52 protein-coding genes and 1 pseudogene (1 of these 53 cut by a window edge) are annotated in these 55,549 nt (G+C 68.7%); 26 read left to right on the top strand and 27 right to left on the bottom strand.

Translation table 11 applies throughout. From position 1 onward, the window contains the following. Positions 1–718, top strand: partial view of a M20 aminoacylase family protein gene (locus MKK69_RS22605; protein ID WP_243971649.1) — the 3' portion only. It extends 455 nt beyond the left edge of the window; 718 of the gene's 1,173 nt are visible here — the last part of the coding sequence; its start codon lies off the left edge, out of view; its stop codon occupies positions 716–718. Continuing rightward, entirely contained in the window at positions 676–2,049 is a 1,374-nt protein-coding gene (gene chrA / locus MKK69_RS22600; RefSeq protein WP_243971647.1) for a chromate efflux transporter, read from the top strand. The genes MKK69_RS22605 and chrA overlap by 43 nt, the downstream gene beginning before the upstream one ends. Before the next feature lie 8 nt (positions 2,050–2,057). On the opposite strand, the gene MKK69_RS22595 is transcribed toward chrA, so the two are convergent. Continuing rightward, a complete protein-coding gene (locus MKK69_RS22595) occupies positions 2,058–3,458 on the bottom strand; it encodes a leucyl aminopeptidase family protein (protein ID WP_243971645.1) in 1,401 nt (466 codons plus the stop codon). A gap of 126 nt (positions 3,459–3,584) precedes the next feature. Between MKK69_RS22595 and MKK69_RS22590 the strand changes: the two genes are divergently transcribed. Then, positions 3,585–4,394 (top strand): CDC27 family protein, encoded by an 810-nt coding sequence (locus MKK69_RS22590; protein WP_243971643.1) that lies wholly within the window; start codon positions 3,585–3,587, stop codon positions 4,392–4,394. Positions 4,395–4,460: 66 nt separating this feature from the next. Here the strand turns inward: MKK69_RS22590 and MKK69_RS22585 are convergent, their stop codons facing one another. The 3 genes from MKK69_RS22585 to dnaK form a co-directional block, all read right to left on the bottom strand. Next, on the bottom strand, positions 4,461–5,099 hold the full coding sequence (locus MKK69_RS22585) for a class I SAM-dependent methyltransferase (RefSeq protein WP_243971641.1): 639 nt from the start codon (positions 5,097–5,099) through the stop codon (positions 4,461–4,463). 140 nt (positions 5,100–5,239) lie between these two features. Beyond that, positions 5,240–6,382 carry a molecular chaperone DnaJ gene (dnaJ, locus tag MKK69_RS22580; RefSeq protein ID WP_243971639.1) on the bottom strand — a complete coding sequence of 381 codons (1,143 nt, stop codon included), beginning with the start codon at positions 6,380–6,382 and terminating at the stop codon, positions 5,240–5,242. Between the two features lie 359 nt (positions 6,383–6,741). After that, positions 6,742–8,658, bottom strand: coding sequence for a molecular chaperone DnaK (gene dnaK / locus MKK69_RS22575; protein WP_243971636.1), 1,917 nt, complete (start codon positions 8,656–8,658; stop codon positions 6,742–6,744). Positions 8,659–9,051: 393 nt separating this feature from the next. On the opposite strand from dnaK, the gene MKK69_RS22570 reads away from it, so the two are divergent. Further along, complete coding sequence (locus MKK69_RS22570) at positions 9,052–10,044, top strand: hypothetical protein (protein ID WP_243971635.1); 993 nt, start codon at positions 9,052–9,054, stop codon at positions 10,042–10,044. A gap of 4 nt (positions 10,045–10,048) precedes the next feature. On the opposite strand, the gene MKK69_RS22565 is transcribed toward MKK69_RS22570, so the two are convergent. Further along, the gene (locus MKK69_RS22565) at positions 10,049–10,669 is read right to left on the bottom strand and encodes a YqgE/AlgH family protein (RefSeq protein WP_243971633.1); all 621 of its coding nucleotides are present in this window, start codon (positions 10,667–10,669) and stop codon (positions 10,049–10,051) included. Between the two features lie 172 nt (positions 10,670–10,841). Here MKK69_RS22565 and MKK69_RS22560 point away from each other — a divergent pair, with 172 nt between their 5' ends. Both MKK69_RS22560 and MKK69_RS22555 read left to right on the top strand, forming a co-directional pair. Further along, positions 10,842–11,120 carry a hypothetical protein gene (locus tag MKK69_RS22560; RefSeq protein WP_243971631.1) on the top strand — a complete coding sequence of 93 codons (279 nt, stop codon included), beginning with the start codon at positions 10,842–10,844 and terminating at the stop codon, positions 11,118–11,120. A 105-nt stretch (positions 11,121–11,225) separates the two neighbouring features. Continuing rightward, the gene (locus MKK69_RS22555) at positions 11,226–11,705 is read left to right on the top strand and encodes a peroxiredoxin (protein WP_243971698.1); all 480 of its coding nucleotides are present in this window, start codon (positions 11,226–11,228) and stop codon (positions 11,703–11,705) included. Positions 11,706–11,771: 66 nt separating this feature from the next. Here the strand turns inward: MKK69_RS22555 and MKK69_RS22550 are convergent, their stop codons facing one another. Then, the gene (locus MKK69_RS22550) at positions 11,772–12,521 is read right to left on the bottom strand and encodes a restriction endonuclease (protein WP_243971630.1); all 750 of its coding nucleotides are present in this window, start codon (positions 12,519–12,521) and stop codon (positions 11,772–11,774) included. 96 nt (positions 12,522–12,617) lie between these two features. Further along, positions 12,618–13,031: a MucR family transcriptional regulator gene (locus MKK69_RS22545; RefSeq protein WP_243971628.1), complete on the bottom strand. Its 414-nt coding sequence runs from the start codon at positions 13,029–13,031 to the stop codon at positions 12,618–12,620. A gap of 399 nt (positions 13,032–13,430) precedes the next feature. Between MKK69_RS22545 and MKK69_RS22540 the strand changes: the two genes are divergently transcribed. Further along, a complete protein-coding gene (locus MKK69_RS22540; protein WP_243971626.1) occupies positions 13,431–16,172 on the top strand; it encodes a bifunctional acetate--CoA ligase family protein/GNAT family N-acetyltransferase in 2,742 nt (913 codons plus the stop codon). Here the strand turns inward: MKK69_RS22540 and MKK69_RS22535 are convergent. The 4 genes from MKK69_RS22535 to MKK69_RS22520 form a co-directional block, all read right to left on the bottom strand. Continuing rightward, positions 16,103–16,860 (bottom strand): IS5 family transposase gene (locus MKK69_RS22535; RefSeq protein ID WP_243971624.1). Its coding sequence is split into 2 segments (ribosomal slippage): positions 16,103–16,530 and positions 16,530–16,860, totalling 759 coding nucleotides; the frame shifts between segments, so codons are not numbered across the junction. The two genes, MKK69_RS22540 and MKK69_RS22535, sit on opposite strands and share 70 nt — an antisense overlap. A 77-nt stretch (positions 16,861–16,937) precedes the next feature. Then, positions 16,938–17,330: a type II toxin-antitoxin system VapC family toxin gene (locus tag MKK69_RS22530; protein WP_243971622.1), complete on the bottom strand. Its 393-nt coding sequence runs from the start codon at positions 17,328–17,330 to the stop codon at positions 16,938–16,940. Continuing rightward, a complete protein-coding gene (locus tag MKK69_RS22525) occupies positions 17,323–17,571 on the bottom strand; it encodes an AbrB/MazE/SpoVT family DNA-binding domain-containing protein (protein WP_243971620.1) in 249 nt (82 codons plus the stop codon). The genes MKK69_RS22530 and MKK69_RS22525 overlap by 8 nt, the downstream gene beginning before the upstream one ends. 184 nt (positions 17,572–17,755) lie before the next feature. Further along, positions 17,756–19,432 (bottom strand): L,D-transpeptidase family protein, encoded by a 1,677-nt coding sequence (locus MKK69_RS22520; protein ID WP_243971618.1) that lies wholly within the window; start codon positions 19,430–19,432, stop codon positions 17,756–17,758. A gap of 221 nt (positions 19,433–19,653) precedes the next feature. Between MKK69_RS22520 and MKK69_RS22515 the strand changes: the two genes are divergently transcribed. Next, positions 19,654–20,781 carry an acyltransferase family protein gene (locus MKK69_RS22515; protein ID WP_243971616.1) on the top strand — a complete coding sequence of 376 codons (1,128 nt, stop codon included), beginning with the start codon at positions 19,654–19,656 and terminating at the stop codon, positions 20,779–20,781. On the opposite strand, the gene MKK69_RS22510 is transcribed toward MKK69_RS22515, so the two are convergent. Beyond that, complete coding sequence (locus MKK69_RS22510) at positions 20,768–21,943, bottom strand: endo-1,4-beta-xylanase (RefSeq protein ID WP_243971614.1); 1,176 nt, start codon at positions 21,941–21,943, stop codon at positions 20,768–20,770. The two genes, MKK69_RS22515 and MKK69_RS22510, sit on opposite strands and share 14 nt — an antisense overlap. 211 nt (positions 21,944–22,154) lie before the next feature. Here MKK69_RS22510 and MKK69_RS22505 point away from each other — a divergent pair, with 211 nt between their 5' ends. The 3 genes from MKK69_RS22505 (at position 22,155) to MKK69_RS22495 (ending at position 25,200) form a co-directional block, all read left to right on the top strand. Further along, positions 22,155–22,997 (top strand): SDR family NAD(P)-dependent oxidoreductase, encoded by an 843-nt coding sequence (locus MKK69_RS22505; protein ID WP_243971612.1) that lies wholly within the window; start codon positions 22,155–22,157, stop codon positions 22,995–22,997. Positions 22,998–23,403: 406 nt separating this feature from the next. Further along, complete coding sequence (gene zwf / locus MKK69_RS22500) at positions 23,404–24,876, top strand: glucose-6-phosphate dehydrogenase (RefSeq protein ID WP_243971610.1); 1,473 nt, start codon at positions 23,404–23,406, stop codon at positions 24,874–24,876. A gap of 123 nt (positions 24,877–24,999) precedes the next feature. After that, the gene (locus tag MKK69_RS22495; RefSeq protein WP_243971608.1) at positions 25,000–25,200 is read left to right on the top strand and encodes a hypothetical protein; all 201 of its coding nucleotides are present in this window, start codon (positions 25,000–25,002) and stop codon (positions 25,198–25,200) included. Between the two features lie 6 nt (positions 25,201–25,206). On the opposite strand, the gene MKK69_RS22490 is transcribed toward MKK69_RS22495, so the two are convergent. Further along, positions 25,207–26,721 (bottom strand): glucan biosynthesis protein, encoded by a 1,515-nt coding sequence (locus MKK69_RS22490; protein ID WP_243971606.1) that lies wholly within the window; start codon positions 26,719–26,721, stop codon positions 25,207–25,209. A 295-nt stretch (positions 26,722–27,016) separates the two neighbouring features. Between MKK69_RS22490 and mdoH the strand changes: the two genes are divergently transcribed. Further along, a complete protein-coding gene (mdoH, locus tag MKK69_RS22485; protein ID WP_243971604.1) occupies positions 27,017–28,978 on the top strand; it encodes a glucans biosynthesis glucosyltransferase MdoH in 1,962 nt (653 codons plus the stop codon). A 234-nt stretch (positions 28,979–29,212) separates the two neighbouring features. Then, positions 29,213–29,869, top strand: coding sequence for a L,D-transpeptidase (locus tag MKK69_RS22480; RefSeq protein WP_243971602.1), 657 nt, complete (start codon positions 29,213–29,215; stop codon positions 29,867–29,869). A gap of 51 nt (positions 29,870–29,920) precedes the next feature. Here MKK69_RS22480 and MKK69_RS22475 read toward each other — a convergent pair whose 3' ends face one another. Continuing rightward, the gene (locus MKK69_RS22475; protein ID WP_243971601.1) at positions 29,921–30,247 is read right to left on the bottom strand and encodes a cupin domain-containing protein; all 327 of its coding nucleotides are present in this window, start codon (positions 30,245–30,247) and stop codon (positions 29,921–29,923) included. A 285-nt stretch (positions 30,248–30,532) separates the two neighbouring features. Further along, positions 30,533–30,958, bottom strand: a complete 426-nt coding sequence (locus MKK69_RS22470) for a gamma-butyrobetaine hydroxylase-like domain-containing protein (protein WP_243971600.1) — start codon at positions 30,956–30,958, stop codon at positions 30,533–30,535. Between the two features lie 81 nt (positions 30,959–31,039). On the opposite strand from MKK69_RS22470, the gene moaA reads away from it, so the two are divergent. From moaA to MKK69_RS22455, 3 genes are all read left to right on the top strand, one after another. Continuing rightward, positions 31,040–32,098, top strand: a complete 1,059-nt coding sequence (moaA, locus tag MKK69_RS22465; RefSeq protein ID WP_243971598.1) for a GTP 3',8-cyclase MoaA — start codon at positions 31,040–31,042, stop codon at positions 32,096–32,098. A gap of 129 nt (positions 32,099–32,227) precedes the next feature. Next, complete coding sequence (locus tag MKK69_RS22460; protein WP_243971596.1) at positions 32,228–32,926, top strand: metal ABC transporter permease; 699 nt, start codon at positions 32,228–32,230, stop codon at positions 32,924–32,926. 524 nt (positions 32,927–33,450) lie between these two features. Next, on the top strand, positions 33,451–35,148 hold the full coding sequence (locus MKK69_RS22455; protein ID WP_243971594.1) for a methyl-accepting chemotaxis protein: 1,698 nt from the start codon (positions 33,451–33,453) through the stop codon (positions 35,146–35,148). 28 nt (positions 35,149–35,176) lie between these two features. Here MKK69_RS22455 and MKK69_RS22450 read toward each other — a convergent pair whose 3' ends face one another. After that, positions 35,177–35,839 (bottom strand): CoA transferase subunit B, encoded by a 663-nt coding sequence (locus tag MKK69_RS22450; RefSeq protein WP_243971592.1) that lies wholly within the window; start codon positions 35,837–35,839, stop codon positions 35,177–35,179. 25 nt (positions 35,840–35,864) lie between these two features. Next, positions 35,865–36,605: a CoA transferase subunit A gene (locus MKK69_RS22445; protein ID WP_243971590.1), complete on the bottom strand. Its 741-nt coding sequence runs from the start codon at positions 36,603–36,605 to the stop codon at positions 35,865–35,867. Between the two features lie 317 nt (positions 36,606–36,922). Between MKK69_RS22445 and MKK69_RS22440 the strand changes: the two genes are divergently transcribed. Together MKK69_RS22440 and MKK69_RS22435 are read left to right on the top strand one after the other, a co-directional pair. After that, positions 36,923–38,755, top strand: coding sequence for an AsmA family protein (locus tag MKK69_RS22440; protein WP_243971588.1), 1,833 nt, complete (start codon positions 36,923–36,925; stop codon positions 38,753–38,755). An 85-nt stretch (positions 38,756–38,840) separates the two neighbouring features. Beyond that, positions 38,841–39,620 carry a DUF1499 domain-containing protein gene (locus tag MKK69_RS22435; protein ID WP_243971696.1) on the top strand — a complete coding sequence of 260 codons (780 nt, stop codon included), beginning with the start codon at positions 38,841–38,843 and terminating at the stop codon, positions 39,618–39,620. Between the two features lie 16 nt (positions 39,621–39,636). On the opposite strand, the gene MKK69_RS22430 is transcribed toward MKK69_RS22435, so the two are convergent. Together MKK69_RS22430 and MKK69_RS22425 are read right to left on the bottom strand one after the other, a co-directional pair. Then, positions 39,637–40,557: an MBL fold metallo-hydrolase gene (locus tag MKK69_RS22430; RefSeq protein WP_243971585.1), complete on the bottom strand. Its 921-nt coding sequence runs from the start codon at positions 40,555–40,557 to the stop codon at positions 39,637–39,639. Positions 40,558–40,836: 279 nt separating this feature from the next. Then, positions 40,837–41,013, bottom strand: a complete 177-nt coding sequence (locus MKK69_RS22425) for a hypothetical protein (protein WP_243971583.1) — start codon at positions 41,011–41,013, stop codon at positions 40,837–40,839. 204 nt (positions 41,014–41,217) lie between these two features. On the opposite strand from MKK69_RS22425, the gene MKK69_RS22420 reads away from it, so the two are divergent. Further along, a complete protein-coding gene (locus MKK69_RS22420) occupies positions 41,218–41,394 on the top strand; it encodes a DUF1328 domain-containing protein (protein WP_007568853.1) in 177 nt (58 codons plus the stop codon). A gap of 122 nt (positions 41,395–41,516) precedes the next feature. Here the strand turns inward: MKK69_RS22420 and MKK69_RS22415 are convergent, their stop codons facing one another. Further along, positions 41,517–41,786: a NepR family anti-sigma factor gene (locus MKK69_RS22415; protein ID WP_243971581.1), complete on the bottom strand. Its 270-nt coding sequence runs from the start codon at positions 41,784–41,786 to the stop codon at positions 41,517–41,519. 237 nt (positions 41,787–42,023) lie between these two features. On the opposite strand from MKK69_RS22415, the gene MKK69_RS22410 reads away from it, so the two are divergent. Continuing rightward, positions 42,024–42,827 (top strand): response regulator, encoded by an 804-nt coding sequence (locus MKK69_RS22410; protein WP_043349459.1) that lies wholly within the window; start codon positions 42,024–42,026, stop codon positions 42,825–42,827. 435 nt (positions 42,828–43,262) lie between these two features. Further along, positions 43,263–43,628 (top strand): hypothetical protein, encoded by a 366-nt coding sequence (locus MKK69_RS22405; protein WP_243971579.1) that lies wholly within the window; start codon positions 43,263–43,265, stop codon positions 43,626–43,628. Positions 43,629–43,784: 156 nt separating this feature from the next. On the opposite strand, the gene MKK69_RS22400 is transcribed toward MKK69_RS22405, so the two are convergent. Beyond that, positions 43,785–43,973: a general stress protein gene (locus MKK69_RS22400; RefSeq protein ID WP_043349455.1), complete on the bottom strand. Its 189-nt coding sequence runs from the start codon at positions 43,971–43,973 to the stop codon at positions 43,785–43,787. A gap of 255 nt (positions 43,974–44,228) precedes the next feature. Between MKK69_RS22400 and MKK69_RS22395 the strand changes: the two genes are divergently transcribed. After that, positions 44,229–44,435 (top strand): hypothetical protein, encoded by a 207-nt coding sequence (locus MKK69_RS22395; RefSeq protein ID WP_243971577.1) that lies wholly within the window; start codon positions 44,229–44,231, stop codon positions 44,433–44,435. Positions 44,436–44,447: 12 nt separating this feature from the next. Here MKK69_RS22395 and MKK69_RS22390 read toward each other — a convergent pair whose 3' ends face one another. After that, on the bottom strand, positions 44,448–45,245 hold the full coding sequence (locus tag MKK69_RS22390) for an SCO family protein (RefSeq protein WP_243971575.1): 798 nt from the start codon (positions 45,243–45,245) through the stop codon (positions 44,448–44,450). A gap of 79 nt (positions 45,246–45,324) precedes the next feature. On the opposite strand from MKK69_RS22390, the gene MKK69_RS22385 reads away from it, so the two are divergent. Next, complete coding sequence (locus MKK69_RS22385; protein WP_243971573.1) at positions 45,325–45,768, top strand: cyclic nucleotide-binding domain-containing protein; 444 nt, start codon at positions 45,325–45,327, stop codon at positions 45,766–45,768. 6 nt (positions 45,769–45,774) lie between these two features. Here the strand turns inward: MKK69_RS22385 and MKK69_RS22380 are convergent, their stop codons facing one another. After that, positions 45,775–46,218: a VOC family protein gene (locus tag MKK69_RS22380; RefSeq protein WP_243971571.1), complete on the bottom strand. Its 444-nt coding sequence runs from the start codon at positions 46,216–46,218 to the stop codon at positions 45,775–45,777. A 180-nt stretch (positions 46,219–46,398) separates the two neighbouring features. Between MKK69_RS22380 and MKK69_RS22375 the strand changes: the two genes are divergently transcribed. After that, positions 46,399–47,070 carry a L,D-transpeptidase gene (locus MKK69_RS22375; protein ID WP_243971694.1) on the top strand — a complete coding sequence of 224 codons (672 nt, stop codon included), beginning with the start codon at positions 46,399–46,401 and terminating at the stop codon, positions 47,068–47,070. A gap of 296 nt (positions 47,071–47,366) precedes the next feature. Here MKK69_RS22375 and MKK69_RS22370 read toward each other — a convergent pair whose 3' ends face one another. Beyond that, complete coding sequence (locus MKK69_RS22370) at positions 47,367–48,767, bottom strand: hypothetical protein (RefSeq protein WP_243971569.1); 1,401 nt, start codon at positions 48,765–48,767, stop codon at positions 47,367–47,369. 1,101 nt (positions 48,768–49,868) lie between these two features. On the opposite strand from MKK69_RS22370, the gene MKK69_RS22365 reads away from it, so the two are divergent. Beyond that, the gene (locus MKK69_RS22365) at positions 49,869–50,675 is read left to right on the top strand and encodes a hypothetical protein (RefSeq protein WP_243971567.1); all 807 of its coding nucleotides are present in this window, start codon (positions 49,869–49,871) and stop codon (positions 50,673–50,675) included. A 156-nt stretch (positions 50,676–50,831) separates the two neighbouring features. Here the strand turns inward: MKK69_RS22365 and MKK69_RS22360 are convergent, their stop codons facing one another. The 3 genes from MKK69_RS22360 to MKK69_RS22350 form a co-directional block, all read right to left on the bottom strand. Beyond that, positions 50,832–51,134, bottom strand: a complete 303-nt coding sequence (locus MKK69_RS22360; RefSeq protein WP_243971565.1) for a hypothetical protein — start codon at positions 51,132–51,134, stop codon at positions 50,832–50,834. Positions 51,135–51,176: 42 nt separating this feature from the next. After that, on the bottom strand, positions 51,177–52,046 hold the full coding sequence (locus MKK69_RS22355) for a glycosyltransferase family 8 protein (RefSeq protein ID WP_243971564.1): 870 nt from the start codon (positions 52,044–52,046) through the stop codon (positions 51,177–51,179). Positions 52,047–52,658: 612 nt separating this feature from the next. Then, positions 52,659–54,338 carry a GumC family protein gene (locus MKK69_RS22350; RefSeq protein WP_243971562.1) on the bottom strand — a complete coding sequence of 560 codons (1,680 nt, stop codon included), beginning with the start codon at positions 54,336–54,338 and terminating at the stop codon, positions 52,659–52,661. A gap of 938 nt (positions 54,339–55,276) precedes the next feature. On the opposite strand from MKK69_RS22350, the pseudogene MKK69_RS22345 reads away from it, so the two are divergent. Beyond that, a pseudogene (locus MKK69_RS22345) lies at positions 55,277–55,549 on the top strand (sugar transferase); the annotation flags it as partial.

Genomic DNA, 55,549 nt, shown 5'->3' with positions numbered 1-55,549 from the left:
GATGGAGCGGTTCGGCATCGAGTCGGTCTACGGGATGCACAACATCCCCGGGATGGCGGTCGGCACCTTCGCGATCCGGCCGGGCCCGATCATGGCCTCGACCGACCGCTTCACCCTCATCATCGAGGGCCGGGGCGGCCACGCCGCGCTGCCGCAGAACGCCGTCGACAGCGTGCTGGTCGCCAGCCACGTGATCATCGCCCTGCAGAGCATCGTGTCGCGCAACCTCGACCCGTTGCAGTCGGCGGTGGTCTCGGTCTGCGCGCTCGATGCCGGGGAGGCGTTCAACGTGCTGCCGCAGACGGTGACCATGCGGGGGACGATGCGCACGCTCTCGCAGGCGGTGCGGGCGCAGATCAGGGGACGCATCGAGACGCTGGTGACGGAGGTGGCGGCGGCCTTCGGCGCCACCGGCGTCACCGAGTTCGGCAGCAGCTATCCGGTCACCGAGAACCACCCGGCCGAGACGGACTTCATGGCCGATGTCGCAGAGGCGCTGGTCGGCGGGGAGAACGTCGACCGGGCCGTGGCGCCGATGATGACCGCCGAGGACTTCTCGTACATGCTCGGCCGCCGCCCCGGCGCCTACATGTTCATCGGCAACGGCGACAGTGCCTCGCTCCATCACCCGCATTACGACTTCAACGACGCAGCCGCGCCCTACGGAGCCTCCCTGTGGGCGCGCCTGATCGAGACCGGGCTGCCGCTGACGGACTGAGCGCCGCGCCGAGCCTCGCTGGGACCGTCCCGGTCTGGCTGCGGGTGGCGGCCCTGTCGTTCGGCGGTCCCGCCGGCCAGATCGCCGTGATGCACCGGATCCTGGTGGAGGAGCGGCGCTGGATCTCCGAGCGGCGCTTCCTCCATGGGCTCGGCTTCTGCACGCTCCTGCCCGGGCCGGAGGCGCAGCAGCTCGCGACGTATATCGGCTGGCTGATGCACGGGCCGGCGGGCGGGCTCGTCGCGGGCGGCCTGTTCGTTCTGCCGGGCCTCCTCGCCCTGATGGGCCTGAGCTGGCTCTACGTGCTGTACGGCCATGTCGACGCCGTCGCCGGCCTGTTCTTCGGCTTGAAGGCGGCGGTGCTGGCGATCGTGCTCCACGCCCTCTGGCGCCTCGGAGGCCGCGCCCTGCGCCGCCGGACCGACCGGATCGTCGCGCTCGCCGCCTTCCTGGCGCTGTTCGTGCTGGCGGTGCCGTTTCCGCTGGTGGTGATCGCCGCGGGCCTCGCGGGCCTCGCCCGCCGCCGCGGTGCCGATCCGGTCGCCGCCGATCCGGGCGCCGACGAGGCCGGCTTCCGCGTCGGCGCGGCGATGCTGCCGCGGGAGCGCGTCGGCGCGGCGGACTCGCTGCGCATGGCTGCGCTGTGGCTCGCGATCTGGCTGCTGCCGGTGGCGGTGCTGCTGGTCCTGCCCGGCGTGCCGCCGGTCTTCGGGCGGGTGGCGCTGTTCTTTTCCAAGATGGCCCTCGTGACCTTCGGCGGCGCCTACGCGGCGCTCGCCTACGTCGCGCAGCAGGCGGTGGAGCAATACGGCTGGCTGAAGCCCGGCGAGATGCTCGACGGGCTCGGCCTCGCCGAGACGACCCCCGGCCCGCTGATCATGGTGCTCCAGTTCGTCGGCTTCCTGGCCGGGTTTCGCGCGCCCGGCGCCCTGCCGCCGTTGCTCGCCGGGACGCTCGCCGGGCTCCTCACCACCTGGGTCACCTTCGTGCCCTGCTTCCTCTGGATCTTCGCCGGCGCCCCGCTGATCGGGCGCCTGCGCGGCAGCCGCCGCCTCGCGGGGGCGCTCTCGGCCATCACCGCCGCGGTGGCGGGCGTGATCCTGAACCTCGCGGTCTGGTTCGGGCTGCGGACGCTGTTCCGGCAGGTCGAGACAGTGCCGCTCGGTCCGCTGCGCCTCGATTGGCCGGTGCCGGGAAGCCTCGATCCGGCGGCTCTGCTGCTGACGCTGGCGGCGATCATAGCGGTCTTCCGGTTCGGGCTCGGTACGCTGCCGGTCCTGGCGCTCTGCGCCGGCGCCGGGGTCCTCCTGCGGCAGGCGGGATTCGGCTGACGCCGCGGTCAGGCCCCGTAGCGCGCCTTGAGCAGGGCGTAGGTGAGCCGCGCGGTCTGGACCTCGCCGCCCTCCGGACGTCCGGGCTTGGCGGAGGGGTTCCAGCCATAGAGGTCGAAATGGCCGTGCGCCTTCGTGTTCGGCGCGAACCGGCGCAGGAACAGGGCCGCGGTGATCGCCCCGGCGAACGGGCCGCCGGAGACGTTGTTCAGGTCGGCGATCTTGGACTCCAGCAGGCTCGCGTAGGGGGCGTGCAGCGGCATCCGCCAGACGGGGTCGACGGCGCGCCGGCCGGCCTCGGCGACGGAACCGGCCAGGGCCTCGTCCTCGGTGAAGAAGGCCGGCAGGTCCGGCCCCAGCGCCACCCTAGCCGCGCCGGTCAGCGTCGAATAGTCGAGGAGCAGCTCCGGGCTCTCCGCCTCGGCCAGCGTCAGCGCGTCGGCGAGGATCAGCCGGCCCTCCGCGTCGGTGTTGCCGATCTCGACGCTGAGCCCGGCCCGGCTCGCCAGGACGTCGCCCGGGCGGAAAGCGTCGCCCGCCACCGCGTTCTCCACCGCGGGGATCAGCACCCGCAGGCGCACCCGGAGCCCGGCGCCCATGATCATGGCGGCGGCGGCGAGGGCGGCTGCGGCCCCGCCCATGTCCTTCTTCATCAGCAGCATCGCGGCGGACGGCTTGAGGTCGAGCCCGCCCGTGTCGAAGGCGACGCCCTTGCCCACCAGGGTCACCCGCGGCGCCGCCGCCTCGCCCCAGGTCAGGTCGATCAGCCGCGGCGCCCGGGGCGAGGCGACGCCGACCGCGTGGATCAGGGGGAACTCCCTGGCCAGCGCGTCGCCCTGCGTGACGGCGACGGAGGCGCCGTGGCGCTCCCCGAGCGCCCGGGCGGCCGCCTCGATCTCGGCGGGGCCCATGGCGTTGGCGGGCGTGTTGATCAGGTCGCGGCCGAACGCCACCGCTGCGGCGATCCGCTCCACTTCGGCCACGTCGATGCCAGCCGGCGCCGCGAGCCGCGCCTTGGTGCCCCCGCCGGACCGGTAGCGGCCGAAGCGGTAGCTCCCCATCAGCCAGGCCAGGGCGGCCTCGGCGGGCTCGGGGGCGCCCTCCAGGCGGAAGCTGCCCTCCGGCAACAGGCCGGGCAGCTTGCCGACGAGCAACCGGTCATAGGCCGCGGCCTCCGGATCGCCGAGGCCGAACAGCACCCGCGCGAGGCTTCCGTCCGGTCCAGGCAGCAGGGCGAGGCGTCCCGCCTTCGGCTCGAAGCCGGTCGCCTGCGCGAAGGTGCGCTGGGCGGGGTCCAGGGCGCCCTGCGCCGCGGCCCAGGATCCGGCGGTGATCAGGGTCACCGGCACGGCCGGCGCGTCGCCGGGCAGCAGGGCGGGCGTCGTCGCCTGGGTCTCGGCCTGGATCATGTTGCCCCTCGCGCGCCGCGGCGGGTGCGGCTTAACCGGTGGTTAGGGTTAACGCTCTATCACCGGCCGGCCGGAGGGGTGAAGCGCGGGCCAGAGCCCCCGGCCCATCCGGAGGCGGAGCGACCCATGATGACGGCCCTGTTCCGGATCGCCCGACACGAGGTTCGCGCCGGACGCCGTGCCGCCCTGGCTCTGGCCCTGGTCGGCCTCGGTCTCGCCGGCTGCAACACCTCCGGGCCCGAGACCACCGGCTCGATCGGCGCGGTCGGCAACCGCCCCGCGGCGCCGCACCAGAACCTCGAGGCCCTGGCCGAGCGCTACAACGCCGATCCCGCCGACGGCCGCGCGGCCCTCGCCTATGCCCGCGCCCTGCGGGCCAACGACCAGATCAGCCAGGCCTCGGCGGTGCTGCAGCAGGCGGCCCTGCGCAACCCGCGCGACACGTTCCTGCTCGGCGCCTACGGCAAGTCCCTGGTCGAGGTCGGGCGCTACCGGGAGGCGATCGACGTGCTCGCCAACGCCCATTCCCCGGCCGCGCCCGATTGGCGCATCCTGTCGGCGCAGGGCTCGGCCTCCGCGCAGCTCGGCGATCAGGTGCGCGCGCAGGGCTTCTACGAGGCCGCGCTCAAGATCCGGCCGAACGAGCCCTCGCTGCTGTCGAATCTCGGCCTGTCCTACGCGCTCTCGCGCAACCTCGACCAGGCCGAGCAGACCCTGCGGCTCGCCGGCGACCAGCCCGGCGCCGATGCCCGCGTGCGCGCCAATCTCGCCCTGGTGCTCGGGCTGAAGGGCCGCTTCGCCGATGCCGAGGCGGTGCTGCGCCGGGATATGACCCCCCCGGAAGCCGCCGCCAACGTCGCAGCCCTGCGCAAGCTCGCCGCGCAGCCGAACCGGTTCAAGGCGCTCACCGGCGCCGGGGTGCCGGAGCAGGGCTGAAGCCGCGGCCGACCCTGGCGGCGGTGCAGCCTGACGCGCATCTGGACGCGCGCGCCGCGTTCAGGCTCAGGGCCGGCGGTAGACCCAGACCCGCGCGGGCGGCAGGTTCAGCCAGACCCGGTTGGAGCGGTCGGCCGTGTAGCTGCCGGCCTCGCACCGGGCCGGGATCGGCGGCACCACCGCGTAGGTGAACTGCACGAAGGGCGCGCCCGGCTGCATCAGGTCGTGGGCGGTGTTGAGCAGGTCGAGCCGCTGCTCCAGAGGCTTGGTGAACAGCGGCAGGCTCGAGATCGTGGCGGCGGCCGGCTGTGCCAGCACGTCCCTGAGGCTCGCCCGCATGTCGTAGGCATCGCCCCGGATCACCGTCACGCCGGGGAAGCGGCGGGTCAGGAGGCTGCAGAAATCGGGGTTGAACTCGACCAGGATCAGGCGCTCGGGCGCGACGCCGCGCCGGATCAGCGCCTCGGTGACCGGACCGGTGCCGGGGCCGAGCTCGACCACCGGCCCGTCCCGACGGGGATCGACGTAGGACGCCATGGTGCGGGCGAGCATCTTGCCCGACGGCGTCACCGCGCCGGTGACCAGCGGGCGCTCCAGCCAGGAGCGCAGGAACCGGGCCTCGTCCTCCAGGGGGTCGCGCCGCGGCCCGAAAATCGCGCTCCGGGTGGCAGGAGCCTTCGCGGTGGGACGGCGGAGCGGCGGCAAGTCCTGGATTCCTCGAGCCCGGATGGGAATGAAAGTTCCGATAGGTCGCTGTCTTACAGTCAAGCTGGGACGGCGCCTAGGGTACGCAAGCCACGCCGGGGCCGCATGCATAACGGGCCACCGGGGTTTCGGATCCGGCCTTACGGACGAACCGCACCCCCGAAGAAGTCCCGCACCTTCGAGAAGAAGCCCGCCGATTCCGGGTGGTTCTCCGGCGAGGCCGACTGATCGAATTCCTGCAGGAGCTCGCGCTGGCGTTTGGTCAGGTTCTGCGGGGTCTCGACGAAGACCTGAATGTAGAGATCGCCGACCTCCCGGGCGCGGAGCACCGGCATGCCCTTGCCCTTGATCCGGAACTGCTTGGCGGTCTGCGTGCCCGCAGGGATCCGGACCTGGGTCTGCGTGCCATCGATCACCGGCACGGTGATCTCGCCCGCGAGGGCGGCGGTGACCATCGAGATCGGCACCCGGCAGAACAGGTCGGCGCCGTCGCGCTGGAAGAACTCGTGCTGCTTGATCGACAGGAAGACGTAGAGATCCCCCGGCGGGCCGCCGCGCAGCCCGCTCTCGCCCTCGCCGGCGAGCCGGATCCGCAGGCCGTCATCGACCCCGGCCGGCACGTTGATCGAGAGCGTGCGCTCGCGGTTGACCCGGCCCGCGCCCTGACAGGCGGTGCAGGGATCGTCCACGATCTCGCCGCGGCCGTGGCAGTTCGGGCAGGTCCGCTCAATGGCGAAGAAGCCCTGCGCGGCCCGGACCCGGCCGTAGCCCGCGCAGGTCTGGCAGGTCCGCGGCTTCGAGCCGGGCTTGGCGCCGGACCCGTCGCAGGCCTCGCAGGTGATCGAGGTCGGGATCCGGATGGTCTCGGCCTTGCCCGCGTAGGCCTCCTCCAGGGTGATCTCGAGGTTGTAGCGCAGGTCGGCCCCGCGCTCGCGGCCCGGGGCGCCCCCCCGTCCCCGGGGGGCGCCGCCGCCGCGCCCGTCGCCGAAGAAATTGTCGAAGATGTCCGACATGAAGTCGCCGAACTCGTTGCCGAATCCGGGTCCGCCGCCGCCCTGGCTGAAGGCCGCGTGGCCGAAGCGGTCGTAGGCGCCGCGCTTCTGCCCGTCGGAGAGGCACTGATAGGCCTCGTTGATCTCCTTGAACTTGATCTCGGCGTCCTTGTCGCCGGGATTGCGGTCGGGATGATAGGTCATCGCGAGCTTGCGGAAGGCGACCTTCAGTTCGCTCTCCGTGGCGGTCTTGGTGACCCCCAGGATCTCGTAATAGTCCCGTTTCGACATCCCACCCCGTCTCCGGACAATCTTGAGCGCCGCTGCGTCCCGAAGCGCCGCCCGCTTGGTCCACCGCGGCCTGGCCAGGATGCGGTCACGCGCAGGCTGACCGGACTGACGCACCGTCGCGCTCTAGCGCATCGGGCCGGATACCGGAACCGGCCCGGCGCGCTAGCTTTCAGCTCGGCATCGTCTTTTCCGAAAGCCGGCAGCTACCTCTCGGGACGATGCTCTAGCACGGGCCGGACGTCCCCCGCGGTCCGGTCCGGGCCCTCTCCGATGCTCCGCGGCGGCCGCGCGACGGCCCCAGTCAAGCAAAGGCGGGGCCGGATCGCTCCGGCCCCGCGCCTCCTTCTCGGACCCGCGCCTCACGCGCGCTTCTTCTGGTCCTTGTCGTCGACCTCCTGGAAGTCGGCGTCGATGACGTCGTCCTTCTTCTCGGCCCCATGCGCCTCGGCGCCGGCCTCGGGGCCGCCCGCTTGGTTGGCGGCGTACATGGCCTCGCCGAGCTTCATCGAGGCCTGCATCAGGTCCGTGGTCCGGGCCTTGATGGTCTCGACATCCTCGCCCTCGAGCGCGGTCTTGAGCGCGGTCATCGCGGTCTCGATCGCGCCCTTGTCGGCGGCCGGGACCTTGTCGCCGTACTCGGTGACCGACTTCTCGGTGGCGTGGACCAAGCTCTCGCCCTGGTTCTTCACCTCGACGAGTTCACGCCGCTTCTTGTCGGCCTCGGCATTGGCCTCGGCGTCCTTCACCATCCGGTCGATATCGGCATCCGAGAGGCCGCCCGAGGCCTGGATGCGGATCTGGTGCTCCTTGTTGGTCGCCTTGTCCTTGGCCGTCACGTTGACGATGCCGTTGGCGTCGATGTCGAAGGTCACCTCGATCTGCGGCATGCCGCGGGGGGCCGGCGGGATGCCAACGAGGTCGAACTGGCCGAGCAGCTTGTTGTCGGCCGCCATCTCGCGCTCGCCCTGGAAGACCCGGATCGTCACCGCGTTCTGGTTGTCCTCGGCGGTGGAGAAGGTCTGGGACTTCTTGGTCGGGATCGTGGTGTTGCGGTCGATCAGCCGGGTGAACACGCCGCCCAGCGTCTCGATGCCGAGGGACAGCGGGGTCACGTCGAGGAGCAGCACGTCCTTGACGTCGCCCTGGAGCACGCCCGCCTGCACGGCGGCACCGATGGCCACGACCTCATCCGGGTTGACGCCCTTGTGGGGCTCCTTGCCGAAGAAGGACTTCACCACCTCCTGGATCTTGGGCATGCGGATCATGCCGCCGACCAGCACCACCTCGTCGATCTCGGCGGCCGAGACACCCGCGTCCTTGAGCGCCTTGCGGCAGGGCTCGATGGTCCGCTGCACCAGATCGTCCACCAGGGACTCGAACTTCGCCCGGCTGAGCTTCAGCGCGAGGTGCTTCGGGCCGGTCTGATCGGCGGTGATGTAGGGCAGGTTGATCTCGGTCTGGGTGGCCGAGGACAACTCGATCTTGGCCTTCTCGGCGGCCTCCTTGAGGCGCTGAAGGGCGAGCTTGTCCTTGGTCAGGTCGATGCCCTGCTCCTTCTTGAACTCGGCCGTCAGGTACTCGACGATCCGGTTGTCGAAGTCCTCGCCGCCCAGGAAGGTGTCGCCGTTCGTGGACTTCACCTCGAACACGCCGTCGCCGATCTCGAGGATCGACACGTCGAAGGTGCCGCCGCCGAGGTCGTAGACCGCGATGGTGCCGGCCTTCTTCTTGTCGAGGCCGTAGGCGAGCGCCGCCGCGGTCGGCTCGTTGATGATGCGCAGCACCTCGAGGCCGGCGATCTTGCCGGCATCCTTGGTCGCCTGGCGCTGCGCGTCGTTGAAGTAGGCCGGGACTGTGATGACCGCCTGCGTGACCGGCTGGCCGAGATGCGACTCCGCGGTCTCCTTCATCTTCTGCAGCGTGAAGGCGGAGATCTGCGAGGGCGAATACTTCTTGCCGTCGGCCTCGACCCAGGCGTCGCCGTTGTCGCCGCGGGCGATCGTGTAGGGCACGAGGCCCTTGTCCTTCTGGGTCATCGGGTCGTCGTAGGTGCGGCCGACGAGACGCTTGATGGCGAAGAACGTGCGCTCGGGGTTCGTAACCGCCTGGCGCTTGGCCGGCTGGCCGACGAGCCGCTCGCCGTCATCCGTGAAGGCGACGATCGACGGCGTGGTGCGGGCGCCTTCCGAATTCTCAATGACCTTGGGCTGCGTGCCTTCCATGACGGCCACGCAGGAATTGGTGGTGCCCAGGTCGATACCGATAACTTTACCCATGGCGGGATCCCTCTTTTCGTCGCGTTCAAGCAGACCGCCGAGCCCCGAAGCAGCTCGGCCCATGGCGGTGTCCGGGAGTGATGTGAGTATGGGACCCGGGCCGGATCAAGGGCCGTGAACGGCTGAAACCCAGCGCGCAATCCCGCGTCGAGGGCGATATAAGAAGCCCGCCACGGGCTCGCAAGGCGAAGCCTCCCCGTCCGCGCCGACGGCGGGCTTCCCCGCTATCCTGCTGTATGCAAAGCTGAATCTTTCCCGATGCGGCCGTTCCGCCGGGTGGCGTGGTTGTATTTTGTTGCTTTGCTGCCACGTCCGCGCCCTCGACGGCGTGTTAACGGTTCGACAAGGGGTTGAGCGTGGCCCCGCCACTTCGTGTCCCCATCGTAGAGTCCGATGCGCCCGACCCGCAGCTTCCTGCTCCCCGTCCTGGCGCTCGCCGTCGCGGCTCCCGCCCTGCTCGCCGCCCCGCCGGCACGGGCGCAGAACTTCTTCGAGCGGCTGTTCGGCATCAAGCCCGAGCGCCCGCCGGTGCCGCCCCGGGGCCTGCCCGAGGCGCCGCCGCCGGCCCCGGCAGCCCCCGGTGAGCCGGGCCAGCCCCCGGCGGCCGAGGCGCCGCGGCCCGCACCGGTCCCGGCCCGCCCGATCGTGCTCAAGACCCCGTCCGAGGACAGCGTGCTCGGACAGGACCTCCAGCTCAACGGAACCTCCGGTTCCCTGAAGCTGGAGCGGTCGGGCAGCGCCGTCACGGCCCGGATCACCCTGCCGGGGACCAGGATCTCGCAGCCGGCCGAATCCTGCACGGTGCCGCTCGCGGGGGGCAATCCCGTCCCCCTGAGCGCCGAAGGCAAGCCCGACGGGGTGCCGCGCTTCGAGGCGGCCGGAGCGGAGTGTCCGCTGCGCTTCGACGTGACCGAGGGCGCCGTCCTGGTCTCGACGACGGGCTCGGGCCCGACCTGCACCTTCTCGGCCGCCGATTGCGCCACGACCCCGGTCGGCCTGTGGGGGCCGGCCCCCGCCACCCTGCTCCCGCGGGCCGGCGAGTTCGACACGGCCCGGGGTGTGGCCGACAAGGCGGTGCGCGACAATTACAAGCTCATGACCCAGCGCGCCCGGCGCGAGGACGTGCGGCCGATCGTGAGCGAGCAGGCGGCCTTCTCGGCCGACCGGGAGCAGTTCTGCCGCAGCTACGCCCGCGAGGGCACCCACGGCTTCTGTCATCTGCGGTTCACCGAGAACCGGGCCCTGGCGCTCGCCACCCGGCTCGGCGCCAACACGGCGGTGCCCACCGCGGCCGCGGCCCCGCGCAGGTCCCGGCCCAAGCCCGCCACGGAGCCCGCCGTCGACGGGATGAACCCGGACACGGCCGGCGGGATGCCGCCGGAATAGGGGTTCAGGCCCGGCCGGCCGTCATCGACAGCATGGCCGGGTCGATGCCGTTGGTCCGCAGGGCGCGCTCGTACTTGGCGTCGAGATTCGTGTTGAAGATCAGCTCGGGGTCGGCCGGGCAGTTGAGCCAGCCGTTGGCCATAATCTCGCTCTCGAGCTGCCCCGCCTGCCAGCCGGCATAGCCCAGAGCCAGCACGGCGCTGGCCGGCCCCTCGCCACTGGCGATGGCGCGCAGGATCTCGACGGTCGCGGTCAGGCAGATGCCGTCGTCGATGATCAGCGTCGATTGCTGGATGTGGAAATCGTCGGTGTGGAGCACGAAGCCGCGCCGCCCCTCCACGGGGCCGCCCATCAGGACCGGCATGTGCCCGACCCGCTCCCGGAGGCGGATCGCATCCGCCTCCGGGCAGACGTCGAGCTGGACCAGCAGGTCCGGCATGCTGATGTCGGTGGCCGCCTTGTTGACGATGATGCCCATCGCGCCGTCCGCCGAGTGCGCGCAGACGTAGATCACCGAGCGGGCGAAGCGCTCGTCGGCCATCCCGGGCATCGCCACGAGGAACTGGCCGTCGAGGAAGCTCGGGCCGGTGAGCGTGGACTGCACGGGCGACGCTGGGTTCGACATGCGCGTATGCTACGCGGCCCCCTCGCCTTGTCCAGCGGACAAAGCGCGCGGGATGCCGGCCGGGCAGGGCCCGAAAGACGCTGTCGAATCTGCGGGCGGACCGCTACACTGCGTCGCTCTCACGCCTGAGATCGTTCGTGAGCCTGATGACGCTGTGAACGGAGCCGCTCCGATGGCGGATGCTGCATACCCTGCTGCCTTCGACATCGAGGCCCAGCGTGCCCAAATCCAGCGGGCGCAGGAGGAGACGAACAAGTTCGTCGCCGAGCAGCACAAGCTCATGGCCGAAGCGGCCAAGCTGGCCGCGGAGCAGCTCAAGATGTCGGCTGAAGCCGCCAAGCTCGGCCGCGACCGGGCCCTAGCGCCCTGGCAGGTCGCGCTCTCGGGCATGGCCGCAGGCGCGGCCTTCTTCGGCGCCGGCGCCGCCTTCATCAAGCTCCTGGGGGCCTGACCGCAGCGGCGCAGCCCCCGTCCTCGACAGGCCCCGCCCGCCACGCTAGGTCAGGCGCGATTGTCCAGCGCGCGATCCGAGCGCGCGTCAATGAAGGGACCCGCGATGATCCAGGTCGGCGACCACCTGCCCCAGGCGACCTTCCGGGTGATTGGCCCCGAGGGCCCGATCGCCCGCACCACCGACGACGTGTTCAAGGGGCGACGCGTGGTCCTGATCGGCGTCCCGGGCGCCTTCACGCCGAGCTGCCACCGCAACCACCTGCCGGGCTTCGTCACCCACAAGGACGCGATCCTCGGCCGCGGCGTCGACGCCATCGCGGTGACGAGCGTCAACGACGTGTTCGTGCTCGACGCGTGGTCGAAGGCGAGCGGTGCCGAGGGCCTGGAGTTCCTGGCCGACGGCAACGCCGACTTCGCCAAGGCCATCGGCCTGGAGATGGACGGCACCGGCTTCGGTCTCGGGATGCGCTCGAAGCGCTACGCGATGCTGGTCGAGGACGGGATCGTACGGGTTCTGAACATCGAGGAGACGCCCTCGAAGGCCGAGATCTCCGGCGCCGAGGCCCTGCTGAAGGTGCTCTGAGCGCGGTTTTCGGGCTCGGCTTCCCGGCGGCGGCGAGCGCCGTCCCGGTCGGCTCGCCCGCGACCCTCACGCCTCCGCGAGGTCGATCGCGTCGAGTCCGTCGTGATGCAGGAGCAGCACGCCGGTCGCGGCCGCGAGCCGGCGCGCGGCCGGCGTGAAGCCGGCGTTCGAGACCACCGCGGCGCGGTCGCCCGCCCAGTAGCGCTGAGCCGCAGCTGCCTCCTGCACGGCGGCGTTGCCCACGGGCTTCGTCAGGCGCTTGCACTGGACGATCAGGCGCCGGCCGTCGCGGATCGCCACGATGTCGGCGCCCTGGTCGCCGCTCGCCGGGGTCCGGTGCGCCCGCCACCCCGCCCGGGCGAGGCGCTCGGCGCAGTAGCGCTCGTAGTCGAGGCCGTCCACCGGCGCGTCGTCCTCCTCCGGCAGGGCGATCGCGGCCGCCTCGGCCTCGACGATCGCCAGCATCCGCTCCCGCTCCGCGACGGCGAGGTCGGCGTCGCGGGCACCGATCTGCGGGATCACCGTGCGGTCGAGGAAGTAGTCGCGCTCGCGCAGCCAGCCGTCGGTGATCCAGTTGCCGTAGGCGTCGCGAAAACGCTCCTGCCGCCGCCGCAGGGCCAGGGTCTCCCCGTGCGCCCGGGCGATCCGCCGGACCCGGGCCCGGAAGCGGCGCGGCCGCCCGAGATGGCGCAGCAGCACGCAGGCCAGGGCGAGCCCCGTGGCCGCGAGGGCGGGGGCGCCGTACCAGAGCCCGAACGGACAGCCGATCACGGCCGTCCAGAACAGGCGGGCGACGGGACTGGGCTTGCCGGGCATCGGATCTCGGGGCGCGGACGGGTCACAGACCCTCGCAAGGCGCCCTTGCCCGATGCCTAACCACGGCCGGAAAGTTGTGGATGCGCGGGGGCGCCCTCAGCCCTTCCGGCGCTGGTGGCCCAGGCCCATGCTCTTGGCGAGGCTGGACCGGGCCGCGGCGTAGTTCGGCGCGACCATCGGATAGTCGGGCGCCAGCCCCCATTTCTGCCGGTACTCGTCGGGCGTCAGGTTGTAGTGCGTCCGCAGGTGGCGCTTGAGGGATTTGAACTTCTTCCCGTCCTCCAGGCAGACGATGAAGTCGGCCTGGACCGAGCGGCGGACCGAGACGGCGGGCCGCAGGTCCTCGGCCGGCGCCGACGCGGGCTGGCTGATGGAATGCAGAGCGGCGTGAACCGCGGCGATCAGCCCGGGCAGTTCCGGTGCGGGCACCGGATTGTTGCTCACGAAGGCCGACACGATGTCGACTGAAAGCGTGAGAAAATCCGTCTGCCCTTCGACCGTGGAATCCATTCCTCAAACCTCCTGGCGATCCCGGGCTCGCGCGGTCACACGACGCTAAAGATCGGAATCTGTTTCCATCCCGCCTGTTGTCGGCAGTTGAGGCGCATCTACTATTGTGATGCGACTTTTATGGCAAGAACAAATTACACATCGCCATAGCGGGCGTTCTAGCGAGGATAAAGGGTGACGGATATTTGATCTGCCTGGTGCTCGCAAGCCGGCCGGGCGGCGGAGGATCGCGCCGGGACTGTTCCGGGATAATGGGGCGTTGCCTGGGCGGCCGCGTGCGCCATCTGGTAGGATTGCGGGCACTCTGGATCCGCGTGCCCGATCCCGACGTGAGCGAGGGACACCCCATGCACGCCGGCACGACCGACCCGCGGGACCCGACCCCGTGACGGTGGTCTCGTGAGCACCTACCGGTTCGACAAGCTGCTGGCGCCCCGGTCGATCGCCCTGGTCGGCGCGATGGCGCGCGAGGGCTCCCTCGGCCGCAGCGTCCTGGATGGCCTGCGCGCCGCGGGCTTTCCCGGCGCGATCCTGCCGGTCCAGCCCGATCATGCGGAGGTCGCCGGCCTCCCCTGCGTCCCGCAGATCGCGGATCTGCCCACCATCCCCGATCTCGTCCTGATCGCGGTGCCGCCGCCGCGCGTCCCCGAGGTCGTCGCGCAGGCGGCGGCGGCCGGCGCGGGGGCGGCCGTCATCCTGACGGCCCGGCTCGGCTCCGGGCCGGACGATCCCGGGCCGACCGCGCACCGGATCGCCCGCGCGCACGGCCTGCGCCTGCTCGGCCCCGACAGTGCCGGCCTCGCCGTGCCCGGCGCCCAGCTCAACGCCAGCCTGTTCGCCCACGCGCCCGCCGCCGGCGACCTCGCCCTCGTCTCGCAATCGGGCACGGTCGCGGCCGCCATCGTCGAGTGGGGGGCCCGCCACGGGACGGGTTTCTCGGCGGTCCTCTCGCTCGGCAGCGTCCTCGATATCGGCGTGGCCGATTGCCTCGATCATTTCGCCGCCGATTACCGCACCCGCGCGATCCTGCTGTGCCTCGACCGGGTCGCGGATGCCCGCCGGTTCATGTCGGCCGCCCGCGCCGCCGCCCGGGCCAAGCCGGTTGTGGTCCTGCGCGCCGGGCGGCACGGGCGGGCGAACCGCACCGCCGAGACCCATACGGGGGCGCTGGCCAGGCCGGACGCGGTCTACGCCGCGGCCTTCCGGCGGGCCGGGCTGCTGGCGGTGCAGGACCTCGACGCGATGTTCTCCGCCGTCGAGACCCTGGGGCGCCAGCGCCCCTTCCCGGGCGACCGGCTCGCGATCCTGTCGAACGGCCGCGGCATCGGCCTTCTCGCCGCCGACCGGCTGATCGAGCGCGCGGGCATCATGGCCGGGGCCGCCGAGGCCGAGGGCCGCCCGGCCGGCAATCCCCTCGACCTCGGCATCGACGCGGCGGGACCGGCCTTCGCGGCCGCCCTCGGGCCGATCCTCGCCGACCGCACGAGTGACGCCGTGCTGGCGATCCACGTCCCCACCGTCCGCTCGAGCGCGGGCGAGGTCGCCGACGCGATCGCCGACACGGTCAAGCGCGCCCGCGCCGGCCAGACCCGCAAGAAGCCGCTCTTCGCGGTCTCCCTCGGGGATGCCGAGGCGGCGCGGGCGGCCTTCGCGCGCGCCGGCCTCCCGCATTTCGCCACCGATTCCGAGGCGATCGAAGGGTTCCTCCACCTCGTGCGCTACCGCGAGGCCCAGGACGATCTGATGCGGACGCCCGACTCGCTGCCCCGCGACTTCTCCCCCGACACGGCCCGCGCCCGCACGATCATCGCCCACTCCCTGCGCCAGGGGGCGGCGTGGCTCGATCCGATCGCGGTCAATGGCCTGCTCGAGGCCTACGGGATCCCGATCGTGCCGATCACGCTGGCCCCCGACAAGGATGCCGCGGCGGCCGCCGCCTGGCCGATCATCGCGGCCGGCGGCGCGGTCGCCCTCAAGGTCGTCTCCCCCGACATCGTGCACAAATCCGACATCGGCGGCGTGCATCTCGACCTGACCAGCGAGGCCGATGTCCGGGAGGCCGCGCGCAGCATCCTGGCCCGGGCGCGCCGGGAGCGGCCGGACGCCCGGGTGACCGGCTTCGCGGTGCAGCCCATGGTCCGCCGGGGCCAGCGCCGCGAACTCATCGCCGGGCTCGCCGAGGATCCGGTCTTCGGTCCCGTGGTGGTGTTCGGGCGGGGCGGCACGGCCGTGGAGGTGATCGACGACCGGGCCCTGGGCCTGCCGCCGCTCGACCTGACCCTCGCCCGGGATCTCATCGGCCGGACCCGGGTCGCCCGGCGCCTCGAAGCCTATCGCGACGTGCCGGCGGCCGATCTGCCGGCGATCGCCCTGACGCTGGTGAAGCTGGCGCAGCTCGCCGCCGACCTGCCGCAGGTCCGCGAACTCGACATCAACCCCCTGCTGGCCGACGAGACCGGCGTCCTGGCCCTGGACGCCCGGGTGCGGATCGGGCGCTGGGAGAAGGGGCGGCACGGGCGCGGCCATCCGCGCTTCGCGATCCGGCCCTATCCGGCGGAATGGGTGCGGACCCTCAACCTGAAGAACCGCACGATCCGCGTGCGGCCGGTGCGCCCGGAGGACGAGGGCCTGTTCCTGGCCTTCTTCCAGGGGCTCGACCCGGAGGACCTGCGCCTGCGCTTCTTCGGACCGGTGCGGGCGTTCAGCCACGCTTTCCTGGCCCGCCTCACGCAGCTCGATTATGCCCGCGCCATCGCCTTCGTCGCCACCGAGGTGGAGCCGCAGGGCGGCGAGCGCATGCTCGGCGCCGTCCGCCTGCACGCCGACGCCAACCACGAGAGCGGCGAATACGCCATCGCGGTCGGCCGCGACGCTAGGGGGACCGGCCTCGCCTTTGCGCTGATGCGCCTGATGATCGACTGGGCGCGCTCCGAGGGGATCGGCCGGGTCGAGGGTACGGTGCTGGCCGAGAACCGGCCGATGCTGGCGGTCTGCCGCCGGCTCGGGTTCACCCAAGGGCGGGACCCGGAGGATCCGGGGCTGGTGAAGGTAGTTTTAGGGTCTGGACTCGATCAGCACCAGGACGCGACGACGGCGGCCAGAGCGAGGGCTGAGGTGTCGTTGCGGGCGAGCTTGTCGTAGGGCGTGGCGATGCGACGAAAGTCTGTGAGGCGGGCGAACATCGCCTCGATGCGCCAGCGCTCCCGATAGCGGGGCCTGTCATGGGGGATCCGACGCTTGCGACTGCGTTTGCCCGGGATGACGGGCGTGACCCCACTGGTGCGGAGGTCGGTGCGCAGCCAGTCGGCATCGTAGCCCGTGTCGGCGCTGAAACGGCGGATCCGGCCCGGCGCTTCGGCTAGCACCGCTGGGGCAGTCGTCACGTCGCTGGCATTGCCCGGCGTCAGCAGGAGGACGCCGGGCCGGCCAAGGACATCGGTGCGTGCGTGGATCTTGATCGTTTGACCACCGCGCGACGGGCCGATGGCCTGCGCCCTCGCCCCCCTTTCCCGCCCTGGGCAGACCGGTGAGCCCGGACGTAGCTGCTGTCGAGAGCGGTCGCATCGCCAGCCCACCCGGGCCCGGCCAGCGCGGTCAGCATCGCCTTCCAGAAGCCGCGCCGCGACCTGCGATTGAGGCGGTTGTAGACCGTGGTGCGCGGGCCATACGCGGCCGGGCCGTCGCGCCAGCGGCAGCCCGACGTGAGAACGTGCAGGATCCCCGAGATGATCTGCCGGTCGTCGTTCCGCTCGGGTCCGGGCTGCTCCCTGGGCATGAACGGCTCGATCACTGCCCACGGCTCATCCGAGAGCCAGAACAGGTTCACCATCGTCACCTCCAGGCCGCAAACGGCCGCCTGGACTCACAAACCGACAAGCCATGCAATGGCTTGGTTCGGTTCACACCCTAGCGGACGATCCTGACGCTGAGCCCGAGATTGGCCGGCAGCCGGCTCCAGACCCGATCCGTCGTCACGGCAATCGATTGGCGTTGCTTTGCCAAAGCGAGGCAGGCTCGATCGCCGAGCGAGAGCCCGATTGACCGCGTTGGCGGGCGCAGGATCCCGGCAATCCGAGCCTGTTCGTCATCGAATGGTTCGATCGCGAGGCGGAGGACGCCAAGTGCGCGTGTGATCTGCGATTCCGATCCGCCGGCTTCAGCCAATTTGGCATAGACTTCGGACAGGTTCACCGCACCGATCACAGATTGCGGAAGAATCTCGGCAACCTGCTCGGCCCCCGTCTCCGTACGAAGCAGACAGAGCAGCGCCGAGGCGTCGAGGACGAAGGCCTCACTCACGCTCCGCCTCTGACCGGCGCTCCGCGATCAACTCGTCGGCCAAGCTCCGATCGGTCGGCGCGAAGCTGCGGACGATGGCCTGCGCCGCCCGGACTGCGGCAGACAGGGAGCGGACCCGCAGACCGTCCTCGGCCAGTTCGACCATGACGGTGTCGCCGGCCGAAAGCCCAAGCTCCCGTCGGAAATCGGCCGGGATGACGAGCGTCCCGTCAGCATCGATCTTGACCGACTGCGAAGCCATGCCGAATTCCGCATCGCGGCCCGAGACAACTCTCGCTGTCCGCGCCATCGGACGCCCGCCGCGCTGTCATATGATGCCCGATAACAGCTCAAAAAGGAAAGTCCTGCGCCGTTGCTTTGCGGTGAGGCAGACGGGTCGTCGGGACACGTCCCGGCTCAGCCAAACCTGAACGGCCGGATCGGGCTCAGCGGGGCGGCAGAGGCGCGTCTGGGTTAAGCCCCTCCGCGGCCGGCTTCGCTGCAGGTGCCCTGTTGGCCACCGGTTTGGCAGGAGCGGGCTTCGCCACGGCAGCCTTGATCGCCGCCGGCTTGACCGCCGCGGGCTTCGGCATCCCGGCAGGCTGCGCGGCCCCGGCCGGCGGGATCGCCCCCGTCGCCGCGGGCTCGGAGGCCGGCGTGTCGAGGGTGTAGATGTCGTCGCGGAAATGCGCCTTCCCGTCCGGGGTGGCGTAGCCCGTGAGGTACACGAAGGCCACCGGCACCGGCTTCACCAGCTTGATGTCGCGGCGCTCGCCGTCCGCGATGCCGGTCTCGATCTCGATCGGCCCCCAGCTCGTGCCCGGCCCGTTCGGCCCGTCGGCGCCCTGCAGCAGCCAGCCGACCAGCTCCTTGACCTGGCCGACCCGGACGCAGCCGTGGCTGTGGAAGCGTACGTTCGCGGCGAACAGCGACTTCGCCGGCGTGTCGTGCATGTAGACGGCAAAGCGGTTCGGCATGTCGATCCGCACCTGGCCCAGCGAATTGTCGAAGCCGGAATCCTGGCGCAGGGTGTAGTTGACCGCCCTCTCGCCCGCCCAGTCGATCTTGGTCGGGTCGACCTCGCCGCTCTGGCCGAGGATGCGGATGTGGTTCTTGGCGAGATACCCCGGGTTCTTACGCATCTGCGGGATGATCTCGTTCTTCACCACCGAGGCCGGCACGGTCCAGGTCGGGTTGAAGTTGATGTCGGTGATCCGCGTTTCCACCGTCGGTGTCGCCTTGTCGGGGGAGCCGACGACGGCGACGTAGCGGCGCACCACGGCGCCGTTCTCCACCGCCTCGACGGCGGCCGAGGGGATGTTGACCACGACGTAGCGCTCGCCGAACGGGAATTTCGAGCCCATCAGCCGGGCCGCGGAGGCGGCGAGCTGCCGCTGGCGCACCGGGGCGGGCACGTTCAGCGCGTTGATCGTGAGCCGGCCGAGGATGCCGCTGTCGGGCAGGCCGTGGCGGCCCTGGAAGGCCGCGACCGCCGCCACCAGCGGCGGGTCGAGGCGGTCGCTCGGGGGCGCGTCCGCCGGCAGGTCGCCGGTCAAGGTCAGGTGGTGGCGGAGCGCCGGGATCGCCGTGCTGGAGGCGCCGGGCGCTAGGCGCGCGAGGTCGTCGGGCAGCCGCTCCCATCCGCCGGCCTCCGCGAAGGCGGCGTAGCGCTCGGCCGCCCGGAGGGTGTCGAGGAAGGTGCGCGCGGTCAGCGTCGGGCTCGGATCGGTGGAGACTCGGGCGTAGACGAGGGGTGCAGGCTCGCGCGACGCCTTGGCGATGTCCGGCTTGGCCGGGATCGGCTTCAGTGCGGCGGCCGCGGCCTCCGGGGGCTTCGCCTCCGGGGCCCTCGTGTCGGGCGCCCTGGCGTCCGGGCCCTTCGCCTCCTGACCCTTCGCCTCCTGGCCCTTCGCCGCACCGGCCTCCGGACCCGAGGGCGAGGCGGAGACCGGGACGGCAGCCGGCGGGACCGGCGCGGTGGTGTTCGGGCCGACGGCCGGTGCAGCCGCCTGGGACCCCTCCGCCCGCGCATCGCCCGGGACGCCGAGCAGGGCCAGTAGCGACAGGCCCGCACCGAGGGCGGCGCGCGGGCGGGCGCGGCGGCGGAGTTGGACCGGGACCATACGCGACACTCCCGAGGGCGCCCGGAGGGGCGCGGTCGGGGCGGATGGTAGGCGTGCGTGGTTACCAATCCCCTCCGTGTCCGGGCCCGGCCCGCGGCGGCGATTCACCAATCCGCGATGTGGTCATCGGCTCCGGTGCCTGTGCGGATGTCGCTGGGAACGAATATGCCGCTTACTGCTCTGCCACGGTCGTCCCTGCGGCGAAGGAGGAGCCGCCCGTCATGCCGGAACCCGGAATTGACGCGACCCGGAAAATCCCGGACGCGATGCCCTACCTGCCGCAGCTCGACGGGGTGCGGGCGCTCGCCATCCTGATCGTGTTCGCGGCCCATTGCGGCTACAGCCACGTCGTCCCCGGGGGCTTCGGCGTCACGGTCTTCTTCTTCCTCAGCGGCTACCTGATCACCACCCTGCTGCGGATCGAGCGCGCGCGGACCGGCGCGGTGTCGCTGTCCGCCTTCTACCTCCGGCGCAGCCTGCGCATCCTGCCGCCGATGTACCTGACCCTGCTGGTTGCCGGCGCGCTCTACGCCCTCGGACTGCTCGACTGGATGGCGGTCGAGCCGGCGGCGATCCTCGGGCAGGCGACGTTCCTGACGAACTATCCCGGCCTGTTCGGCACCGAGGCGGTGCTGCCCGTGCCCCTGTGGAGCCTCGCCATCGAGGAGCATTTCTACCTCGCCTTCCCCCTGGCCTACTCCCTGTGGCTCGGGCGCCTGCCGCCGCGCCGGGCGGCTCTGGCCTGCCTGGCCGTCTGCGGGGTGGTGCTGGCGATCCGGTGCCTCAACGTCTGGCGGCTCCCGGATTACAGCCTGAACTACAGCTGGACCCACACCCGCATCGACGCGATCCTGTTCGGCTGCTGTCTCGGCCTGTGGCACAACCCGGTGATCCCGGCCGATCGCGCCTGGCGCCCGCGGGCCTGGCACGCGGCGGCGAGCCTCGCGGTGATCCTCGCGACCCTGGCGGCGCGCGCGCCCGCGTTCCGCGAGACCCTGCGCTACACCCTGCAGAGCGCGGCCCTGTTCGTGCCCTTCGCCTATTTGCTGCACGGGGAGGGGCCCCTGGTGCGCCTGCTCGCCAGCCGGCCGATGCGCCAGCTCGGGCTCTGGTCCTACGGCTTCTATCTCGCCCACATGGCCGTGGTGGCGCTGGTGCTGCACCTGCGGCCCGGGCTGCACGGCGTCGGGCTGATGCTCGCGGCCTTCCCGCCGACCCTGCTCTGGTGCTGGGCCCTGTACCGGTTCGTCGAGCGCCCCTGCGCGCGCCTGCGCCGCCGGCTCCTGGCGGACCGGCCGCCCGAACCGGTCCTCGCCGACGGGGGCCGAACCGGGATCACGCCCGCCTGAGCCTGTCCCGCGCCGCCGTGTGATCCGGCGCCCCCGCGAAGGCGGCCTTCATCGCGTGCCACAGGGGCTTGCGCCGGAACTGCGCGTCCAGCGGCAGGGCCCGCTGGGGCAGGCCGTCCGGCCGCTTCCGGTAGGGATGGTCGTTCAGCCACGTGTCCGGGTCGTAGATGTCCCAGGTCACGACATCGAGCAGGGCCGGCTCGTCCAGCGCCACGTCGAGGTAGCGGCGCGCATAGTCGGCGACCATCCGGTCGCGGGTCGCCACGTCCGACGGGAAGGCCCGGTCGTCGATGTCGAGCTCTGTGATCGCGATCCCGAGCCCCATCTGGCCGATCTCCCGCAGGAAGCGCCGGAGCTGGCCCTGGTCGATCGGGATCGTGCTGGTGAGGTGCGATTGCAGGCCGAACCGCCGGATCGGCACGCCGCGGCCGCGCATCGCCTCCAGCCGGCGCAGGACCTTGGTGCGCTTGGCCTCCATCCAGGGCGCGCCCTGCTCCACCGCGTCCTCGTTCCAGGTGCCGGCCGCCGCCGGGTCGGTCTCGTGTAGGATCCGGAAGGCGAGGTCGACGTAGCCGGGGCCGATCGAGGCGAGCCAGGGCGAGTCGCGCAGGCCCCCGCCGCGGTCGGGATCGGCCTCGTTGCCAAGAATCTCGTTGACCACGTCCCAGGCGACGATCTGCCCGCGGTAATGCCCCGCCACGGTCTCGATCCAGCGCCGCATGAAATCCTCGCCCTGGGCGGCGGTGGCCCGCCCCAGGAGCGGGCCGACCCAGGGCGGGAGCGCCGCGTGCCAGACCAGGGTGTGGCCGCGCATGCGCTGGCCGTTGCTCCGGGCGAAGCGCAGGATCGCGTCGCCCCGGGCGAAGTCGGTCTTGCCTGGGGCGGGCAGGACCTCCTCCATCTTCATCTCGGTGCCGCAGACCAGGATCCCGCATTCCCGCGCCACCGCTTGGCGGTAGGCGGGGCTGGCGTCGAAGCGGTGGAACGGCACCTCGCAGCCGTAGAGCAGGCCCTTGGCGGCGGCCGCGGCCTGGAGGCTGTCGCCCGACCAGGACGGCGTGCCGAGGGGGCCGAACCCGCCGGGGGCGCCCCGGGCCGCCGTGGCGAGGCCGGTACAGGCCGCCCCGGCGAGAACGGACCGGCGGCTCGGACGAATCGGCATGCCGGTCCTCTGGATCCTGGGCACAAGGCGGAGGGCGATCGCCGCCGGGCGGGGATGCCCCTCACCCCCATCAGACCACGGCTCTGCCCCGTTTGCGATCCGCTGTGACTGCCGGCCGGCGGGAAGACGCACGATACCGTCCCGAAGCGCCAACTCGCCTTCCCCGGAGACCGCCCCATCTGAAGGGCGCCATTCAGCCGAGGACCGCGTGATGAGTCAGCACCAAGCCATCAGCCCCGGCCGCAGCGCGGTCGTCACCGGCGGCGCCAGCGGCATCGGGCTCGCGGCAGCGAAAGCCTTCGCGCGGGCCGGCATGAACGTCTGGATCGCGGATCTGCCCGGGCCGGCCCTGGAGGCGGCCCGCGGCGCGGTGGCCGAACTCGCCGCCGTCGAGGTCCGCGCGGTGCCCACCGACGTGTCCGACCGCGGCGCCGTGGACGCCCTGGCGGCCGCCGTCGCCAAGGCCGGCCCGCCCGCCATCGTCATGCTGAATGCCGGGATCGAGGCTGGCGGCACCCTGTTCTCCGACGCCGACACCTGGGCACGGATCCTGGGCACCAATCTCGGCGGGGTGGTCAACGGCATCCACGCCTTCGCGCCCGGCATGATCGCCGGGGCTAAGCCCGGCGCGATCATCGTCTCGGGGTCCAAGCAGGGCATCACCACGCCCCCCGGCAACGCGCCCTACAACGTCTCCAAGGCGGGAGTGAAGGCGGTCACCGAGGCCCTGGCCCACGATCTGCGCAACCGGGAGGGCTGCCGCACCACCGCGCATCTGCTGATCCCGGGCTTCGTCTATACCGGCCTCGCCAAGGCCCGCGGCGTCGCCGAGAAGCCGGCCGGCGCCTGGACCCCGGAGGAGACCGTGTCGTTCATGCTGGAGCGGCTCGACGCGGGCGATTTCTACATCCTCTGCCCCGACAACGAGACCACCCGGGCGCAGGACGCCAAGCGCATCGCCTGGGCGGCGGGCGACATCGTCGAGAACCGGCCGGCTCTCTCGCGCTGGCACCCGGATCATGCCGAGGCGTTCAAGCGGTTCCTGGCGGGGTGACGGCGTCAGTGCGCGCGCAGCGAAGCAATCCTGGGCGCCGCGACCGCAGCGGCCGGTGAGGCTCGGACGGATGTCTCGGTGGTGCTCAGAGACGCGCCGGACGAGGTCTGCGATCACGCCGGTGTCGGGCATCCCGTTCGGGTAGGGCGGCGTCCGGTCGGCTGCCGCGCGAAACGATTCACGACGCGGAGCCCTGGGTTGCTGCCCTTCGCGCGCAATGACGGGACGCATGTCAATGCGCGTGACTTTGGCGCCGCTGGATTGCGCCACGCTGGGCCGCCCTCATTCTTCCGAAGGCTGACGCGGCTGAACCACCCCCCTCGTCTGGCGAAGCACTTGCACACAGGGTAGGTCAGTGCGGCGCGCTCGCCGCACCGCACCCGCGCACGATATAAGGGAGCCGCACTTGGCCACGATCATCCCCGTCGCTTCCTTCGACTGCGTCGTGTTCGGCGCGACCGGCGATCTGACCGCACGGAAGCTCCTGCCGGCCCTGTTCTACCGCTTCCGGGACGGGCAGATCCCGGAGACCAGCCGGATCATCGGCGCCTCGCGCTCGGACCTGTCGGTCGATGCCTTCCGGGAGCACGCCCGGGACGCCCTCAAGCGCTTCGTCCCGGTCACGGATCTGGCGGAGGAGGTGCTCCACCGGTTCCTCGCGCACGTGGAGTACGTCGCGGTCGACGGCGCCGGGGATAGCGGCTGGGCCGACCTCGTGACCAAGCTCGACGAGCGGCCCGACCAAGTGCGGCCCTACTACCTCGCCACCTCCCCCGACCTCTACGGCTCGATCTGCCGCAACCTCGCCGCCCACGGACTCGTGGGCGAGAAGTCCCGGGTCGTGCTGGAGAAGCCGATCGGCAAGGACCTGAAATCGGCCTGCGCGATCAACGACGCCGTCGGCGAGGTGTTTCCCGAATCGCAGATCTTCCGGATCGACCACTACCTCGGCAAGGAGACGGTCCAGAACCTGCTCTCGCTCCGCTTCGCCAACACCATCTTCGAGCGGCTCTGGACCTCGGACGTGATCGACCACGTCCAGATCACCGTGGCCGAGACCGTCGGCGTCGAGGGCCGGGCGGGCTATTACGACACGTCGGGCGCCATGCGCGACATGCTGCAGAACCACATGCTGCAGCTCCTGTGCCTCACCGCCATGGAGAGCCCGCTCAACCTCGAGGCGAACTCGGTCCGCGACGAGAAGCTGAAGGTGCTGCGCGCCCTCAAGCGGATCACCGCCCACGACGTGCAGGCGGTGACCGTCCGCGGCCAGTACGTGGCGGGCGCCGTCGACGGCAAGCCGGTCGAGGGCTACCTGTCGGAGCTCGGCCACGAGAGCCGGACCGAGACCTTCGTGGCCATGAAGCTCGAAGTGCAGTCCGGGCGCTGGGCCGGGGTGCCGTTCTACCTGCGCACCGGCAAGCGCCTGCCGCAGAAGCTGTCGGAGATCGTGGTCCAGTTCCGGGCCTCGCCGTTCTCGATCTTCCCCGAGGAGGCGTTCGGGCGCGAGCCGAACCGGCTGGTGATCCGCCTGCAGCCGCAGGAGGGCATGAAGCTCGAGGTGATGACCAAGGATCCGGGCCCCGGCGGCCTGCGCCTGCGCCCGACCGACCTCGACATCTCCTTCGAGGAGACCTTCAAGCAGCGCTACCCGGACGCCTACGAGCGCCTGCTGATGGACGTGGTCCGCGGCAACGCCACCCTGTTCATGCGCCGCGATGAGGTCGAGGCCGCCTGGGCCTGGGCGGATGGGGTGCTCAAGGCCTGGGCCGACCGCCCGGAGGCACCGCGGCCGTACCCGGCCGGGAGCTGGGGTCCCACCGCCGCCATCGCGCTGATCGAGCGCGACGGCCGGACCTGGCACGAGGAGCTGCGCTGAGACGCTGTCCACAGCTTACGGCCAAGCTGCCATGATACCGTCAAGCCGGAGATGGACCGTACCCGTGCCGCTGGTCACCGCCCCGCCAAAGGGCGGACACGGCCTCGCACGAGGGATCATCGCATGCTGGACACCCATCAGGACGCGGCCGACCTGGCCGAACGCCGGCTGGAGCGTTCGGTCGCCTCGGCCCTGCGCATCATCGCGGCCGCCCATGACGAGCGGCAGGCCCCGCCGATCTCCGCGGCCCGCCGCCGCCTGAGCGAGGTCTACGGCGCCGCACGCCTCGTGCGCCGCCTGGAGCGCCAGCGGCCCACGGCCTGAGGCCCGTCACAGGACGGCGTCCCAGGTCTCGCTGAGCGGCGTCGTCCCGCGGACGAGGCGGGCCCGCAGCACCACATCGCCGGCCGGCATCGGCGCCGGCGGACGCCACTCGACATAGATCCGCCAGCCGCCGGTCTGCGGCACGAAATTGGCCACCGGCTCATGCGTCGTGCCGGCGCTGGCCGAGACCTCCGCCGCCACCGACTCGTCCGGCCCCCCGGGCAGGCCCGGACCCTCGAAATCGATCATGCAGAGCCGTCGCTCCGGGCGCGGCGGCGTCATCGGGCGCAGGCGTTCCGCCGCGCCGAACCGGGTGGCCGTGACCCGGGCGAGGCCCGCCCCGGGGATCGCCGCCGCCGGCTCCGCCCCGACCGTGGTCAGGCCGTAGGCGAGCCGCAGCGCCGCGCCCGGCCGCGCCGCCTCGGCCGGCACGAAGGCCGCCACGATGTTGTCCATGTATTCCTCGCCGGAGGGGATCTCGTACAGCTGGACGGCGCCCGCCGCGAAGGCGCCCCCTGCGGGGTCCGGGGACACCCACAGGCTGGGCCGCGCCTCCTGCCGCGCCTCCACGTCCAGATAGGCGGCAAAGTTTCTCTCCCGCTGCAGCAGCCCGAACCCCGCGAGCGGCTTCGAGGCGAAGGCCGAGATCTGCGGTCGCGGGCGGCCGTTGACCAGCGGCCGCCAGCGGCGGTCGAGCCCCGCCGGGGCGGTGCCGGCGGCGACGCACAGCCCGTCGGAATCGTGGACCTGCGGGCGGAAATCGTCGAACGGCTTCGCGCCCCGGGCGCCGGGCCCGTTCTCGCCGTACAGGAACATGCTGGTGAGCGGCGCCAGACCGAGCTTGGCGATCGGACGCCGCGGGTGGAGCGCGGCGGTGACGTCGATCCGGGCCGGGTCCCCGGGGGCGATCACGAAGCGGTAGGCGCCGGCCACGCTCGGGCTGTCGAGGAGCGAGAGCACGGTCAGGCTGCGCGCCTCCGGCTCCGGTTCGCAGAGCCAGTGGGCGACGAAGTCGGGAAACTCCTCCCCCTCCGGCGCCCCCGTGCCGATGGCGAGGCCCCGGGCCGACAGCCCGTATTCCTGGTCGGCCGCGCGCAGGCGGAAATACGAGGCGCCCAGGAACACCAGGAACTCCTCCTGGAACCCCTTCGGACGCCAGGCGGGCGTGTTCGGGAAGGCGTAGTGCAGGCGGAAGCCCGCGAAGCCGAGATCCGGCGGAAAGCTCTGGCCGGCGAGCCGTGGGCCCGGATCGAACAGGCGGCTCTCGTAGGGGATCGGACGCGCCGGCCCGTCGAGCGGCTGCAGATTGAGGGCCACGCGCTTGCGCTGCAGGAAGCCGCGATGGAAGAACTGCGCGCTGAACAGCCGGCCGAGCGGCAGGCTCTCGGCCGGCCGGAAGGTGATGGCCCGGTAGCCGTCATAGTCCAGGGCGGCGAGCGCGGGCGGCAGATCCTCGGGCGGCGCCGCGTAGGGGGCGGCGGCACGCTGTGCGGCCAGTTCCGAGAGGGCCTCGAACGTCATCCGGCCATCCCGCGCCGCCCCCTCGGTCCGCGCCTGCGACGGAAGCGCCGACCCGGCCCACGTTCTGGACCCATTCAGATCGGCCGCGCTAGGTATCGCCGTGCCGGCAGCCGCGGTCAGGACGATCCGAAGAACGCGGCGTCGGGAGGGGGGATCGATCCGTTCGGCATCCGGCCGCCCGTTCGGCCGGTGCGGCTCCGTGTCCTCGCCCCGCCTATCGGTGTCCACGGTCATCGGTTCCCGGCCTCAGGCGGCGGGGCGGCCGGCAGCCTTCCACGGTCGAGTTCCTCGCGCCATGTCGCCTCGCGCCAGATCGCCTCAGCCCACGTCCCCACGCGCCACCTCCTCCGCCGAGCGGTCGCAGCGGAACGCGTGTCCGGGCGTACCCGATCCCTCGGATCCGGAAACCGACCGCGCGGTCTGGAGCGGCGCGCGTCCCGGCCGGGTGCTGCGCGTCCGGCGTCTCGCCCTGGCGATCCCCAGCCTCGTCACCGCGGGGGTCCTCGCCTGGCTCGCCGCGCTGGCCTATCCGGCGGGCGTCAGCCCGCTCGCCTGGGCGGTGCTGGTGCTGTTCAGCCTCGTGATGGGCTGGCAGGCTTTCGTCGCCTGCCAATACGCCTACGGCCTCGTCGCCGCCCTGCTCGGTGACCGGGCGAAGTCAGCGCTGGAACGCCGCTCGGACGAGCCGGGCGCCGCTCCCGCCGGGGCCGGCCGCACCGCCGCCGTGGTGGCGATCCACGCCGAGGACGCGGTGGCGGTCTTCGCCCGCCTGCGGGTGATGGCCCGCTCGCTGGCCCAGGCCGGGGCCGGCGACATCGACATCTTCGTCCTCTCCGACACGCGGGACGGGGCGATCGCCGCCGTGGAGGAGCACGAACACGCCCGGATCCAGGCCTGGGCCCGGACCGACCCGGCCCTGCCGCGGATCCGCTACCGGCGCCGGGACGAGAATGTCGGCCGGAAGGCCGGCAACATCGGCGCGTTCTGCCGCAGCCACGGCGGCGAATACGCCTTCATGATCGTCCTCGACGCCGACAGCCTCATGACCGGCGCCACCATGGCCCGCCTCGTGCGGCTGATGCACGAGAACCCGCGCACCGGCCTGATCCAGACCGTCTCCTATGCGGCCGGCCGCGACACCCTGTTCGCCCGCATCCAGCAATTCGCCGTGCGCCTCTATGCGCCGCTGGCCCTGCGTTGCCTGGAGACCTGGCAGGGGCCGGAGGGCAGCTACTGGGGCCACAACGCCATCCTGCGGATCCAGGCTTTCGCCGAGAACGCGCAGCTCCCCCGGCTGCCGGGCCGGGAGCCGCTCGGCGGCGAGATCCTGTGCCACGACATCGTCGAGGGCGCGCTGATGGTGCGCGCCGGATGGGAGGTGCGCCTGCTGCCCGAGATGGGCGGCACCTGGGAGGAGATGCCCACCAACCTCGTCGACCTCCTCGGCCGCGAGCGCCGCTGGTGCCAGGGCAATCTCCAGCACCTGCGGGTGCTGCCCTGGGCGGGGCTCCACGCCGCGAGCCGGTGGCACCTCCTGGTCGGCATCCTCTCCTACGGCATCCTGCCGCTGTGGATCGCCTTCATCGGCCTTTCCGCCTGGCAGGCCGCCCGGACCGGGGATCTCGGCCTCCTGGCCTACGGGCTGACCGGGCCGGGCGCCGCCGCCCACGCCCTCGCGGCCCTCAGCGTCGCCGTGCTCGGCCTGCCGAAGATCCTCAGCGTCGGGTACGTTTTAGCCTCCCCGGGGCGCCGGGCCGCCTTCGGGGGCGCCCGGGCGCTGCTGGCGAGCGCCGCCCTGGAGCAGGCCGTCTGGGTCGTCCTGTGGCCGGTCCTCACCCTGTTCACCGCCGGCGCCGTCGTGGCGACCTTCCTGGGCCGGGTGGTGCGCTGGGAGACGCAGGACCGCGACGACCGGCAGGTCTCCTGGTCGGAGGCGTTTCGGCTCCAGGCCGATGCGGTGGTGGTCGGCGCGCTCATCGCCTTCGCCCTGGTCCTGGTCGGTGACCCGTGGCTCGCGCTCTGGATGGCACCCCTCGCCCTGGCGCTCCTCACCAGCCCGGCCCAGAGCGTCTGGACGAGCCGGGCCGATCTCGGCCGCGCCGCCCGGGCCCGCGGCCTGTTCCTGAACGCCGACGACACCGCGCAGGCGCCGGAACTCGCCGAACTGACGCAGGTCCGCGGCCTGCCGACCCTTCCGGTCCCGGTTCGCCCCGAACCGTTGAAGCCCGCCATCTGGCTCGCCGCCGACGAGGCGTGAGGGCCGGCATCTGCCGGACCGGTCCAGATCCCGGGGCCGCGGACCGCCTCGGGTCACGGCCAAGCTGCCACAGTGTTGCCATCGAGTCACGGGCGGACGGAACCGGCCGCGCGGGCCGGTTTGAGGCTTGGTTTTAAGGCGCGAGCGTTTACCCCTTGGCGAGGATCGGCACGGCATCGTGCCCCGGTATTCGCCGCGTTCCCGCCATATTCCGCGCCTGCCCGAGAGGCTTTGATGCGTCGTTTTCTTCCCGCCCTGATCGGGCTTCTGGGCGCGGCCGCCTGCGCCGCCCCGGTGCTCGCCTACGAGATCGATCCGCTGACCCGCCAGCCGCTGACCGACGCGCTCGCCGTGCGCGTGCGGCCCCAGGCGGTCGCGATCCCGGTGGCCAACGCCTCCCTCAACGCGGCCGACCCGATGGATCCGGATGCGGCGGTGCCGCAGATGTCGGCGATCCCGCGGGAGACCGTGGCGTATAACGGCCCCTACGGCGCCGGCACGATCGTGGTCTCCACCGCCGAGCGGCGGCTCTACTACGTGCTGGGCGGCGGGCAGGCCCTGCGCTACGGCGTCGGCGTCGGCCGGCCGGGCTTCACCTGGGGCGGCGTGCAGACCATCACGATGAAGCGCGAATGGCCGGATTGGCGCCCGCCGTCGACCATGCTGCGCCGCCGGCCCGACCTGCCGCGCTACATGAAGGGCGGGATCGAGAACCCGCTCGGCGCCCGCGCCATGTATCTCGGCGGCTCGATCTACCGGATCCACGGCTCCAACGAGCCGGAGACCATCGGCACCGCCGTGTCCTCGGGCTGCATCCGCATGACCAACGACGACGTGATGGATCTCTACACCCACGCCAAGGTCGGCACGAAGGTCGTCGTCCAGCGCTGATGGTTTGCGACTTTTCGGATCGGGCCGGCCGCGAGGTCGGCCCGTTTGCGTTCAGGCTGCCGGCAGCGTCACCAGCGCGTCGGGGCGCTTCACCTCGATCTCGATGAACGCGATCGGGTGTTCCGAGCCGTTCATCACGTCGTGCCGGATGCCCGCGGGCCGCATGTAGGATTGCCCGGCCGCGAGCGCCGTCTCGCTGACCGCCGCGCCGTCGTGGACGCGCAGCACGCCGTCGACCAGCATCACCACGAAATACGGCCAGCCATGCTCGTGCCAGCCGGTTACGGCGCCGGGCGGAAAGTCCCAGCGGGTGATGCGGACCGTGGCGTCATCCTGCTGGACGGTGGGCGTGGCGGGGATGGTGCAGGTGAAGGCCATGGTGGCTCCAAGCAAAGCGGTCGATCGATCGGCGCGCTTCCGAAACGATGCAAGCCTTCCGCCTTTTCGATGACGTGCATGAACCCCCGCCGGCATCGCGCGCGGATCGAAGCGACCCCGGACAGCGCGGGGCCGGGCAGCGTGGCGCTGCCGGAGTGCCGCGCTCCGCTCGTAAGGACGGCGGTGTCTCTCGGTTTTCCGGTCAAATGCGGCTCCCGACGCCGTCTGGCGGCCGTCGCTCAAAACAACGGGTGAGCGAGCCGGCGCGGTGAGACGCGGTCGACCTCAATGGCACCCGCACGACCCTGAGCCGCAGCCTCCGCCCTGCTGCTTCACCGGGGCGGTACGCGCCGTCTCGCGGTCGAGGCCCCGTTCGGCGAGCTCGGACAGATAGGTGCTCCAGCGGCTGTCGTATTCGCGGCCGAGCGTGTGCAGGTAGCCCCAGCCGAAGATGCCGGTGTCGTGCATGTCGTCGAAGCCGAGCTTGACCGCATAATTGCCGATGGGCTGCACCGCCAGGATCGCCACCGCGCGCTTGCCGCCGATCACCTTGCGCTCCAGCGGCGAGTGGCCCTGGACCTCGGCCGAGGGGCTCGACACCCGCAGGTACTCGGCCGGCAGGGCGAAGCGCGACCCGTCCTCGAAGGCGACGTTGAGCACCTGCCGGTCCGCCGACAGGCGGATCTCGGTCGGCCACAGATCCTCGTTCACGGGGTACACTCCTCAAACAAGCCGGGACTGCGGCCCGGGGGCTGCTTGCCCGCGACCGTATCGGGCATCATATGCTCAATCATGCTCGATGACATCTCCAGCACGCCGCAGGGGCTCACGGCCGACGCGCCCCGCGCGCCGTCGCCCGCGCCGCTGATCGACCCGTTCCAGCGGGCGATCTCGTATCTGCGCATCTCGGTGACGGATCGCTGCGACCTGCGCTGCGCCTATTGCATGTCGGAGACCATGCAGTTCCTGCCCAAGCGCGACCTGCTGACCCTGGAGGAGCTGGACCGGCTCTGCGGCGTGTTCATCGCCCGGGGCGTGCGCAAGCTCCGGATCACCGGCGGCGAGCCCCTGGTGCGCCGCGACATCATGCATCTGTTCCGCCGCCTGTCGCGCCACCTCGATTCGGGTGCGCTGGAGGAGCTGACGCTGACCACCAACGGCACCCAGCTCACCCGGTACGCCGACGAACTGGCGAGCCTCGGCGTGCGCCGGATCAACGTCTCGCTGGACACGCTCGACGCGAAGAAATTTCACGCGATCACCCGGCGGGGCGACCTCAAGGTCGTGCTCGACGGCATCGCCGCGGCGCGGGCCGCCGGCCTGAAGGTCAAGATCAACGCGGTGGCGCTCCGCGACCTCAACGCCGACGAACTCCCCGACATGATCGCCTGGGCGCACGGCCTCGGCATGGACATGACGCTGATCGAGGTCATGCCGCTCGGCGAGATCGAGGCCGACCGGACCGACCAGTTCCTGCCCCTCTCGGTGGCGAGGCAGCGCCTGGAGAGCCGCTACACCCTGACGCCACTGCCCGATCGCACCGGCGGCCCGGCGCGCTACGTCCGCGTCGAGGAGACGGGCGGGAAGCTCGGCTTCATCACGCCGCTGACCCACAATTTCTGCGAGAGCTGCAACCGGGTGCGGCTGACCTGCACCGGCCAGCTCTACCTGTGCCTCGGCCAGGAGGATTCGGCCGATCTGCGCGCAGTGCTCCGCGCCTCCCCGGACGATTCCGTGCTGGCCGCCGCCGTGATCGAGGCGATCACCCGCAAGCCCAAGGGTCACGATTTCATCATCGAGCGCCAGCGCCCGGCCGCCGTGCCACGGCATATGAGCGTGACCGGGGGGTAAGCCGACCGGCTTGTCTCCCCGGCGCAGCCCGGTTTCTCACGGCACATCCGAGGTCTTGCCTTGCGCGCAACCTTGTTTTGCGCGCGCCGGACCCCATAACCCGGCTCCGGAAGCCAGGATGGGACCCCGATGAAGCATCTTAGAATTACCTTCGCCGCCGCCGGCCTGACGGCCCTGCTGTCGAGCACGGCCTTCGCCGCCCAGGTCGAGCGCGTCCGCGGTACCATCGACAAGGCCGAGGGCAGCACGCTCACGATCAAGACGGACGACGGCAAGTCCGAGACCGTCGACGTCGCCGGCGCGAAGTTCGCCTGGGTCGTGCCGTCGAGCCTCGACGCGATCAAGGACGGCGTCTTCATCGGCACCGCCACCAAGGGCGAGAATCCGATGACCGCCCTTGAGGTGGTGCTGTTCCCCGAGGCGATGCGCGGCACCGGCGAGGGCCATTACGGCTGGGATTCGATCACGGATCAGACCGCGGGCGCCGGATCCAAGGTGAAGAGTTCCATGACCAACGGCACCGTGAAGGCGGAGACGTCGAACGCCCCGAAGGTCAAGAGCGCGATGACCAACGGCACCGTGAAGGCCGACAAGGCGGCCTCCGGCGGCGAGCGCACCCTGACGGTGAGCTATGGCAAGGACGGCGCCAAGGAGATCGTCGTGCCGTCCTCGGCGCCGATCGTCGCCTTCGAGGCCGCCGACAAGGCGATCCTGAAGCCCGGCGCCAAGGTGTTCGCGGTCGTCGCCAAGGACGGCGCCAAGGACGGCGCCAAGGCCGAGGGCAAGCTCGTGGCGGTGGGCAAGGACGGCCTCACCCCGCCGATGTGATCCGACGGCGTGCGCCGTCGCGTTCACGGCATCGGTCGCGGCGTTCGGGGGGCATCCTCCGGGCGCCCGATCCGGCCCGCCGCAACGGGACATCCGGCGCGCCTCCGTCCGAGACAGGCCCGGATTACCCTGTGGCCTGGGGCGCTCGCCACCGAAGCGGACACCGGTTCGGCATCAGCCAGCGCGTCTGAAACGTTGAGAGCCGTTCCCGCTTGTGACGCGATCGGGAGGGGTTCCGGCCAGGCCATATGTGGTCGGTCGACGTCGGACCCTGAAGATCCGGAGTTCGGCACAGCCGACGCCGGCGCCGAGCGAAAATCTCTATCTGTCGTTAGCAATTGATATATGACACGCTGAAGATACTGCATCTCGACTTTTTATCTCTGATTATTCTCTGACTTGCCGATCTGGCAGGCAAGTTTGCAAGCAGACCTGGCACTGATTGCGTCGGAAACGACGTTGATATAGTGCGAAAAGTGTCGGATGATCGCGGATCGATCTCTACGGATCCGAGAGACGGCGCAATGAAGGTCCTGACCGACGCGAAGATACTCGTTAAGTTTGGGATTCCCTTCGCGATCGTTGCTTTGGTGGCCGGCGGACTGATCGTCTATGCGCGCGCGAATCTGGTCTCGCTGACAGCGCAGACGCGCCGAATCGTCGATGTGCAGGCCAAGCGTCTCGAACTCATCCTGGGCGTCCAGATCGCCGTCGGCGAAGTCTCCCTGCAGGGGCGCAACCTCGCCCTCGAGACCCGGGAATCCCAGATGTCCGGCTACGAGACGCGCATCAAGCAGGCGAAGGCGACCGCCTTCCAGCAGATCGCCGAACTGGCGGCGCTCGCCGAGGCGCCCGAGCAGCGCGCGGCTCACGATACGATGCGCGACACGCTGACGGCGCTCGGGGCGGTCGTCGACCGGGTGATCGTCAGCGCGAACCAGGGCGATCCCGAGGCCGCGCGGGACATCCTGCTGGGCGAGGGCAATCCGCTTCGCGCCAAGCTCGCCGACATGGTCGACGCGCAGGTCGAACGCCTGCGCACCGAACTCGGTCAGGCGCGGGACGCCTCGGAGCGATCGGCCCACCGGACCGTCCTCGCGCTGGTGATCGCCGCCATGGCCGGCCTCGCCGCCGCCCTCGGGATCGGCGTCGCCGTCGTGATGTACGGGGTCACACGTCCCCTGGCGGCCCTGGTCCGGACCCTGGATCGCATGGCCCTCGGCGAGATCGATGCCGAGATCAGGCAGGCTGCCCGCGGCGATGAGATCGGCGCCGTCGGGCGCGCCGTCGAGGCCATCAAGCGGATGGTCGCCCAGAGGGCGACCGAGCAGGCCGAGGCCGTGCGCAGGGCCGACGAGGCGGCCGCGGTCGAGCGCAGGCGCGCCATGTTCGCCCTGGCGGAGCGGTTCGAGCACGCGATGGGCGGGATCGTCGATACGGTGTCGTCCTCCGCGACCGATCTGCGCGTGGCCGCCGAGAGCATGACCGATACCGCCCATGAGGCGGCCGAGCAGGCGGCCACGGTGGCGTCCTCGGCGGAGGAGGCCGGCAGCAACGTCCAGACCGTCGCGGCCGCCGCCGAGGAACTCGGAAGCTCCATCGGGGAGATCGGGCGGCAAATCTCGGGCTCGGCCGATCTCGCGCGGACCGCCTCGGGCGAGGCGAGCCGGACGACCCAGTTCGTCGCGGTCCTGAGCCGGACCTCGACGAAGATCGGCGAAATGGTCGGGATGATCGCCAGCCTCGCCAGCCAGACCAATCTCCTGGCGCTGAATGCCACCATCGAGGCGGCGCGGGCCGGGGAGGCGGGGCGCGGCTTCGCGGTGGTCGCCGCAGAGGTCAAGGAACTGGCCGGCCAGACCGCCAAGGTGACGGACGCGATCACCGGACAGATCGGCGAGATCCAGTCGGCCACCGGGCAGACGGTCACGGCGATCGACGGGATCGCCACGCGGATCGAGGAGATCAACGGCGTGACCGCGAGCCTCGCGGTCGTGGTCCAGCAGCAGGGCGCCGCCACGCAGGCGATCGTGCACAACGTCGCCCAGGCCGCCGCCGGAACCGACGCGGTGACGCGCACCATCGCCGGGGTCGCGGCGGCGTCCGAGCGGACCGGCGTGGCTGCCACGCGGGTCCTGAGCGCGGCGTCGGCCCTCTCGGATCAGTCCGCGCGCCTGCAGGCCGAGGTGGTCCGGTTCCTCGACGGCGTACGCGCCGCCTGAGCCGCGCGCGGCGCCCGGAGGGCCGCGCTCACGCCCTGAGCGCGACCGTGTAGGCCGCCTCGGTCTTCCCGCGGATCTCGTCCTCGGTGACGCCGTCGGCGAGTTCGATGAGGCGCATGCCGCCGTCGCCCTTCTTGTCGATCTCGAACACGCCGAGATCGGTGATCACGAGGTCGACCACCTGCGTCCCGGTGAGCGGCAGGTCGCAGGCCTTGAGCAACTTGGGGCTCTCGGTGCCGTCCTTGTTCCTGGCGACGTGCTCCATCACCACGATGACGCGCTTCACGCCCGCCACGAGGTCCATGGCGCCACCCATCCCCTTCACCATCTTGCCGGGGATCATCCAGTTGGCGAGATCGCCGTTGCCGGCCACCTGCATGGCGCCGAGGATCGACAGGTTGATGTGCCCGCCGCGGATCATCCCGAAGGAATCGGCCGACGAGAAGTAGCTCGTGGTCGGCAGCGCGGTGATCGTCTGCTTGCCGGCATTGATCAGGTCCGGGTCCTCCTCGCCCTCGTAGGGGAAGGGGCCCATGCCGAGCATGCCGTTCTCGGATTGCAGCTGCACCGACATGCCGTCGGGGATGTAGTTCGACACCAGCGTCGGGATGCCGATGCCGAGGTTCACGTAGAAGCCGTCTTCCAGCTCCTTGGCGGCGCGCGCCGCCATCTGCTCACGGGTCCAGGCCATGGTCTAAAGCTCCTTTCCCGTCCGATCAGTGCGTGCCGCCGCCGGCCGCCGCGGCCGGGGTGCTGTCGCCGCGCTTGCGGGTCGTGCGCTGCTCGATGCGCTTGTCGCGCGTGCCCACGTCGATGATGCGCTTCACGAAGATTCCGGGGGTGTGGATCGTGTCCGGGTCGATCGCACCCGGCTTCACGAGGTGCTCAACCTGCGCCACCGTCATCCGGGCCGCGGTGGCCATCATCGGGTTGAAGTTCCGCGCGGTCATCCGGTAGCGAAGGTTGCCCTCCGTGTCGCCGGTATGCGCGTGGACCAGAGCTATGTCGGCGAACAGGCCGCGCTCCATGACGTAGGTCTCGCCATCGAAGTCCCGCACCTCCTTGCCCTCGGCGACCTTGGTGCCGACGCCGGTCTTGGTGAAGAAGGCCGGGATGCCGGCGCCGCCCGCGCGGATCCGCTCAGCCAGGGTCCCCTGCGGATTGAACTCGATCTCCAGCTCGCCGCCGAGATACTGGCGGGCGAATTCCTTGTTCTCGCCGACATAGGACGAGATCATCTTCCGCACCTGGCGGGTGTCGAGGAGCTTGCCGAGACCGACGCCGTCGATGCCGGCATTGTTGGAGACGACGGTGAGGCCCTTGACGCCGGAGAGGCGTACCGCCTCGATCAGCTCGTCCGGGATGCCGCAGAGGCCGAAGCCGCCGCACATCACCATCATGTCGTCGCGCAGGAGGCCGGCGAGCGCCGCGGCGGCATCCGTGTAGACCTTCTTCATCGAATCGTCCTTCTTCCGCTGGATCCGACCGGCTGAACCCTCGCCGCATCCTCGAAGCGCGCGTTTCCTCACGCCTGCTCTTCCCGATTCCGGGCGCGAAATCCAGTGCCGGGCCGCGCCGGCCGGTTCGGTCCCGGGCGATCCGTCATCGGTTCTCCCCCGGCCGGCGCGGCTCCCCGCGCGAGTCCAGCAGACAAATCCCGGCGCGGGCGCTAAAAGGCCAGCGCGACGTGCAGACCCTGTCGGGCCGCGACGGCTTGAGGGGGCCGCTCGCGGCACCCGGCTAGGGCCGCAGCCGCGGTCCCGTCCGGAGCATGATGTCGCTGCGTTCTCCGTTCCTCCTCCTCGTCCCGCTGGGGCTGATCGCCGTCGGGCTCGGCCGGCACGACTGGCCGGTCGATGGCGGCCGGGCGAGCGCCTTCGCGGATCACGCCCTCGACGCGTACGGACTCGCCCTGACCGTCCAGGGACCGGCGAGCCTGACGCTGCTGCCCTTGCCCCGCCTCACCCTCGGGCGCGTGCGCGTCGCGTCGGATACGGGCGGCCCGGCCCTGGTGGACGAAGCCCGCCTCGGCATCGACATCGATCCGGTCGGTCTCCTGGCCGGGCGCGCGGAGGTCGGCGGCCTGCATCTCGAAGGCGGCCGCCTCTCGGCGAGCGCCACCGGCTGGAACGGACCCCTGGCGCGGCTCGCCGAGCGGGTCCGGTCCGGCGCGTCGGTCCATCCGAGCCGGATCACGGTGAGCGGGGCGCGCATCGCCGGGGACGACGCGGCCCAAGACATCGATCTCGACGTGGCGTGGCCCTTCTGGAGCGCGTCGGCGGAAGCGAGCGCGCGCCTGACATGGCGGGGCGTCCCGACGCGGATCACGGTCACCCACCTGCGTCCGGCCGACATCGCCATCGGACGGCGCAGCCCGATCACCGCCGAGGCGACGTGGCCGGGCGGCAGCGTCGCGGTCGACGGCACGGTGGAGACGGCCGGACCGGGAGCGGCATGGCCCGTCCTGGCCGGGCAGATGCGCGGTGAGACCAGTTCCCTGCCGGAAAGCCTGGCCTGGATCGGGTGGAACGTGCCGCTCTCGCCGCTCACGGGCGCGTTCTCGATCGCCGGCGCCTTCGAGACCGCGGACCGGTCCATATCCTGTCCGCGGCTGCGCATCGGGCTCGGCCAGAACGTTCTCGAGGGCGCGGGCGCCGTCGCCCTCGGCTCCGGCGCCGCACCGCGCCTCTCGGTGCAGGCGACCCTCGCGGCAGAGACCCTCGACGTGGCTCCCCTCGTCGAGGATGCGGCGCGGCTGTTCGGCCGCGACCCCCAGCCCCTGGCCCTGGCACCGTTCACCCGGGGCGACCTCGACCTGCGCCTGTCGGCCGCGGCGGGGCGTGTCGGCCCCGTCCAGGTTCAGGACCTCGCAGCGAGCGTCCTGGTACGGGAGGCGGCGCTGGAGATCGCGGTGAACCGGGCGCGGGTGCAGGACGGCACCGTCAAGGGCCGCGTGATCCTCGCCAGCGGGGCCGATCCGGCCGAGACCGGGATGCGCCTGCAGGCGAGCCTGGACGGGATCGAGCTCGGCACCGTGCTGGGCGAGATCGGCGCATCGCGCTGGCTGGCCGGACCGGCAAACGGGCAGTTCACCCTGGAGGCGAGCGCCCGGGATTCCGTCGGTCTGCTGGCGCATCTCGGCGGCCGCGCGGCGCTCAGCATCGCCGGCGGGACGATCACCGGGCTCGATCTCGTTGATGTCGTCCACCGCAATGGCGTCGTGGCGCTCGGAGCCCTGGCGCGTCGCAACGGCCGGACGGCGATCGAGCGTGCCGCGATCGCCCTGCGCTTCGTCGACGGGATCGGCGAGATCACCGAGGCGGGGTTGCTCGGCCCGAGCGTCGGGGCGACCGTGCGCGGACTGGTCTCCGTCCCAGAGCGACGTCTCGATCTCCGCGGCGACCTCGTCTTGCGGGGCCCGGCCGACCCGTCCCGCGGCCTCCTGTTCGAGGTCTCGGGTCCCTGGAATGCCCCCACCGCTCAGACCGCCGCGCGGGGCGAGGGCGCCGATCCGGCGCCCCGGGTCGGGGAGGCGATGCCGCCGGACGTCAACGGGCGGCCCGGCGCGGAGGGGCTTCCGGTGAATGCCCGCGCCTACGTGCCCTGAACCGCCGTATCCCGCTGCGCCGCCGCGATGGCGCCCCGGCCGGCCAAGCTCTATGAGTGGGCGCCGGAACCCGTCCATGAGTGCCATGCGCCGTCTGCTCGTCGAGGAACCCGTCACCCGCGCGGGGCCGCTGGCCCGGCAGCTCGCGGTGTTCTCCATCGTCGCCACGGGGATCGCCATGATCCTGGTCCGGGATCCCCGCGCCGACACCGACGCCGCCCTCGTCGCCCTGGTCGCTGGGCTCGGTATCGCGCTCGCAGCGGCGGCGGCGGCGGTCTTCGCCTTCGTGCGGGTCTGGCGCGAGGGCGCGCGCGGTCTCGGGGCCGCCCTGGGCGGATTGATCCTGGCGCTGCTGGTGCTCGGCTACCCCGCCTATCTCGGCCTGCGCGGATTGCGGCTGTCCGCCCTGTCGGACATCACCACCGATATCGACAATCCGCCCGCTTTCTCGCGCTCCCGCGCGGCTTTCGCGGCCCGCGGCGGCCGCTATCCGCCCGATCCGGGTACGGCGCTCCGCGAGCGCCAGCGCGGCGCCTATCCGCAGATCGCCCCGCTGACCCTCGATATCGGCGCCGACGAGGCCTTCGAACTGGCTCGCCAGGCCGCGCTCAAGCGCCACTGGCAGATCGTCGAGGCGATCCGCCCGGGCGGGCGCACCGGCAACGGCCGGATCGAGGCCGTGGCGCGCGGTCTCGTCCTCAATTTGCCCAACGACGTGACCGTCCGCATCCGCCCCCGCGCCGACGGAACACGGATCGACGTGCGGTCCGCCTCCCGGCTCGGGGGGCGCGATTTCGGCAGCAACGCCGACCGGATCCGCACCTATCTGGACGACGTCGCCAATCTCGCCCTGGCGGTGAAATGATCCGCCCCGACCCGGTTCAGACCGGCGCGTAGGTGCCGTCCAGTCGCGGCGTGCCGTCCACGGCCACGAGGCCGCGCCCGACCAGATCCTCCAGATGGGCGAAGACCGAGAGCGAAGCCGCGCCCCTCAGGCGCGGATCGAGCCCCTGGTAGATCGCCGCCACGATCTGCGCGATGCCGGTATCGCCGGCGCCGAGGCGCGCGCGGATCGCCGCCTCGCGCTGGCGGCGGTGGCAGGCCAGCCCGCGCAGGAACCGCGCCGGCTCGCGGACCGGGCCGCCGTGACCCGGCCAGTATATCGTCTCATCGCGACTGCGCAGCTTGTCGAGGGAGGCCATATAGGCCCGCATCTCGCCGTCCGGGGGCGCCACGATCGTGGTCGACCACGCCATGACGTGATCGCCCGAGAACAGGGCCTGCGCCTCCGGCAGGGTGAACGCCAGGTGGTTCATCGTGTGGCCGGGGGTCTCCACGGCAACCAGCGTCCAGCCGGGGCCGGAGACGAGGTCGCCCTCCGTCATCACGCGGTCGGGGGCGTGAGCGCGGTCGGCGCTGGCGTCGAGGAGCGGCACCTCCCCCTCGGCGAGCGCCCGGGCGGCCCGATGCGGCCCGCACCCGACGATCGGCGCGCCGGTGCGGGCCGCCAGGAGTCGCGCCCCCGGCGAGTGATCCCGGTGCGTGTGGGTGACGACGATCGCCTCGATGTGCTCGCCGGCGAGACCATGAAGCAGCGCGTCGATATGGGCTGGATCGTCCGGACCGGGATCGAGAACCGCGACGCGGCCCTGGCCGACCACGTAGGTGCAAGTCCCGCTCGCCGTAAACGGGCCGCCGTTCGGCGCGATCCGCCTCCGGATCAGCGGTGCGACCGCCTCCAGCCGTCCGGCGGCAGGCATCGATCGGTCGAGGGTCAGGTTGCTCTCGTCCGCGTCCGCCATCGCTGCCCCGCACAGGTGGTCAGCGGGGTTCTAGCGCATCGCCACAGGGATCGGAACCGTGACGATACCGAAGGGCTGGATCCGCGTCGCCTCTTCGACGCGTGCTGCCGACAGTCGCCCCGGGGGCGCTCCCGAGAGCGGGCTGACGCAAACCGGCCTGTTTTCCCGGCTGGGACAGACCGGATTGATCGCGGGGCCGGACGCGCACGGCCCCAGGTGTTCTTACTTAAGAAACCTAATCCGTCATGGCGTGGGGACCGGGACGGAAGGCGGGGTCGATCAGCCGATGCGGCCGGGCCGACGGTCTCGCACACGGACCGGCACGGGAACTGGTTCGGCGGCCAATCCGAGAGTGGCGGCGCGCAGCGCCTCGGCGACCGTGGAGGCCGCTTCGGCGAGGCGGCCCTGCAGCGCGGACAGCGTCGCACGAGCGGTGTTCTTGGCAGATTGCAGCATCACGGATCCCGAATCGAACCTGCAGACCTATCTTCGAACGCTACCCGCTCCGTCCCGTTCCGTCACATGTCGCCGCGCCCCGATCCCGGCGCCGAACGACCCACCGGACTTTGTCAAGGCGGCGGAACCAGAGCAGAACCTTGGCGTTTTTGTGTTCAGAACGATGCGGCCCGGCCGCGTCGATACTTCCGAAGGATACGAACCATGCTGGGTTGGGCCGTAACTTTTCTCGTCGTCGCTCTCGTGGCCGCTCTGCTCGGCTTCGGTGGCATTGCCGGAACCGCCATGGAGGCCGCTAAGCTGGTCTTCTTCGTGGCGATTGTCCTGTTCGCGATCTCGGCCGTCGTTGGTCTGATGCGCGGCCGGTCTCCGACCCTTTAGGGGTATCGATAGACGTCAGCCCTTGTCCGGGGCTGGCATCTCGACCTCGGAAGAGCCGTCGCCCCGTGCGGCGGTTTTTTCATAGCGGCAGGCAACACAGCCCACGCCGGGGGTGCCATACGTCAGGCCTTACCACGTTCGGCGCTGTCGAGTTTTGCGATCAGTTCGGCGAAGCGGTCGGGCACCGGCTGCTCGGTGACCGTGTCGTACATCTCCCGCAACTGCACGGCGAGGCGGTTTCGCGTGTGTTCGCTGAGGCCGTTTCGAGGCGCGGCTCGCCCCGCAGGTGTCCGGGGTCGACGCTCAGCCTGCGCGTGCGTTTGGTGATCTGAAGCAGTGCTCACCGGCGCTTCGCGCGCGCGAAGACCGGCGTCTTTGCCTTGATCGACCATCCCACACGCCCCTTACTGCCGAAGTCGGCTCGGCCGCATTGTGCTGCGGCTCGACATACGCCATGGCTGCGGTTGCAACGCCTGCCCGCCGGGATCGGTTCCGCCGGGGGGTGGAACGGAGTGCCGGCCTCCGCGTTGGGCGATAGGCTGCGCAGCATACAAGCCGGCCCCGGCACATCTTCGGTCACGAACCGAAGCGATCGTGGCCGGGCAACACGGCGAGGCACAGGGGATCGAATGTCGACATCGCAACTCGTGGTACAGCACCTGCCGTACCTGCGCCGCTACGCGCGTGCGCTCACGGGGAGCCAAGTGGCGGGTGACGCGTATGTCGCCGCCACCCTGGAGACCCTGGTCAACGAGCCGGATACGCTCGGGCGCAGCACCAACATCAAGGCCGACCTGTTCCGGGTCTTCACGCGGATCTGGAACTCGCTCTCGGTGAACGGCCGCAGCGAGCAGGTCCAGCACGATCTTCCGGCGGAAGTCCGCCTCGGCCAGATCACGCCGCTGCCGCGGCAGGCCTTCTTGCTCTCATGCCTCGAAGGGTTCTCCGAGGAGGATGCGGCCATCATCCTCGGCGTCGACGTCTCCGAGGTCCGCGACCTCGTGGACGAGGCGGGCCGCGAACTCGCCGCCGACATGGCGACCGAGATCCTCATCATCGAGGACGAACCGCTGATCGCCATGGATCTCGAGGCGCTGGTCGAGGGCCTCGGCCACAACGTCATCGGCGTTGCCCGGACCCGGACCGAGGCGATCAAGATCGCCGGCGAGGGCAAGCGCCCCGGCCTGATCCTGGCCGACATCCAGCTCGCCGACGGTTCGTCGGGCCTCGATGCCGTGAACGATCTGCTGAAGACCTTCGAGGTTCCGGTGATCTTCATCACCGCCTATCCCGAGCGGTTCCTCACCGGGGAGCGGCCCGAGCCGGCCTTCCTCATCGCCAAGCCGTTCCAGCCTGCCAACGTCTCCGCGGTGATCAGCCAAGCACTGTTCTTCCAGCAGACCGCCCGTCGGCGGGAAGCCAAGACGGCTTGAGATCTCCGCGAGACGGCGCCACGGCGCTCATCCCGCCGGCCCAGCAACGACTGGTGATCGCAGCCCCGGCGCAAGCCGGGGCTTTTTTGTTGGCTGCCGCGGGTCCGACGGCGACGCAAAAAAACGGGCCGGAGAAATCTCCAGCCCGTCGAAGAGGTTCCGGCCGATGCACAAGGGGAATGCGGGGAGGACCAGGTGGCCGGGTGCTGGAAGAACGATTGCCGCCCCATGAGGTTCCAAAAAACGCACTTTGTCCGTGAGCGTTGCGCCGGAGCCACAGGGAATGGTTGTGGATTGCGTGGGTGCGCCACCGCACCAACACCCGCGCCGCGGACGAATACTCAGGATTCCTGAAAGCGCGGCAGTCTAGGAACCTGCGATTGCAGAGCGCGTTATCAAAACATCCTGTCAAGCTCTCACGATGAGGTCGGGACGATGCTGCGGTCTGGTTTCATTCTGGGCGTGAGTGCTCCCGCCGCTCTTCTCACCGTGCTGATCCAGCCGGTGGTCCGCGACACGGCCGACCGTTGGACGCCACCTGTGCTGGTGGCCCAGTCCGCGCCCGCGCCACTGCCCGGCATGCGCCCGGCCTCTCTGGCGATCAGCCCGACCCGGATCGCCGGCGTCCAGAAGATCGATGACCATATTATGCCGGTGGCCGGTGAGGCGCAGGATCCCAGCATTAAGCCGATTCTCAGGCAGCCGACGCGTCGACTTGTGCGGGAAGGCTGCGAGACGGCCCTCAGTTCCCTGGTCGGTCCCGAAGCGCGGCGCATGACCCCGGGTCGCTGCATCTCCTGATCCTGCTCCACACTCCACCACACGAAAAAGGGCCTGCCAGATTGGCGGGCCCTTTTTCGTGTGGTGGAAGTCCCGTCGGACAGACGGCAGGGATACGAAGAACGGCGCCGGTCCAGGGGACGCAGCGCCGTTACGCAAAACGCTGACGCGACCGCCTCACTCGGCGCGGCCGGTCCCCGTCGACTGACCGCCCTTACGTCCGGCGGACGAGGCGAGTTCGCGATCCTGGGAGAACGACCGCTTCTCGGCCGGCACACTGCGTCCGCCCTTGCTGGCGATCTCGCGCTGCCGCTCCAGGTTCATCGAGGCAAAGCCCCGCTTCGAGGTCGAATTTCCGGATGCCATCAGTTCCTCCTCTGGCTTCGCTTCACCCCGCAACAACCTTCAGCAGTAACCAAGGTTCCTGTGCCCAGACCTGGTCAAGCTTCCGGCAATCAAGCTTGGCAGCAACCGGGGTGTTGTGCGCCGCGTTGGTTGCGGAACGACCTGGACGGATGCCGGCGCCTGGCCGGGGCAATGCCTCGGAGGATTGGCGCTGGGCTCCGGGTCACCGCGCGCGAACTGTCTCGCTGCGCGGTTCGAGGAAGGAATGATGCCCGCATGACGAACCGCAACATGGTAAAAGACGCCGCCGGGGGCACGCCGGTGCCGCAGCCCAACACCCCCACGCTGCCGCCGATGCCCGCGCCGGAGGATTCGTCCACACCGACGACCCGGGAGGAACCGGTCGATTCGCCGCATCTCAATGCGAGCCTCAAGCGCGATGCGCCCGCGCCCGGCACGCAGGGTTTGTCGACGAAGCGCTGACCCGCGGTCGATTCAGGCTGCCCGCCCCCGTGTGAGGCGGGTCAGGCCAAGGACAAGGAGGCCGATCGCGAGGATCGTCCCGATCCCCGCCACGGTCAGGATGCGCTGAACCAGGGGCGTGTAGACCCCGCGGGCGGCGTCGTAGCCGTAGCAGAGCAGGGCGAAGCGGTCCGCCAGCCCCCCGACGCGCCCCTCACCGGCCTCGGTGAGGGCGAGGCGGAGATCCCGCCCGGTCAGCGCCAGGGGCGAGAGAATCCGGGCTACCCGCCCATCACCGGCGAGCAACAGGGCGGCGGCCGGATGGGCGAAGCTGTCGGTCCCGGCATCGTAGACTGCCGTGTAGCCGAGTGACGCCGTGAGGCGGGCCAATGCGGCGTCCGAGACGATCAGCGCCTCGGGCCGGACGGATGCAATGCGCTCGCCCAGCGTCTCGGCCAGCATGCGGCGTGCGGCCGCGGCATCGTCGCGGGGATCGATCCCGACGAGCACCCATGCGTAGTCTTCCGGTGCCAGGCCGGTCGAGGCCAGGGCATCCGCCGACATCGACACCATCGGGTCGCAGACATTGCCGCAGGTGTAGTCCACCGGCAGCAGCAGGGCAGGCCGCCCCGCGAGCGCCCGCCCGAGGGTGATGGCTTGCCCGGTGCGTGCGTCCGTGACCGGGAGATCGAGGGGCGCTCGGGCCCCCGGCGGCGGTGCCACCGCGACGCGGGCGAGGTCGGCCTGGACAAGGCGCGCGCAGGCCGGCCCCGCCGCGAGGATAAGGGCAAGCGCCAGCGCGGCGCCGGAACCTCCGGCGGGGCTGGACAAGTGTCTGACGAACCGCATGGATATGCGGGCCCGTCCGGCCCCGCCGTCCTGGGCCTCTGACCCGCCGCGGAGCCGCCGTATGACCCTCGACACCGAGGTTTCCTCCCTGAAGCAGGTGCCGCTGTTCCGAGAGGTGGAACCGGCCCGCCTGAAGCTCCTGGCCTTCACCAGCGAGCGCGTCCATTTCGAGCCCGGGCAGCGCTTCTTCGCCCGCGGCGATGTGGCGGACGCGGCCTACGTGATCCTCAAGGGGACCGCGGAGGTCAGCATCGATGGTCCGGCCGGTCCGGTGCGGTTGGCGCTCCTCAGTCAGGACGCCCTGGTGGGCGAGATGGGCATCCTGGCCGAGCAACCCCGGTCGGCCACCGTTACGGCGGAATCCGCCGTGACGGCCCTGCGGATCGATCGCGGGGTGTTCCTGGAACTGCTCGCACAGTTTCCACAGATCAGCATCGCCCTGATGCGTGTGCTGGCCCTGCGCCTGGAACAGACCAACCAGGCCCTGGCGGAGAGCCGGAGCTGAGGCGCGTCAAGGCGTCGGATAGGTGATGAATTCCAGGAGGGACCCGTCCGGATCCCGGAAGTAGACGCTGATGCCGGAGCCCGCGGCACCCGCCGTCGCGATGGGACCGAGTTCCACGGGGACGCCCCGCGCTTCGAGATGCGCGACCGCCTCCTCGATCGCTCCGGACCACCGGAAGCAGAGATCGCTGTTGCCGGGCATCACCGGATGCGCCGCCACCACGTTCGGGCTGACGCCGGGACCGTGGCAGTTCAGTTGCACGCCGCCGAACCGATAGGCGAAGCCATCGCCCCGCTCGACCACCTCCGCGCCCACCACATCCCGGTAGAAGGCGTTCGATTGCGCCCAGTCGCTGACATGGATCACGCAATGATCGAGATGGATTGCCGGGCTGAGCGATCCCGGTGGCGCGACCGTCATCGCGTCGGGAAGCGTCTGGGTCTCGGGCATCGTTCACTCCGGGCAGGCGTCGACAGGACTCCGCTGCCCAATCTGAATTAGGGCGCAACCATGGCCGCGGGAGCCGTCCGGGCGCGCTTGGCTGCGGCGGAAAAGCTACATCGCCCCCGGCGGGGAGGCGGTACGCATATCCGGATGCATGGACACCGCGTGACAGACCCGATGAACCCGATGCGCCGCCCGGCCTGGGGCCGAATCCGGGGGATCCGGCTCCCGCGGGTCCTGCTCGCCCTCGTGGCGGCGGCGCCGCTCGCGGCCTGTCAGACCCGTCCCATGCAGGTCGCGCAGGATGACGACGCCGCCTGGTACATCGGCGCCAAGCCCGACAAGCCCTTCGACATCCCGCTGGTCGACACTCAGCGGCTCGACCCCAAATACCGCCGTCAGCAGGTCAGCTACAACGGTCCGGAGCAGCCCGGGACGATCGTGGTCGATATCGACAAGCGCCAGCTCATGCTGGTCCAGGCGGACGGGACCGCGATGCAGTACGGCGTCGGCGTCGGCAAGGCCGGCTTCTCCTGGAAGGGCGAGGCGCGGGTTGGCCGCAAGGGCGTCTGGCCGGACTGGAGCCCGACCACCACCATGGTCTCGCTCAACCCCGACCTACCCAGGCTCCGCAAGGGCGGCCTCGACAACCCCCTCGGTGCGCGGGCGCTCTACCTCTATCAGGGCAACCGCGACATCCTGTTCCGCATCCACGGCACTAACGAGCCCTGGAGCATCGGTGAGCAGCTGTCGTCAGGCTGCGTCCGCATGCTGAACGAGGACATCGCCGACCTCTACGAGCGCGTGCCGGTGGGAGCGCGCGTCCTCGTCATGCGCAACGGCAAATACCGGGTCTGAGCGCCGCGGCCGGATCTCAACCCGCGGGCTGAGTGGCCTGTGCGGCCGGACCGACGGCGAGCCGGTCCGGCGCCAACCCGGCGCACCCCAGGACGGACGCTGCGGTGAACCCGAGGGATGCCCGCGCGCGGCCGTCCGATCCGGTCCAACCGCCGGCGCCGTCCCGGCCAGCAGAATAGGGCACCGGCTGAGGGCATCGATCCGGGTTTTGAGAAACGGCATATCGAGCCATCATGGCTCGACCGCCGCCGCTCCCGCGTCGAATTCGGATCGGTTCGAAAACCCGAGTGCCCCGGTCATTCCCCCCGGAACTTGATGAGAATCGGATGTCCCTCCAACGCGACGGTCACCGATTGACCCTTGCCAAGCGTCTGAATGGGCTCGGCGGCCTTGGTCGGATCGATGATGTCCACCTTCGAGAAGGCGCGGTCGCTCTCGACCGTGACATCCACCGCCGGGACGGGCACGGGCACGTTCTTCTCGCTATCCCAGATCTTCCGCTCGTCCCACACGATCAGGGTCGAGGACGTGCCGTCTCCGGTCACGAGGAGGCTCTTGACCTTCAGGTCACCGGACGAAAGCGTGAGAGACGGCGCTTGCCCCTTGGCTGATGAGGTTTCCCGATCCCCGGTCGAGACCGTGTTGATCAGATTGCGGATCGCGGAGGCGGCGGGTTTGGGCCGATATCCGACATCGAACAAGCCGAAGTGGTTCTCCATTTCACTCGAAGACGGATCGGGATAGGCATCCAGCAACTGATACAGATAGATTTTTACGATACCACTATCGATGGCATCCAGGATCAGATTGAGCGACAGACTCGCCTGCGTGGCTTCGTCCACGCCGCCCCATGTGCCCTTCCCCGGCAACGTATAATAACCGACCTCCGTGATCGCGGCCGAGCTGCCGTGATCCAGTTCACGCAGATGCTCGACGATGGTTCGGACAGCCGCTTCCGGCTGCTCACCCTTCGGCGGATAGGTGTGCGCATTGTACACATCGAACTTGCCGATCAGCTCCGGCCAGGAGGTGAGATTATAAACCGGTCGTGTTTCGAGACGCGGACTATTCTTCACCGCCTTGTAGAGAGCATCCTGGTACGCGACGGCCGCTTTCGGTCCCGTCTCGCCGTTGTATGTTACCGGCCAATTGTTGACCTCGTTCGGGCCCTCGATCGCCGTGATCGCATCCGGATGCGCCTCCGCAAAAGTTTCGAGCATCGATAACGTTTTCGCCAGCGGCAGATTCGGCGATACGACAAAGTCGAACTTGAAGCCGGCATCCGCAAATTTGTCGAAGTGGTATCCGCCACCGCCCGGAAGCGATCGATCCGGCACCGAATCTCTGAGATTGCTGATGCCAACAAATTTCAACGCATCAATCACCTTCTCGACGTTTGCATAACCCCCATCTGTGTAGTGTATATGTGTATTGACGCCGATCCGGTCGAGGAAATCACGACTCTCGATTGCTTGAGTCTGATTCGCGCCGAGCTGCCCGGCCGTCGTACCCGCAGTCGTGTTCTGAGCCAGCACGGAAGCCTGATCATGCAGCGTCCGCTGTGCGACGACGGCACCGCCCATCCCGAGGACCGACGTGCCGACGATGACGGATGTCCACAAGCGTGATCGCATGATTGTGCTCAAAAACCTCAGATAATCGCCAGAAGCCATAATACGCCAGTGAACATCGGTCAAATAGCAATCACCAAAAGTAGTAAGCAGCTAATACGCAGCAACGCCGCCTGCACGGATCAACACCAGGATTCCTTTTCGACAGGCTTGGCCTTGCGCGGGTCGACCCGAGTATTATTCGACGCGACCCTATGCAAAATCTCGGATGAGTGATCCATCGCTGCGCGGGCGGCGCGTGAGAATCCCCCTTGCAGTCCTCCCGGCGCCACGGGTCGAAACAATACGAACCCTGCCGCGTCCTCGGGCCGGGATCCGGTCCGAACTCTCAAAGAAATGTAGAGCGTGCAATATAGTCTTAAATATCTAAAGCGGAGAGGCAATATTAAATACCAATGATGTGCTATGAGATGAAATGATACACGTAATATTGTCGACAATAGCTAGAGAGGACTGGAACCCCACCGGCTATCGAGATCAAATCGATAACGATACAGCTTTCGACCGTAAGTTTATCCTCGAAGCGCGATGCGGCAAGGCATCTTCGACTTCAGGACCAGGGCCTTGTGAGCGAGGCATGGTTTAGCCGGGGAGGGGACAATCCATACCCGACTGACCGATCCAGTGAACAAGATCTACGACGATCGATATACGAGCCTGCATCGAGCGAACTACAGCGTTGCCGTATTTCATGACGGCACTCGCGAAGACAACAGGATCTATCGACTCCACAAACCCCAAACGACTCCGCGATGGGGGAGACCCCGCACCTCAATATCCTTCTAAGATGCCAGAACGGAGTATAATACCTTTAAATTCGCCGCCTATAAATTGAAAATTCTTGCGATAGACCGGAAATACGAATTGCTTGACAAGGGTCGACTATTTGGTGCTAACAATAACCGCATTCACGATTCGACGTCTAAACCTGCATTCAATGAATAAACATAAAGCGCCTCGCCTATTGCTATCAGGCATAGGGATTGCATGAGGAGCGGGCACACGAGAGGGTTTGGCAAGATGTACGTCTTGAAGCGTGTCCGTCGAAAATTCGAAAGTACTGCTCGGAACGCGTTGCACGGATTTTTGTCAACTAAATTGGCAACAAAAAGAATAGAACGTTACTATAGTTCGCTCCGCGCCACGCACCAGTCACGGCTCGACTCCTTGGACGAGACGGAGCGGAAGATTGTAACGTCCCTGTGCGAGGATGGAATTTACCAAGCCCACCTCGATGATCTGAGCCTCGACGGCGTCGTGCCGATGCTGGAGCAGGCCCAGAACGTGTGTCGGGATATCGAGTTGCAGCTTGCCGAAGCCTCCGCCCATCACAATGATCCGTATCTGATTCAGGCCAGCAAACGCGAACTGGCGAATCGGCCTGAGATCTATTTATTCGGACTCAATGAAAAGCTTTTGCAAATCGTCGAGGGCTATCTCGGGCTGCCGGTCGCGTTCGGGGGGTTCAATCTATTTTACACATTGGCGGATGGTCGAGAACGCGGCGCACGTGTTTGGCATCTTGACGGGGAAGACGAGAGCATTGTCAAAATTGCGATATATTTGAATGATGTCGACATGGACGGCGGCCCATTTGAAATGGTCCGCAATCGAATTTTCAAAGGTGGGCGCCCATACAAACGCCCGGTGAGACACGACAAGCTCGAAAGGATCGTGGGGAAACCCATCGAAGCGAGTGACATCGTAACGTGCGTCGGTCGGAGCGGAAGCGTCATTTTCTGCGACACCGCGCGCTATTATCATCGCGGCAGACCAGCGACCGGCAAGAACCGCGCGGCGATCTTTTTCAATTATTATCCCCGGCCGCCCCGGCGACCCTATTTTTGCGGAAATCCGATCGTCGCTCTTCAAGATTATAAGATGTCAGACCAAAATCTCAGTCATTACCAAATTCAGAGCGCGCTCTGGCGCGAACACCTCCCCGCTGTGGCGAAGTATGTTCTTCCCCGTTGACCGGGATCTGAAGATTCCTCACCCGCCTACGGAACAAAAATCTGGACGTCGATGTCGCTGCGATCGATCCCGAGCAGTGGGCCAGACCACCGTTAGGCAGGTTGCCGCCCGTCTCCAACGGTCTCCTCATCCAAAACGAACCGGCGTCCCAAACGCTCAATTGCGGCACCGCACGGCACCGACAGTCGTCACGGACGTGCCGCTTCCGAGATTAAGTGTCACCGAAATCGCGCGCCCACCTTTGGTCCACGCGCCGATATTCTGGGTCGTCGTGGATGTCTGGCGCCAGCCCTTCGATCTTAGCTTGGCGGCAGCCGTGTCGTAATCGATGCCGGATTTTATCCTGAGGCCACCGATCAGGTCGGCGCAACTCGGCTCGTCATCCTTGGCAAAAGCGCGCGAGATCGACAAGACGGAGACGGCGAGGAGCAGCGTCGCCCTGGCATATCGTGCCGCCATATCCCTGAACTCGCTGTTAGAACACATGGGCAATATGTCGGCTTAGGTCCGAACAAGCGATCGAAATTTTCTGGTCACGCGTCGCCACTGAAAGTCCGGGAATTTTGATCGCCAGGGTGAAAGCCGTTTCTCGGCAGCGTAGGGCTTACCCTTCAGCGGATTGGTCAAGTGATAACCGAGGTGCCAGGGTTTGAAACCGCCGACGTAGTGTAGGATCGCGGCATGGTCGCGCAAATGACCCTCGTCCTCCCGTCGCGGATGATCGATCATCATGTTCCATTTTTCTGGCACCTCGGTGAGGCGCGCGCTAAGAACCGCATTCAACGTGTCTTGATCGGCATGCTTGATGTCGGGCCGCGACGATACGAAGTCACAGAGCCGCGCTTCGGTATTTTCCGCGCGCCAGGCGTCAACATTTATGAGCAGAACACCAGAATTGAAGTAGATTTGATCTGGAGACAAGCCCAAGGACGATTTCAGCTTTGTGTCGGGGTCCAGCCACGGGTCTCGGACGGCACCGAGTACGTCGACACCAGCCCCCAGCTCCCACAATTCCGTTAAATCCCGCCTGCAAACCACGTCACAGTCCAGGTAAATGATCCGATGCACCGAAGTGGGCAGTAAGTCGGCAAACAGCAGGCGCGAATAGGCCGCCCTGCTCAGATGATTCGCCATACGCAATGCTTTGGGAAGATTCGTGAGCTTCGATGAAATTTCGTAGCTGGAAAAGTCATTTCCGTGCTCGCGAGCGATCGTTCGGCATTTTACGATATCGCTTGAATGAACTCCGTCTGAAAGAAGATGGAAATGGATCTTCGCGTCTCGCGTTACCGACATCGCGGATTGCATGACGATGCCGGCATAGGAGCCGTAGTTCCGGTCGGCCGCACACATCACGTTGATCGGGGTCATGTGTGGTGCCGGGAATGATATGGGCACTGGCCTTAATCTCTCACAAGCTGACAAATGGAAAGCTAAACATAGTTAGTGCGCCGGAGGACAAAGTCCACTCCGATTATAGATAAAAGGATGTCGGAAAGCCTTTAGTACGGCAAAATCACGAAGTAGTGGGCATAATAATAGATCAGTATTGCGAACCGCATTGTGTCTATAGCCTGTGTCGTCTTTCTATTTGCCTACAATCCGGAACTCAAAGATTTTCAATAAAGTCGCTTCTATTGATTTGATCGGATAACGGCTTTTCAGATTTATTGCCGCCAAAGATCAATCTCTATACATTTTAGCTGTAGCAAGCCTCTTGTCGGCGATCTGGTGCCCTGAGACTCTATTGCTGCCCCGGGAGCGTCTTAGGCAGGCAATATAATCGATGCTTCTGCGGAGCATGGATCGTGAAGACGTCAAGTCGGCTGGAGACCGTTGATCTGATTCTGATCGGCATTGCGAACATAGTGCCGATGCCCGCAAAAACTCATACCGGAGGCGTAAGCGGCACTCAGAGGGCGCCGCGGCACGTGTGCAGGAAAGCGGCTGCCAGCTTTAAGTCGGTAGGTCTCGCTTTGTGCCTCAGGCTTTCGACTCGTCTAAGACGACGCCGAGCAGGAGTGTCCCGCTCGCCCGGATGAACTCTGCCGCTTCAGCGACACTCTCTTTGGGCGATTTGCCAAGATGCGCGACCAAGATGACCGCGTCCGTATGCGCCAGCAACGACAGCGACGGTGGCATCACTGCAAGGCTGGGAAGACTCACGATGATGTTGTCGTATACCCCAGCCACGGACGAGAAAATAAGCTTCTCAGACATGGTGCCGAAGGTCGAACCCGCATCGATGGGCGTTTCCAATTGAATGATCGACAGGTTCGAAGATACCTGCACAATTCGACTCCGATCATCGACCGCTTCGTAGTGCTCGGCTTGAACCGGCGGGTTGAAGCCTGATGCATAGGCGAGGGCCGACAGGGGATTCGCTCTGGACAGGCTCGCATCCACGATCAATGTTTTCTTGCCCGACAGAGCAAGGGCATTCGCCAACTGTTTTGTGAGGACCGCGGAAGCATCCCCCTCTGAAACAGCGAGAATACCGATATTGCGACATGAACTCTGCAGATGCGCGCTTTCGATCGCAACCATGACCCTGTTCAGGAAGAACTTTGTTCGGGTCTCGATTTTCTGGTGCGCCTTATTCCGGAGCGCACGCCTTGCCCCCTTGGCGAGGTTTGCTTTTCCAAAGCAGAGGCAATTCAGTTCGTCCTCGACCTGAGACGGCGATCGTACCGAGGTGTCCAGCGAGTCGAGAAGGGCAGCAACACTGATACCGAACAACGCGCCGCCGAGCAGGGCGACGGCGACGACAAGCTTCGGATTGGGGAAGATGCGTGCTAATTCGGGGCTCGCAGAAGACACGATATTCGCATCGGCGACGAGAAACGAGGTCGATTGGACATTCTCGGTCAGCTTTTCCAGAGCAGACTCATACATCTTTCTGTACGTGGTCGTTGCACTGTCAAGCTGCGAGAGCGTGACCTCGGCATCCAATTGCCCAGTCGCTTGTGATTGGCCGCTGACGCCAGTTCTGAAATCTTGGGCGTCGTGCGCAGCCTTGTGCAACTGCGTTTGCAGCTGTTGCACCCGGTGCTCCAACCACTCGCGTGAGCGGGTTGCGTCCTCGACCTTCCTCGCGAGCTGATTTTTGATATACGCTTCGCACAGTGCATTCACGATTTTAGATGCTTTGCTCGAGCTCTGCGAGCGGAACGAAACTTGAATGATGTATGATTGGGAAACGCGTTTCACATCCAAGCGGCTGGCAAAACGGCCGACGACCCCGTAAAGCTGCTTGTTACTGGCAGATGTTGCGTCGGCCCGGTTCGGCAGCGCCAGTTCGTCGTCGGAATCGAGTTTCAGATCCTGAACGACCGGCAGAATCGTGCTGTACGACCGCATAATCTCGATCTGGCTCTCAACCTGGGAGTTGTTGAGCGTGAGATCGATGAGGCCCGAATCCTGTTTCAGGAGCTGCTGCGGTTGTGGCGGGTTGATAAGTATCTGCGCAGACGCCACAAAGTCCGGAGGCGAGAGATGCACGTATATGAATGCTAGAACCGCGAAAAGAATGGCGCTTCCGCCAATAACGCGCGCCCATTTCAGCAGAAAGTCAAATAAATCTTCCAAGCCAGTATGCCGTCGATCGCGGCTTCTGCTCTCCTGTAGTGGATCGGATTTAAAGATTTGTGTCTTGTCTAGCATCCGACTCGGTCCAGTGAGCGATTAAAGCAAATCGTGCGAGCACTCGTATTTCTAGTATTGGCTTTTCACGATTTATCGGCTACAGATCATCGTCAAGGCACATGTTTCCGAAACAGCAAGTTCGCCAGCGGATCGGATTTTTGGATTAATATTGACGCATTACTATAAATATTTTGTTGCAAAAGTTAGTATAGCCAATTTTATGGTGCATAGCAACCAGGGCGGTCTTTGGGGGCGGTTCGCGCTGTCGGTCACAGACATCGGCGGTTGCGGAGGTGGCGTGGTCCGCCCGGTGCGCGATCCTATTGAATACGCCGACGCTGTATCGGTCCCCGCGCCGCAGCGCCTGACCAAGTACGTCCGCTTTTGGGGTTGTGCTCGGCCGTGAGGCATCGGTGGCGATTGGTATGCGATGCATCGAGTCCATGGGTCTCGGAGGCGACGCGATGGCGTTAACTCGGCAAATCGCGCCGCCATGTGACGGGCTATCTCGCATCTGCTCACACGTCCACGGCGCAACGACATCATAGCGTCGGCGTCGTTCTCGATGCTCGTGTAAGATGACGTTCATCCATCTAGCCATCGATCGTGAATCAAACCCGGACTGTATTTTCTAGAAAATAATCTAAAACCCATGCCATAAGAGATTTGGTGTCGGGATAGATGCTTCTTGCGATAGTAATGTTTTCAATGTGTCCGGCACATGCGAATAAAACCGATCCATCTACGTAGTTTCTGCCGCACCGTGTATTTGACTCGCCGGTCCCGTGTCCGCAATTGTCTTGGGCCGATCGCCGCGCTTTTGGGCCTTCTTGACCTCAATTCTAAGGTCAAAAGCTTTCACGACCTGCTTGTCAAAACAAGTTTTGGTCGCTACAAACCGCCTTAATAACCAATCATTAACGTTCGCCATTGGGCTCGCCAAAGGAGCTGAGACCATGCTGACTCGTGCCGAGCCTGCCGCGTCCGCCGACTTTGTTGCGGCGCACGGTCTGGTGGAGATGACGGAGGTCGCCGAGCACGTGACCGGCCATCTGGTCGGACAGGTGAGCGGGGCTGCCGAGGCCGTGGGCGTCACGGTGCTTCCGGTGACGCCGTTCGTGGCCCGTGGCCTGCGCCTGAACTGGGCGGCCAAGCGCGCGCTGGACGTGGGCGTGGCCACCACCGCTCTGTTCCTGCTGCTGCCGCTTCTCCTGCTCATCGCCGGTTTG

This window comes from Methylobacterium sp. J-026, assembly GCF_022829585.1.
Taxonomy (GTDB): Bacteria; Pseudomonadota; Alphaproteobacteria; order Rhizobiales; family Beijerinckiaceae; genus Methylobacterium.
This window is presented reverse-complemented; position numbering and strand designations above follow the sequence as displayed.

Excerpts from the sequence above, each read along its gene's own strand:
- MKK69_RS22595 (WP_243971645.1), bottom strand. The coding sequence starts at position 3,458 with ATGATCCAGGCCGAGACCCAGGCGACGACGCCCGCCCTGCTGCCCGGC.
- MKK69_RS22590 (WP_243971643.1), top strand. The coding sequence starts at position 3,585 with ATGATGACGGCCCTGTTCCGGATCGCCCGACACGAGGTTCGCGCCGGA.
- dnaJ (WP_243971639.1), bottom strand. The coding sequence starts at position 6,382 with ATGTCGAAACGGGACTATTACGAGATCCTGGGGGTCACCAAGACCGCC.
- dnaK (WP_243971636.1), bottom strand. The coding sequence starts at position 8,658 with ATGGGTAAAGTTATCGGTATCGACCTGGGCACCACCAATTCCTGCGTG.
- MKK69_RS22570 (WP_243971635.1), top strand. The coding sequence starts at position 9,052 with ATGCGCCCGACCCGCAGCTTCCTGCTCCCCGTCCTGGCGCTCGCCGTC.
- MKK69_RS22565 (WP_243971633.1), bottom strand. The coding sequence starts at position 10,669 with ATGTCGAACCCAGCGTCGCCCGTGCAGTCCACGCTCACCGGCCCGAGC.
- MKK69_RS22560 (WP_243971631.1), top strand. The coding sequence starts at position 10,842 with ATGGCGGATGCTGCATACCCTGCTGCCTTCGACATCGAGGCCCAGCGT.
- MKK69_RS22555 (WP_243971698.1), top strand. The coding sequence starts at position 11,226 with ATGATCCAGGTCGGCGACCACCTGCCCCAGGCGACCTTCCGGGTGATT.
- MKK69_RS22550 (WP_243971630.1), bottom strand. The coding sequence starts at position 12,521 with ATGCCCGGCAAGCCCAGTCCCGTCGCCCGCCTGTTCTGGACGGCCGTG.
- MKK69_RS22545 (WP_243971628.1), bottom strand. The coding sequence starts at position 13,031 with ATGGATTCCACGGTCGAAGGGCAGACGGATTTTCTCACGCTTTCAGTC.
- MKK69_RS22525 (WP_243971620.1), bottom strand. The coding sequence starts at position 17,571 with ATGGCTTCGCAGTCGGTCAAGATCGATGCTGACGGGACGCTCGTCATC.
- MKK69_RS22520 (WP_243971618.1), bottom strand. The coding sequence starts at position 19,432 with ATGGTCCCGGTCCAACTCCGCCGCCGCGCCCGCCCGCGCGCCGCCCTC.
- MKK69_RS22515 (WP_243971616.1), top strand. The coding sequence starts at position 19,654 with ATGCCGGAACCCGGAATTGACGCGACCCGGAAAATCCCGGACGCGATG.
- MKK69_RS22510 (WP_243971614.1), bottom strand. The coding sequence starts at position 21,943 with ATGCCGATTCGTCCGAGCCGCCGGTCCGTTCTCGCCGGGGCGGCCTGT.
- MKK69_RS22505 (WP_243971612.1), top strand. The coding sequence starts at position 22,155 with ATGAGTCAGCACCAAGCCATCAGCCCCGGCCGCAGCGCGGTCGTCACC.
- MKK69_RS22495 (WP_243971608.1), top strand. The coding sequence starts at position 25,000 with ATGCTGGACACCCATCAGGACGCGGCCGACCTGGCCGAACGCCGGCTG.
- MKK69_RS22490 (WP_243971606.1), bottom strand. The coding sequence starts at position 26,721 with ATGACGTTCGAGGCCCTCTCGGAACTGGCCGCACAGCGTGCCGCCGCC.
- mdoH (WP_243971604.1), top strand. The coding sequence starts at position 27,017 with ATGTCGCCTCGCGCCAGATCGCCTCAGCCCACGTCCCCACGCGCCACC.
- MKK69_RS22480 (WP_243971602.1), top strand. The coding sequence starts at position 29,213 with ATGCGTCGTTTTCTTCCCGCCCTGATCGGGCTTCTGGGCGCGGCCGCC.
- MKK69_RS22475 (WP_243971601.1), bottom strand. The coding sequence starts at position 30,247 with ATGGCCTTCACCTGCACCATCCCCGCCACGCCCACCGTCCAGCAGGAT.
- moaA (WP_243971598.1), top strand. The coding sequence starts at position 31,040 with ATGCTCGATGACATCTCCAGCACGCCGCAGGGGCTCACGGCCGACGCG.
- MKK69_RS22460 (WP_243971596.1), top strand. The coding sequence starts at position 32,228 with ATGAAGCATCTTAGAATTACCTTCGCCGCCGCCGGCCTGACGGCCCTG.
- MKK69_RS22455 (WP_243971594.1), top strand. The coding sequence starts at position 33,451 with ATGAAGGTCCTGACCGACGCGAAGATACTCGTTAAGTTTGGGATTCCC.
- MKK69_RS22450 (WP_243971592.1), bottom strand. The coding sequence starts at position 35,839 with ATGGCCTGGACCCGTGAGCAGATGGCGGCGCGCGCCGCCAAGGAGCTG.
- MKK69_RS22445 (WP_243971590.1), bottom strand. The coding sequence starts at position 36,605 with ATGAAGAAGGTCTACACGGATGCCGCCGCGGCGCTCGCCGGCCTCCTG.
- MKK69_RS22440 (WP_243971588.1), top strand. The coding sequence starts at position 36,923 with ATGTCGCTGCGTTCTCCGTTCCTCCTCCTCGTCCCGCTGGGGCTGATC.
- MKK69_RS22435 (WP_243971696.1), top strand. The coding sequence starts at position 38,841 with ATGCGCCGTCTGCTCGTCGAGGAACCCGTCACCCGCGCGGGGCCGCTG.
- MKK69_RS22430 (WP_243971585.1), bottom strand. The coding sequence starts at position 40,557 with ATGGCGGACGCGGACGAGAGCAACCTGACCCTCGACCGATCGATGCCT.
- MKK69_RS22425 (WP_243971583.1), bottom strand. The coding sequence starts at position 41,013 with ATGCTGCAATCTGCCAAGAACACCGCTCGTGCGACGCTGTCCGCGCTG.
- MKK69_RS22420 (WP_007568853.1), top strand. The coding sequence starts at position 41,218 with ATGCTGGGTTGGGCCGTAACTTTTCTCGTCGTCGCTCTCGTGGCCGCT.
- MKK69_RS22415 (WP_243971581.1), bottom strand. The coding sequence starts at position 41,786 with ATGGTCGATCAAGGCAAAGACGCCGGTCTTCGCGCGCGCGAAGCGCCG.
- MKK69_RS22410 (WP_043349459.1), top strand. The coding sequence starts at position 42,024 with ATGTCGACATCGCAACTCGTGGTACAGCACCTGCCGTACCTGCGCCGC.
- MKK69_RS22405 (WP_243971579.1), top strand. The coding sequence starts at position 43,263 with ATGCTGCGGTCTGGTTTCATTCTGGGCGTGAGTGCTCCCGCCGCTCTT.
- MKK69_RS22400 (WP_043349455.1), bottom strand. The coding sequence starts at position 43,973 with ATGGCATCCGGAAATTCGACCTCGAAGCGGGGCTTTGCCTCGATGAAC.
- MKK69_RS22395 (WP_243971577.1), top strand. The coding sequence starts at position 44,229 with ATGACGAACCGCAACATGGTAAAAGACGCCGCCGGGGGCACGCCGGTG.
- MKK69_RS22385 (WP_243971573.1), top strand. The coding sequence starts at position 45,325 with ATGACCCTCGACACCGAGGTTTCCTCCCTGAAGCAGGTGCCGCTGTTC.
- MKK69_RS22380 (WP_243971571.1), bottom strand. The coding sequence starts at position 46,218 with ATGCCCGAGACCCAGACGCTTCCCGACGCGATGACGGTCGCGCCACCG.
- MKK69_RS22375 (WP_243971694.1), top strand. The coding sequence starts at position 46,399 with ATGCGCCGCCCGGCCTGGGGCCGAATCCGGGGGATCCGGCTCCCGCGG.
- MKK69_RS22360 (WP_243971565.1), bottom strand. The coding sequence starts at position 51,134 with ATGGCGGCACGATATGCCAGGGCGACGCTGCTCCTCGCCGTCTCCGTC.
- MKK69_RS22355 (WP_243971564.1), bottom strand. The coding sequence starts at position 52,046 with ATGACCCCGATCAACGTGATGTGTGCGGCCGACCGGAACTACGGCTCC.
- MKK69_RS22350 (WP_243971562.1), bottom strand. The coding sequence starts at position 54,338 with ATGCTAGACAAGACACAAATCTTTAAATCCGATCCACTACAGGAGAGC.